The organism is Beijerinckia sp. 28-YEA-48, assembly GCF_900104955.1.
Lineage (GTDB): Bacteria > Pseudomonadota > Alphaproteobacteria > Rhizobiales > Beijerinckiaceae > Terripilifer.
Genome location: NZ_FNSI01000001.1, coordinates 173,015 through 215,000 on the forward strand (window position 1 = coordinate 173,015; position 41,986 = coordinate 215,000).

A 41,986-nucleotide genomic window follows, 5' to 3' on the forward strand; every position below is an offset into this window, starting at 1 on the left:
TTTGCCGCGTTCGATTTCTTGCGACGGCCATTTGCTCGATTGTCGCAGATGGAACTCGTTCTCCGTAAGATATGATCAGGGGCATCGATGACGATCTCCTCTGTTTCGCAAATGATCCGACAGGAACGAGACGCTCGGATTGATGCCAAGATCGGCTGCGCCCTCATTATCATTCTGTGCGGCGTCGCCATCTGGTTACGTTTCCTTTTGCCGATGAACACCGACACCAGCTGGCTCATCACCGTGTCGGATCTGGTTCTCGACGGTAAGAAACTCTATGTCGATGTCAGCGAGACTAACCCGCCAGCTTCGGTCTGGATCTATCTGCCCATCGTGGCGCTGGCCCGTTTGCTGCACGTCGCGCCCGAACCGCTCGTCATCACGTGGATCTTCGCGCTGACGGCGATGAGCTTGGGGCTGGCTGCTGCCATTCTGGCGCGCGCCGGTTGGCTGCAACGCTATGATCGGCTGCTGCTGCTTGCGCTGGCGATCGCGATATTCACCATCTTACCCGGCAACGCATTTTCCGAGCGTGAGCATGTCGCTACGCTGTTCTGCCTGCCGTTCCTGGCGGCGGCGGTGGCGCGTGTCGAAGGTCGAGCGCTCAGCTGGCCATTGCTCATTGCGGCTGGCCTCTGCGGTGGCATCGTGGTGATCATTAAGCCGCATTTCGTTCTTAGCGTTGAGCTGCCGGTTCTGGTCGCTCTTGCTGCGGATCGGCGCTGGCGCACGCTCCTCAGTCCTGAAAATATGATCGCGGGCCTGCTGACGATTGCTTACGTGGTCAGTACTTTCGTGTTCTATTCGGACTATTGGACAGTGACCATGCCGGTCAACGCGGCAATCTATCTGCCGGTTGCGCGCATGGGGGACGCCCTACAGTCGGTTTACTTACCGCTCTTGGGGGGATTGATCCTGAGTGCGTGGTTGTTCTCGGGCAGGCACTTCCTGCGTCATCCGGCAGTGATCGTGTTTGCGGCAGCGATCGGCTTTTGCATCGCTTTTGTCATTCAGGGTAAGCTGTGGTCCTATCAGATCTATCCGGCGATCTCGCTTGGATTGATGGGCGCTGCATTGGTCGTGATCGATCGCGGATTGTCGTGGCCCGGCGGTTGGCTGCGTCTCGTCTTCCATCCGGCCGTGGTGGCCGCCGTGACGGTGGCGATTTGCGCGCCTCTGTTCTTTCTTCATTTTCACTATGACAGGCTTGTTGAGGCGATCGCGAAACTGCATCCGCATCCCACCCTGGCGATCGTTTCCGGTGACATTGCGCTCGGGCATCCGACCACCCGCATGGTGAACGGCCGTTGGGGCATGACCCAATGGGCGTTGTGGACCGAGACCTATGGCCTTCAGCTGCGCTGGAAGTTTGGTAGCGACCCTGCGTTTCGGAAGAGGCTGAGCACGATTGAGGCTATTGAGAAAGCTGATATGGCGACCTTTCTCACCGATCTACGTCGCAATCGGCCGGATATTCTCCTCACCTTCCGGATGGAAACAGACCTGCGGGCGCATATTCGTAACTTTCCTGGCATAGCGGAGGAATTGGATCGCTACGAAATCGTCGACACGGTGTCGTTGGTTGATCAGCCGGAGGGGGTTGTCGATATTTTGCGCCGCCGGCCAGATGCGCCAATTTCCTCCGATCTGCGATCATAGAAGCGGCGAAACTCGTGCTGTGCGGTATGTGAGGTATTGATGTCAGTTTCGTCGGGTTTTTCGTCCATCTGGCAAGAGCAGAGGAAGCGGACCTCCGTTGATCTGTGGGCCGGCTGTATGTTGATCCTGATGCTCATTGGTGCCGCGATATGGCTGCGCGCGCTGATGCCGATGAATTCCGATACGAGTTGGCTGATCTCAGCTTCAGAAATGCTGCTCGACGGCAAGAAGCTCTATGTCGATATCGGAGAAACCAATCCTCCTGCATCGATCTGGCTCTATGCGCCCGTGGTTGCATTTGCCCGTCTGCTCGGTATACGGCCAGAGCCGGTCGTCAATGGCTATATATTTGCGATGCTGACAATTAGCCTCGCTTTAACGGGCGTCATATTGGCCCGAAGTGGCTGGCTGAAGCGGTTCAATGGCTTTCTTCTGACGGCGATTTTCCTTGTTCTTTTCGCCATTCTCCCAGGCGCCAGCTTTTCAGAGCGAGAACATGTCGCGGCAATGCTATGTCTGCCGTTTCTTGCTGCGACACTGATACGGGCCGGTGGGGCGGCACCGAGCTGGCCGTTGTTGATTGCGGCCGGCATATGCGGCGGTATTGTCGTTATTATCAAGCCGCATTTTTTGCTCGCTTTAGAGCTGCCTGTTCTCATGGCGCTGTGGGTACAGCCGCGGCTGCGAACACTTTTTAGCCCGGAGAATGTGATCGCGGGCTTTCTTTGCCTTGCTTACATCGCAAGTACGTTCATTTTCTACCGCGAGTTCTGGACGATGGCGATGCCGGTCAACGCGACGGTCTATCTTCCCAATGCGGATCGTCTGCAGGCCTTTAGGACAATTACCACGCCTATTCTTGTCGCGCTTTGCCTGACGTCCTGGCTTTTCTGCGGTCGTTCTTTCCCCCGACATCCGGCCGGGATTGTCTTGGCTGCGTCGGTGGGTTTTTATGTGGCTTTCGTCGTGCAAGGCAAGCTGTGGCCTTACCATGTTTACCCGGCGGTGGCTCTGGGTGTCTTGGGCGGAGCTCTGGCTGCGTTTGATCGCCGCTTGCTCGAAACCGGTGGTCGTCAGACTGAGGTCAGTCCGTTATTAGCCAGAGTGCCCTTCCTGTGTCGGCTTGCCAACCCGGGCGTCGTTGCTGTCGGTGCGCTGGTCGGCTTTTCTTCGTTGTTCTTCATTCACGGCAATTATCAGGTACTGGCTGCCATCATCACGAGACTTCATCCCAATCCCGTTATCGCCAGTCTGTCCGGAGATATTTCTGTCGGCTATCCCGTGACCCGAATGGTGAACGGACGTTGGGGCGCGACGCAGCCATCATTGTGGGTCATAGCGAATGGCATTGTGTTGAGACGGCGGTATCCCGATTTATCGCCATCGAAGTTGTCGGCCGTAGAAGCCGTGGAGAATGCCGATCTCGCGGTGCTTCTCGCAGATCTGCGCCGCAACCGCCCGGATATCCTTTTAGCTCTGAAGCAGGAAACGTCGCTGCTTGAGCGCTTGCGTGCCTTTCCGGGCATGAAGGAAGAGCTTGATCGTTATGAGTTCGCGGGCAGGGCGGGGTTGGTCGAGGAGGGCGATATCGTCGATATTTTGCGTCGCCGCCCGGATTTACGATCCTCGATGGATCCTTAGCGCTGCTGACCTTAGGCTGTTGTCGTTGGCGGAGCGTGCCCGTGCGGATGCTGGTCACAGCGTTTTCTACAGCCGTGCCATTTGCCGGTATGAGATCGCGGACGCAGTCGAATTAGCAGGCCGGTGTCGACATCTTCCGTTTTGTTGGCGCCATTACCTTCCCCTCACCGTTGAGCGAGTGGACCATGTCGTGGCTTAAACTTACATCGTCGGAGCACTCTCGCTTCGCGGCTGTTCCGGTCTTCCTCATTTTAGTGATGTTGCTGGGCGTTTCCATTCTGATGCGTTTCTTGCTGCCAATGAATTCCGATACCAGTTGGCTGCTTACCGCATCAGAAATGCTGGTCGACGGAAAGAGACTGTATATCGACATCGGCGAAACTAATCCTCCAGCCTCGATCTGGATTCACGTGCCTGTCGTGGCTCTAGCGCGCATACTGGATTTTTCCCCCGACATATTGATGGTCGTTTGCGTATTTGGCTTGCTGATAGTCAGCGTGGTTATCTCTTACCTGGCATTTTTTCGCACTGACAAGCGTTTCAATCGCTTTGTTCTGCTGTCGATCGTTCTGGCGACATTCGTTATTTTGCCGGGCGTATCATTTGCGCAGCGTGATCACATCGCGGCGATTTTATGTCTCCCGTTTTTGAGCGTGACCATGGCGCGGGCGTCGGGGAGAATGCTGCCTTGGCCATTGCTTGTTTCGGCAGGTATCTGTGGCGGCATTGTCATGATCATTAAGCCGCACTTTGCCCTGGCGTTGGAGATGCCCGTTTTAATTGCGCTGCTCAATGTGCGGTCTTGGCGAGTTTTGTTCAGCGCAGAAAACCTAATCGCTGGCACATTGATGGTCGCATATGTTGCGGTTGTCGTTGTTTTTTGTCGCGAGTTCTGGGCCGTTGCGATGCCCATCAATACGCTTCTCTATCTGCCGGCGGCCAATAGGTTGGCTGCCTTGTTGTCGATATATGTTTTGTTTTTCTTCGGTCTGTTCGCCACGTCGTGGATTTTCTGCGGACGTGAGTTGCGGAGCCATCCGTCAGTCTTTGCCTTCGCTGCGGCGGCTGGTTTTGGAATTGCATTTATTCTGCAGGGAAAGCTTTGGTACTATCATGTCTATCCCATGATTGCGTTTGCGCTCGTGGGAGGCATGTTGGCTATGTTTGACAAGAAGCTCCTGGCGATTGGTGGGCGCCCGGAAGATGTGAGCCCGACGCTTGCTCGGCAGCGGTGGTTGCGCATTCTTTTGAATCCCGGTGTTTTTGCCGCCGTTGTATTCTCAATCTGTTTCTCTTGGTTTGTTCGACATCTGGATCATCAACAGGTTGCTGAAGCAATTGTTCGCATCCAGCCTCGTCCAACGTTAGCCGTTCTTTCCGGCGATATTTCGGTGGGGCATCCTGTTGCCCGTATGGTGGATGCGCGTTGGAGCATGACGTCGCCCGCGCTATGGGCACTATCGAATGCTCTTTTGCTCCGCGACTTGTACAGGTCCGATCCCCCGAACGATCAGCCCGATACTCTACTGGCTATCGCGGCAGCGGAGGATGCTGAACTCGCCACTTTTCTTTCAGATCTGCGTCGAAATAGGCCGGATATTCTGCTGGCTCTCTCAAGCGAGAGGGATTTACAATCCCGTGTACGAGCTTTTCCCGGTATGGCTGCGGAGCTCGCCCATTATGAATTAGCCGATACGGCTGCTTTGGTAGGCCGTAGGACGCATCTGATTGATATTTTTCGGCGTCGCCCGAATTTACGATCTTCAACAAATCCTTAACGAGCCGGATTTAGACTGCTGCAGCTCATCAGGGTCATTTTCATGCAGCTCACCGGCGCCGCTGTCTACAGCCTTGTTATTCCGCTCTTCAATGAAGAGGCGGTTTTGCCGGTGCTTGCGTTGCGGCTGGAAACCCTTCTGGCGAGATTGGACGGGCCGGCCGAGGTGATTTTCGTCGACGACGGCAGCACCGATACGACGAGTATATTCCTGCGTGCGAAAGCGCGCCATGATAGCCGCTTCAAATATCTCGGACTGTCGCGCAATTTTGGCCATCAGATCGCGATCTCGGCTGGCATGGAAGCTGCGAGTGGCGAAGCGGTGATCGTCATGGACGGTGATCTGCAGGATCCTCCCGAACTTGTCCTCGACATGATCGCCAAATGGCGTGAGGGCAATTCCATCGTTTATGCCAAGCGCCTGGACCGCGAAGGCGAGAGCCAATTCAAGGTGCGCAGCGCGCGCTTTTTCTATCGCATCCTGAACCGGCTTTCTTCCGTGCCGATTCCAGAAGACGTGGGCGATTTCCGCTTGGTTGGCCGCGATGCGCTCAACGCTTTTCTCCAGATGCCAGAGCGCGATCGTTTCGTGCGCGGCATGTTTGCATGGCTCGGGTTTAAACAGGCGGCCGTTGAGTTTGACCGGCCGGCGCGGGCCGCGGGCGAAACAAAATATCCGTTGTGGAAGATGCTGCGATTGGCCGTGACTGGGCTCGTTGGCTTTTCCGATGTGCCGCTGCGCTTGGCGATCTGGGGCGGTATGGGGGTGTCGGCCTTAGCCTTGTTCTATGGCGTCTATGTCATCAGCCTGAAATTGATCGGAGGCCATGTCATCGATGGATGGGCCTCGACAATGGTCGTCGTCTCGTTCTTGTGTGGCGCCAATATGCTGATGACAGGCATTATCGGGCTCTATATCGGCCGCATCCATGGCGAAGTGAAGCGACGCCCACTCTATGTCGTTGGCGAGCGAGGCGGATTTGGCGAGGGGCAGGCGGTTCAGCGGCCGGAGGTCCGAAGCGCATGAGTCAGACGTTCGATGCTTATCGCAAGACCTACGGAAATACAGTTGAGCAATCGGTCGCATTCACGGGCTTGACGCATGATTTTTTTCTGCGCGCAAAGGCCGATTTGTTGCGGGAGAGGTTGGCTGAACGCGGGTTTGATCCTGCCGATAAGCATTTGTTGGATGTGGGATGCGGCATAGGGCTCATGCACGATCTGCTGAATCCAACGTTCGGGGCCGTTTCGGGTGTTGATGTTTCGGTCGAAAGTGTTGCCGAAGCGCGTTGCCGCCATCCTTTGAATGCTTATCTGACTTATGGCGGAGAGCATCTGCCCTTCGATGATAACGCTGTCGATGCCGCGCTGGCCGTCTGTGTGGTGCATCATGTTCCTGTGGCGCAATGGCCAGCGTTTGTCGCCGAAATGCGCCGTGTCGTGCGACCGGGCGGCATCGTGTGCATCATCGAACACAATCCACTTAATCCATTGACCCAACTGGGTGTATCGCGATGCGCTTTTGATGCCGATGCCGTGTTGCTGGGAGCGAAGCGGGTTGAGGCATTGATGCGGATGGCCGGAATTATCGATATTGAGACACGCTATTTCCTGCTGTCGCCGTTCGAGATGAAGCCGTTGCGCGCGATGGAGCGTGTCTTAGCGCGGTTGCCGCTTGGTGGTCAGTACCTGACGATGGGAACCGTGCGGTGACGCGACTGCGCCGTATCGTGGTATTTGCAGCGGTTGGCGTCGGAGCTGCAACCGTCTATTTTCTTTGTGCGATGGCATTGCTGCGGGTTGGCGTCAGGCCGGCGGCGTTAACCTCGCTGATCGCCTATGCGATATCCGGTGTTTTTTCGTATCTCGGGCATCGGTTGTTCACCTTCCAGTCGAGTGCACCGCATGGACGAACACTGCCACGTTTCGTTCTGGCCAATGCGACGGGGTATCTTATTGCTGTTCTGGTGCCGTTGCTGTTGACGGATGTGATGAATTGGCCACCGCTCATAGCTACGGTTCTCGTTTGTGTCGCTGTCCCGGCGACCAATTTCATTTTGCTGACAATGTTTGTTTTCTGGAAACCGGCGAACGTTCGGTTTTAGCCGGAGCCTCGGAGGCTTGCATCCGGCTGACGCACATGAGCCAATAACGCTCCGGGATCCGAATCATGCGACGCAAGTTCCAAACTCTCGACGTCTTCACCGAGCAGCGTTTCGGGGGCAATCCGTTGGCGGTTGTCGTCGAGAGCGAGGGGCTGTCGGGCGAAGACATGCAGCGTATCGCGCGCGAGTTCAATCTGTCGGAGACGATCTTTCTGCTTGAAGCGCGTGATCCGGTGAATACGGCGCGTGTTCGCATTTTCACGCCGGGGGCTGAACTTCCCTTCGCCGGGCATCCGACGATCGGAGCGGCGGTGGCAATAGGCCTGATCAAAGCGCCGCGCCTTATTCAGGTGCAGGACATCGGTCTTATGATCGAGGAGGAGATCGGTACAGTCTCCTGCACGGTGCGTCAGCGCAAGGGGCGGCCGCCTGAGGCGGAATTCATCCTGCCGCATCTGCCGCAGCGCATCGGCGAAACAGGGGCGCGGGCCGATGTGGCGCGGGCACTGTCGCTTGAGGCCAGCGACATCGGTTTCGATGAACATGAGATGGGCGTGTGGTCCGCCGGCGTGGCGCTGAGCTTCGTACCGGTTGCCTCGCTTGCCGCGATTGCGCATGCGCGGGTCAATCAGGCGTATTGGGACGCAGCCTTCCCCGGGGAAGGTGAGTTTGGTGTTTTTCTCTATACCAAACAGGTTTCGGAAGACGGGCATCATGTACATGCGCGCATGTTCGCGCCGAGGCTCGGTATCGCCGAGGATCCAGCGACCGGTTCGGCGGCGGCGGCTTTCGCGGGCGTCTGCATGGCCTATGAAAGGCCTGAGGATGGCGAACATGTCATCGTCATCGAACAGGGCTATGAGATGGGGCGACCGAGCCAGATCATCTTGAAGCTGAATGTCATGGATGGGATTTTACAGAGCGCAGCTATTGGTGGGGCGGTCGTGCCGGTCATGGAAGGCACGATTGAAACATGAATGTGACAATTGAGGCCGTTGACGCCATCGAGAGCACTTATGTGCCGCGCGAATGGGCTTTTGCACTCGAGCGAAAAGCGGAGATCGATGCCCACTGGGCCAAGCTGACGACGCAGAAGCCGCTGCTCTATGATGGGCGTGTGCTGTTAATGGATCACTGGGAGATCGTCGAGCGCAACGGCATGCGTGTATTGCGGACGCGGCATTTTTCGACGGACTATCGCAGTTTTCTGGCCTGGCGTGATTTCGGCTTTCCGGATCCTGCGGTCAGGAATTGTTTCGCGGCGGCGGCTCTGTTGTCGCGTGATGACGTCTTTTTGTTGGGCGAAATGGCAAGCCATACCGCCAATGCGGGCAAAGTCTATTTCGCGGCGGGCACGCCCGATATGGGAGACGTGCAGGGCGATGAAGCCGGCGCACGCGTCGATCTTGCCGGCAGCGTGTTGCGCGAACTCGCGGAGGAAACCGGGATTACGGCCGAGCAGGTGCAGTGCGAGGCGCGTTGGACCGTGGTGTTCGAAGGGCCACGCGTTGGCTGTATGAAGATCGTGCGCTCGCCGCTCGATGCGGCGGCGCTCATGGCGCAGGTTGATCAGTTTCTTCGTTCTGATCCGCAAGCGGAACTGGTGCGGCTGCATCAGGTGAGCACGAATGGCGATCTACGGCCAGACATCATGCCTGGCTTCATCATCGCCTATCTTGATCGGATGTTGGGGCAAATCGCATTTCGATAGAAACGCGATTTTGCCTGGCGCGTTTGTTTTGACGCGTCTTCATGGCGCTCGGCGATTCCGCCGAGCTGTGAAACGCTATCGCTCGCGCGTCATTCAGCTGGCCGGATAACCATGGCGGGCGCGGCTGGCGCGCACCAAAGCGCGGGCTTCACCATCACGACCGGCCTGGCACGCCGCCGAAGCGCGATCGATATCGCCCTTGATCTGGTTGTAGACCGATTGATTGACGTTGCCGGTCTGGCGGTCGTTGTCCTGGATCGCCTGCCAGCGCGCGACCTCGCCGGCGCAGCCCGAACCTTCCGGCATGCGAAAACTTGCAGGGGTGACGCTCGAATAGGTTTCAGCCGGCCCGGTCGCGGCGGCGTTGACCTGTGGTTGCGTGGTGTTGCAGCCGGTGAGGAGGACGGTTGAGAGGAGAAGAACGGGCAATGATTTACGCAAATTGATGGAACGCGGAGGGAATGGCGTGATCATCGTTGGCCTCGTGTTGGCTGTAGGACCAAACTAGCGCGTGGATAGCGAGGCGACAACCAGCGGCGCGCCGTTAAAACCGTTTGGGATCGGCGCGGGGGCGGTTAAGCTGCCTACGACATAAGGCGAGGGAGGCGCGCCAATGCCGATTAAAATCTTGTATCTATTCGCGGCGATTGTCGTTGCGCTCGGCTGTGGGCCAGTCGCGGCGCAGACCTATCCGGATCGGCCGGTGAAGATCATCGTGCCATCGTCGCCAGGCGGCGGCTTCGATGTTGTTGGCCGGGTGTTGGCGGAGCGGTTGCAGCGCATTTATGGGCAGGGCTTCGTCGTTGAAAACCGAACAGGGGCCGGCACGCTGGTTGGCACCGAAGCGGTGATGCAGGCGCCCGCGGATGGTTACACCTTGTTGATCGGCGGCCTGTCGAACATGGCGCTCAATCCTGGGCTTTACGCCAAGATTGCTTATGATCCGGTGAAGGATTTTACGCCGCTCGGTCTTGTGGTGAGTTGGTCCTACACGCTGATCGCCCGCAAGGACGCGCCTTACACGGATTTGCGCGCCATGATCGACTACGCGCGCGCCAATCCGGAAAAGGTCACGGTCGGCTATGGCAAGGGATCGGGCCAGCATATCGCCATCGCGGCGCTGGAGAACGCCACGGGGGTAAAGTTTCTCTATGTGCCTTATCGGGGTGCGCAGCCGGTCTATCAGGATTTGTTGAGTGGCCGGATCGATCTGTATTTCGACAATTCGCAAACGGCGATGCCGCACGTGGAGGGCAAAGCGGTGATCCCGCTCGCCGTGTCGTCACGGATGCGGCAAGTGTTCCACCCCGATGTGCCGACGGTCGCTGAAACCGGCTTGACGCCCATGGATATGGAAACCTGGTTCGGTCTTTACGCGCCAGCGGCGACGCCGAAGTCTATTGTCGAAACCCTGCGTGCCTCGGTCTCGAAGATCGCCGTTGATCCAGAGGTCATGGCTTTGTTTCGGAAGATCGGCGGGCGGCCGCTCGATATGACGCCGCAGGAGACGGAGACATTCGTCCGCATTGAGCTTGAGCGCTGGACGAAGCTGCTCAAAACCATTGGCGTGACGGCGGATTGAAGGGGAGCGTCCCTATAGCGTTTCACAGCTCGACGGAATCGTCGAGCGCCATGAAGACGCGTCCAAATAAGAGGATCTAAGCAAAATCACCTTTCTACCGAAACGTGATTTGCTCTAGGGCGCAGAGGAGGGGAGTGAGTGATGGGTGTGATCAAGCGTAGTGCATTGGCTTTGACGGTGGTGGTCTCAGCTTTCGCGGCCAGCTTCGTGCAGGCGCAGACTTTTCCGGATCATCCGCTGAAACTGATCGTGCCGCAGCCGCCCGGCGGTGGCTTTGATACAGCGGCGCGTATTATCGCCGACCGCATGGGGCCGCTCCTCGGCCAGCCGATCATTGTCGAAAATCGCACGGGTGCCGGCACCTTGGTTGGCACGGAAGCGGCGGCGAAGGCGCCGGCCGATGGTTACACCCTGTTGCTCGGGGGGCTCGCCAATATCGCGCTTAATCCGGGGCTCTACGACAAGCTGAGCTATGATCCGCTGAAGGATTTCAAGCTCGTCGGTCTTGTCGTCGGTAATCCTTATATGCTGATTGCACGCCCCGGCTTGCCGCAAAAATCGCTGAAGGAGCTGATCGACTACGCACGGGCCAATCCGGAGAAAATAACCTATGCCTCCGGCGGTCGCGGGACCGGCCAGCATATCGGCATGGCGATCGTGGCGGAGCTTGCCGGGGTGAAGATGACCCATGTGCCCTATCGCGGCGCGCAGGCGGCCTATCAGGATATTCTCGGCGACCGCGTCGATCTGTTCTTCGACAATTGGGGCACGGCGCGTCCGCTCGTCGATGACAAGCGCGTCATCGCGCTCGCGGCCTCGACCGCGACCCGCCTGCCTGGTGCGCCTGATATCGCCACGATCAAGGAGTTGGGGATTGGCGATCTCGACATGGAGACATGGTTTGGTCTGTTCGTGCCTGCGGCGACACCAGCGCCGGTCTTGGAAAAGCTGCGCGCGGACGTACGCCAGGCCGGCACGCAGCCTGATGTCGTCGCCTTGTTTGAGAAGACCGGTGGCCGTTCGCTGAGTGGCATGCCGATTGGCGAGATGGAGGCGCTGGTGGCACGCGATGTCGCGACGTTCACCAAACTGATCCGTGCCGCCGGCATCAAAGCCGAGTGACGACGACACAATTGATCACGACATGGGCATGGACAGAGGGAGAAGTTATATGCTCACGCGGCGATATTTCACGATAGGCACGGCGGCGGCTTGCGCCGCCGGCGTCGGGCCGGCCTGGGCGCAGAATTATCCGACACAGGATATCCGCTTTGTCTGTGGCTTTGCTGCGGGCAGCGGCGCCGATGTGATCGTGCGCTTCTTCGCCGAGAAGATGAAGGCTTTGGCCAAGCGCAATATCATCGTCGAGAACAGAGTGGGCGCGGTCGGCAATATCGCCACCGAATATACGATACGGGCCAAGCCCGATGGCCATACGGTCTATGTCACGGGCGGCAGTGCACTGGCGGCAGGACAGAGCATGATGAAGCAGCCGCCTTTCGACATCGGCAAGGCGTTGCAGACCGTCGGCACGATCAATCGACAACCTCTGATGATTGCGGTGCGCACCGACGCGCCGTGGAAGAGCCTGAGGGAGTTCGCTGAGGCGATGCGCGCCAAGGGTAATCGCGCAAGTTATGGCACGGCCAATCCCTCAGCGCGTGTGGTGGGCGCCATGTTCACGAAACTGGCCGGCCTGGAAGCGATTGAAGTGCAGTATCGCACGGGTGCTGATTTTCTCAACGATCTGGCGGCCGGCAATATTGATTTTAGCATTGCAGATAATGTGATGGCGGTCGCGCAGGAGAAGGCCGGACGGCTGCGCAGCCTGGCGGTGTCGACGGCGGAACGCATGCAGGCGGCGCCCGAGTATCCGACGATGCGCGAAGAAGGCTTCGACACGAATCTTTCCGGCTGGTTTGCTGCTTTCGTGCCAGCCGACACGCCTAAGCCGATCGTGGCGCAGCTTAATGGCTGGCTCAATGAGGTTGTCTTGAGCCCGGAAGGCAAGGCCTTTCTCAATACATTCGCCAGCGACCCCTGGGCCAATACGCCGGAGGAGGCCCAGGCGCAGTTCTTGCGGGAGATCAAGAACTGGGAAGATTATGTGAAACTGGCGAACATCGAAAAGCAGGGCTGATATCTCAGCCCGCAATGGTGCGGGCCAAAAGCCGTTGCGCCTTGCGCAAATGCGGACGATCAACCATGGCGCCAGCGATCGAAAGAACGCCGGCGTCGGGATTGGCTTTGAAGGCGTCGACAATCGCCCGCGCCTTTTCGATCTCCTGCGGCTGTGGCGAAAACACGTCGTTGATAATCGCCACCTGATCGGGATGGATCGCCATCTTCGCCACAAAGCCATCGCGGCGTGCGGCGAGGCACTCGCGACGAAAGCCGTCGTGATCACGGAAATTGGCGAAGACCGTGTCGATCGCGTCGACTTCAGCGCTGGCGGCGGCAAACAGCATGAGATTGCGCGCCAAAGCGAAAGGCGGCGTATAGGTCGCGTCCTCGAAACGATTGGTCTCGGCGCCGATGTCGGCGGCGAGATCCTCGGCGCCCCAGGTGATTGCCGACAGGCGTGTGCTTGAGGCGCGATAGCTGCCGAGATGGAACATCGCCGCCGCCGTTTCGGTGACAATGGGCACGATCGCGATCGCGTGAGCGGGCAGGCCATGTTCGGCCTCGCGCACACCAAGTTTGACCGAGAGATGTTGCACGTCGGTGCCGCCCTGCGCCTTTGGCAGCATGATGGCTGCTGGCGCGAGGGGGACGATTGCGTCGAGATCGGTGTCGGTGAGCCCGGTATCGAGCGCATTGACGCGCACGATCAGTTTGGGCGCGGCGGGACCACGATGGGCAGCGAGAAAAGCCGCGGCCCCCTCGCGCCCCTGTTGTTTGGCGCCTGCGGCGACGGAATCCTCCAGATCGAGGATCAATGCGTCGGCGCCGCTCGCCAGGGCTCGTTCGAGCTTGCGCGGACTGTCGGCCGGGACGAAGAGGAGGGAGCGCATGCTCAGGCTTTGGGGCGTTTCAAGATGAAGGCCTGCCGTTTGGTTTCAGCGACAAGCGTACCATCCTGTTTGAACGCCTGGTGGTGAAATTCGACGATACCGGCGTCGGGGCGCGATTTTGACTCGCGCTTGCCAAGGATTTCGGTGGTGCAATAAACGGTGTCGCCCTCGAACAGCGGATTGGGGAAGCGGGTTTCGGTCATGCCGAGATTGGCGATCGTGGTGCCGTTGGTGAGGTCGGTGACGGCGATGCCGATCATCAGGCCGAGGGTGAACAGCGAGTTCATCAGCGGCTGGCCCCAGTCGGTCTCCGTCTCGCAGAAATGCCGGTCCACATGCAGAGGCTGCGGATTCATCGTCATGTTGGAGAACAGCATATTGTCCATCTGGGTGACGGTGCGGGTCAGGCGATGTTTCCAGACCACGCCGACCTCGAAGTCCTCCAGATAGAGGCCACCACGCCAATGGCGCTTGTCGTCGGCGGTGATCGGTGTCTTGCTCATCCCGGGTGTCTCCTAATGATACAGGTGCGGGCCCTTTTAGTGGCCGAGTCTTAAACGGGCATTTACCATAAAATCCCATTCTAAGGGGCGGACTTACTTTGCCCGGCGGGCTGGCGAAGTGTCCAGACAGAGTTGCTGCCCATTATGATTGTCCGTTCGTTCCTTGCCTGGTTTGAGACAGCAACCGTGGCGCAACGTTCGCGTGCCGCTGGTGCCCTGGCGCGCGCCTATCTCGTTTCCGAGCTGAGCGAGGCGGATCGCGCCGATGCGTTGGTGGCGATGGCGGTTCTGCTGGATGACCCATCGTCGTCGGTGCGCCGGGAGCTTGCGGTGGCGCTGGCGACATCGGCTGATGCGCCCCATCACATTATCACGGCTCTTGCGGCCGATCAGCTGGAGGTGGCCTTGCCGATCCTCCAGCGCTCGCCCGTGTTGGCGGAAAGCGATCTGATCGATCTTGTGGCCACGGCCAGCGCCGAGGCGCAGGTGGTGATCGCGCGGCGGTCCAGCGTGATGCCGATGCTGCGGGCCCTGCTGGCGGAAGTCGGCGGGCGCGACGCTGTTTTGGCGATCATCGATGCGCGCCTGAGCGATGCCGTGCTGACGCGGCTGGTCGATCGCTTCGCTACCGATGGCGAAGTCCGGGAAGCCATTCTTCAATTGCCCGATCTGCCCGCGGATCTGCGCGCCCGCCTTGTCGGCGCGACAGCGCAGGCGTTGTCGGATTTCGTCGCCGGCTGTGCGTGGCTGCCGCAGGATCGGTTGGCGCGGCTGGCGCGCGAGGCTTGCGAACGTGGCGCGGTGATCATTGCCAGCGATAGCGATTATAGAGCCGATGACCTGCGCCGGCTGGTTCGACATTTACGTGACAGCCGGCAATTGACGGCGGCCCTGTTGCTTCGGTCGCTTCTCTCTGGCGACCGGCTGCTGCTTGAGGTGTCGCTGGCGGAGCTGTCGGGTTTCTCGGCTGAGCGCGTCGCCGGCCTGGTGCGGCTCTGGAAGGGGGCCGGCTTCCGGGCGCTGTTCGCCCGGTCAGGTTTGCCTGACTGGCTGATCGTTCCGATCAAGGCGGCGCTCGCCGCGCTCGACGAATTTGGTATCGAAGATAGTTATGGTCATACCGGCGCTCTGCGGCTTGGTATGATTGAGCCGGTCCTGGCGGCCTGCGAGGCTCAGCGTGATCCGGCTCTGCGTCCGGTCGTTGCCACATTGCGGCGATTTCAGGGCGAGGCGGTGCGCGAGGAGGCCCGACAGGCGGTTCAGACGATGGCGCGGGTGGCTGGGCCGGAGTTTACGGCCGCCATTCGCCCGGTTTATGCGCGCCAACCCATCGAAATTGACCTGAAAGCGATCGAAGCCGAGCTTTTTTGCGATGCAGCATGATCGTCTTTTGCTGCTAAGCTGCAGGCTAGCCAGATAGTTTATTTATATAAATCAGCTACTTGCTGAAAATCATTCGATTGTGTGGAGAAATTGTGGCAGTAAAGCCACACTCTGGGAAGAACCCGCCTTTTGGAAGGCTTTTAAGGCATTTGGAAGTTCGCCACGTGCCACGTTTCGGTTACATTGTCGCATGCGAACGGAATCACCGCGAGCAAATTTGCGTTAGGTCTGCTGCTCAGAGGGAGCGGGCCTGGGGCAAAGGGCAGGGATGAAGGATCAAATGGTTCGGCCTGTGGGAATTGCGCCCGCTGGTCAGGCCGGATCCGGATCCTCTCCCATCGTCTTATCTCTGGAGGTTAAATAATGACGCTCACCAAGAGCCTTTTGCTCGGTACTTCGGCGGCCCTGCTCGCCGTCGCCGGCGCGCAGGCTGCGGACCTGCCGTCGCGCAAGGCCGCTCCTGTTGAATACGTACGCGTTTGCGACGCTTACGGCGCGGGCTTCTATTGGATTCCCGGCACCGACACCTGCTTGAAGGTCGGCGGCCGCGTCCGTGTCGACATGTGGTACACCCCGGCGAAGAATGCGGTTACGCATCGTTCGACCGGCGCTGCCGCCGCCAACACGTTCATCTCGTCGAACGGCGTTGACCAGAACGGCTGGTATGCTCGCGGTATCGTCAACATGGACGCCCGCACCCAGTCCGCTTGGGGCACCGTGCAGACCGTGTTCGCGCTGCGCCTGATGGCCGCTTCCGGCCTCGGCAACACGCCTCCGGGCTACACCGGCAACGTGTTCGCGGCTGGTAACGGCAACACGGCGTCCATCGAAGCTGCCTACATCCGTTTCGCCGGCTTCACCGTCGGTCAGGCTGCTTCGAACTTCACGTTCCTGCCGCCGTATCAATACCATGCGATGGTGACCGCGGGCTTCCCGAACGGTATCCGTCAGTTGGCTTACACCGCCACCTTCGGCGGCGGCTTCTCGGCGACGATCGCCTTGGAAAACCGGGGTGAGCTGGGCAACTCGACGGCCGTCAACACGCTCGCGGGCAACCCGTTCAGCGCCACGGCAGCGACCGCTGGCCCGATCGCGCAGCGTCTGCCGGCTCTCGTCGGTAACGTCCGCGTCGACCAGTCGTGGGGTTCCGCGATGCTGTCGGCCGCGGTGCTCGAAAACAACGCCACGTTCGGCAACGCCGCTCTTGCGGTTGTCGGCAATGCCGGCCCGCGTGTCAGCCGTACCGGCTGGGCGGTCAGCGGTGGTCTCCGTGTCAACCTGCCGATGCTCGCCGCTGGCGATCACATCCAAGGTTGGGTTGCTTACGGCGTCGGCGCTCTCGACTACGTGACGACCACGGGCATCAACTCGAACCCGCCGGTGTCGGCCAACTGGCTCGGTGGCTTCCTGCGTGCTGACAAGAACGTGACCCTGTTCTGCGTGAACGCGGCATGTACGGTTGGTGGCGCGGAGCAGACCAAGGCTTGGTCGGCTGCTGCCATGTTCACCCACTACTGGACCCCGTCACTGCGTTCGAACTTGATCGGTTCGTATGCGCGCATCATGCCGGGCAACGTCACCCAGAACACGGCTTGGGCCAACGGCGGTCTGTCGAACGCCACCGTCTGGACCGTCATGGGCAGCCTGATCTGGTCGCCGGTGCGTAACTTCGACATCGGTGTCGAGCTCTCGTACTCGCGCCTGAACCAGAACCTGCCGCTTTCGGTTCCGGTCGGTCTCGGTACCCTGGCTTCGGTCAGCCCGAGCAACTGGACGGGTCGTATGCGCGTCGAGCGCACGTTCTAATCCTTTGCTCATCGCCTGATCAAACAGGCTTAGAAACAAGAACCCCGGTGCGAAAGCACCGGGGTTTTTCTTTGTTCGGATAGATGATGATCGAGACGAGGCTGATGCGAAGATTGTAAGAAGACCCTGAGTAAGTTGCGTTTCGATAGAAACGCAACTTTGTCTAGGGCCGTTATCTTTTCGCGTCTTTGCGGCCTTTAACGACGTCAAACTGCGGCGCGCTTTAGTCCTTCAGCAGTTCAGCCGTCTTCTTGATGACCTCCGGCGGCATGGCATAGGCATCAGCCACCAGCTTCTGCACCTCTTCGCCTGACACTGGCGTGATTTCCAGCTTGGCGCGTTCGGTCTCCGCCAGAAACTCCTTGTCCTGCATCGTATCCATGAAGGCCTTGCGCAGAATGGCAGCGCGTTCGGGCGGAATGCCGGGAGGTGCGAGGAACGGGCGTCCCAGAACCTGACGGGCAAAAACCAGTTGGAAAATACCTTTCTGCAACGGCGTCTTGGCCAGATCCAAGACCAGCGGCACGTTCGGCAGATCGGGATGTTTGTTCAAGGACAGCTGCATGAGCACGTTGACTTTCTTGTCCCGTATCCAGTCGGGCGTAGTCGACTTGACGCTTGACCAGGACCAGCCGCAACGCCCCTGGACCTCACCGCGCTCCATCGCGAGGTTGACGTCATTGCCGCCGGGATAGCCCACGACGAGCTTCATCTTGGTGCCGAGAACGCCGTTGATGAGCTTGGGATATTGGTCGGTGTCGGCGCTGCCGCCTGTGCCGCCGACGATCCATTCCTCCGAAAAAATCTGGTCGACGGTCTTGATCTTGCTGGTGTGCCAGGCAACGCAGACGCTCACTTCGTTGGCAGCACTGCCGAGCCAGGTGAATTTGGTGGCGTCGTAATTGGTGCCTGGCAGGCCAAGCAAAGTGTCGAAGGCGACGCCGCGCGCGACGATGCCGAATGTGTTGCCGTCTTTCGGGGCGACGGAATAAAGCCAGTTGGCAAGACGTAAGCTGCCCGCACCAGGCATGTTCTGAATTAGAATCGTCGGCGAACCCGGCAAGTGGCGGCTCATGAAGCGGCCGACCATTCGGCCATAAACGTCGTAACCACCGCCGGCTGTATAGCCGACATAAAGATTGACTGTCGGTGCTGATTGGGCGCTCGCCGATGAGACGAACGCTGCCATGCTCAGTGTGGCCGACGCGAATACAGCCTTAGCGCGCATAAACCCTCTCCGTTTCCTCGGATCGCCGTGCCGGATGGTATCCCGGTGACGATCCCTATGCTGCGAGCGAGGATTATTGTGGTGTCCCGCTTCGTCAGCCCTGTCTTTCTAGCTGATTGCCCGCAGGAGGAAAACCGCCGTCTCTGAGCGATGGCTGCCGGCTCTTGGTCCCATTTGCGCTTAAGCCGGGCCAAGGCTATCGGTCATTTCAGAGGATGAGGGGCGCGCCAGAGAAGGGGAGCGCATTGACCGCGGATATCGACTGTCTGGTGATCGGCGCCGGCGTTGTTGGCCTCGCCATCGCGCGAGCGCTGGCGCGTGCCGGCCGCGAGGTCGTGGTGGTCGAGCGAGAGCGTGGCATCGGGCAAGGCGTGTCGTCGCGTAACAGCGAGGTCATCCACGCGGGCATTTATTACCAGCCGGGTTCATTGAAGGCGCAGCTTTGCATCGCTGGGCGCCGGCAGCTTTATGCCTTCTGCGCCGATCATCATGTGCCACATGCGCGGTGCGGTAAGATCATCGTGGCCGCGAGCGCTGAACAGCGTGAGGCTTTGTTGGCCATCGCGGCGCGAGCTCATGCCAATGGTGCGATCGATGTGCGCGAGATCGGCCGCGACGAGATGAAGGCGATGGAACCGGAGATCGAAGGCGTCATGGGGCTTGCCTCGCCTTCGACCGGCATTGTCGATACCCATGCGCTGATGCTGGCGCTGGAGGGTGATGCGGCGATGCATGGCGCCAGCACGGCTTTCGCGACGCCGTTTCTGGGGGCTGTACGATCTGGCGCGCATCTTTCCGTGCGGCTTGGCGGCGACGATGCCTGTGAGATGGCGGTCAATACCTGCGTTCTGGCCGCGGGCCTGGCTTCGCCGCGCCTAGCCCGATCAATCGATGGCGTCGCGCGCGCCTCTATTCCCGAGCCGCATTTCGCCAAGGGCAATTACTTCACTCTGGGGCGCCGCTCGCCGTTTTCGCGGCTGATCTATCCGGTGCCGGAGCCCGGCGGCCTTGGCACCCATTTGACCATCGATCTGGCGGGACGGGCGCGGTTCGGTCCTGATGTTGAATGGCTCGAGACACAGGATGATCTGGCGATCGACTATGCGGTCGATCCGGCGCGTGCCGAAAAGTTCTACCGCGCTATCCGGCGGTATTGGCCGGGCTTGCAGGACGGTGAATTGCTGCCGGATTACTCTGGCGTACGGCCGAAGATCGTGCCGCAAGGCGCGCCGGAAGCCGATTTCGTCATCCAAGGCGAAGACGCCCATGGTGTGCACGGGCTCATCGCGCTCTATGGTATCGAAAGTCCCGGATTGACCAGCGCGCTTGCCATTGCCGAACGCGTTGCCGACATGGTTGCAGCAGAGGCGAGGGCATGAGCGAACCACGCATTGATTATCTGGCCAAGGACGGCGTTGCGACGCTGACGATCAATCAGCCGGCGAAGATGAACGCCCTGACCTTTGAAATGTGGACGGCGATCCCGGACCTCGTCGCACGGGCCGAAGAAGATCGCTCAGTCCGTCTGATCGTGTTGACCGGGGCTGGCGATAAGGCCTTCTGCGCCGGTGCCGATATTTCGCAATTTGGCACTAAGCGCACGGGCGAAGCGGCGGTGCAGGCCTATGAAGTGGCCGTGCTTGGTGGCATGGAGGCGTTGACCCAGGCGAAGAAGCCGGTGCTGGCGCGCATCCATGGCATTGCTTTTGGCGGTGGCTTGGCGCTCGCCCTGTGCTGCGATTTGCGCATCGCTTCGTCGGACTCGCGCTTCCGCATTCCAGCCGCTCGCCTCGGTCTGGGCTATGCCTTTTCCAATGTGGAGGCGTTGGTGCATCGCATCGGCCTGGGGCCGGCGAGTGACATGCTGCTCAGCGCGCGCATTGTCGATGGTGCGGAAGCTGAACGGCTTGGTCTTGTCAACAAGACGTGGCCTGTGACGGGTTTCGCTGCCGCCGCCGATGAGTATATCGCCGCGATCGCGACCAATGCACCGCTGACGCTGATGGCGCTTAAGAAGTCGCTGTCGGAAACGGCTAAGGCGCATCACGAGCGTGATCGCGCTGGCGCGGATGCGCTCGTCGCGCTTTGCTTCAGCAGCGAGGATTACAAGGAAGGGCAGGCTGCTTTCAAAGAGAAGCGGGTGCCGCAGTTCAAGGGCGTTTGAGGAGCGCTCACGTTTCCGCTGATGGCGCGTCGGCGACGAAGCGCCGGCGGGCGACGGGGTCGTTGCGTAGATGCATGAAGCGCGCATCGCCATCGATGATCGCGTCGCAAAGTTCGCGCAGCTGCGCATAGTCCTTGTGTTCGCTGGCCGTCTCCGGCTCGAGCGGCTCGCCGAGCAGCGGAAATTCCGGAAAGCCGAGCAGGAAGGGAATGGTCGGCACGGTCTCGCGCGGCGCATTCTCCGGCTTGCTGCAGGCAAAGACGATGGCGGTGCGCTGCGATTTGGTCGTCCCGGCTTCCCAGGCGCCCACCGCGATGCCGACGAGGACGACTGGCATGTTCGACATGCCGCCGGCCTCGGCATAGTAGATCGCCAGGGGATCTTCATTGTCATAGACAAAGCCACGCACGCCGCCGTCGCTGCCGCAGCAGGCGCAGCCGAAGCCCAGCATGTCTTCGCCGGGTTCAACCCTGATCTGGCTCATCTTTCCGTTCCAATCGCGGCCATTCTGGCTCCATCTAGGGCATCATATCGGTGCGGACGGCGAACCTGTCAATCTGGACCGCCCGCTTTGTGCTCTGCCCCGGATTCCCTGAGTTTATAGGTTCAGCGTCGCCGGTGCGAATATCTCCTCGACACCGACCTGCCGATCCGTAAGGCCTTGTTCGTGCACATATTGCGCGACGGTTTCGACGACCTTGCGGCTGTTGCGCAGCCCATAGCCTTTGGGATTGGCGGCAAACAGTTTGGCCGGCTCGGCGGCGACCAGGCCGCAGGCGGCATAGTCTTTCAAGGTCGTTTGGGCCGTCTTCTCGACCTCGGCCTTGGCGGCGATGAAGGCGTGGTAGAGGTTCACTGCCACCCAGGGATATTTCTCGTGCACCTCGCGTTTGATCACCATGGCGTGGTTGATCGGATAGAGGCCGGTCTTTTGATAGAAGCGGGTCGATTCCGCGACGGCATTGGGAAACAACGGCTCGCAAATGTCGGAGACATCGGCACTGCTGCGATCAACCAGATTACGTTCGTTGAGATAGAGCAAAGCGCCGTCGAGTTCGCCCTTCACCAGCATTTCGCCGATATTGGTCGACAAGGGAATCTGGTTGATCTTCACGCCCGGCGGTGGCGTGAAGCCCGTCGAGCCGCCATGGCTCATGTCCGGCACACGCTCCATGTGCCAGTCGATGTCGCGGGCGTGAACGCCGAACTCATGCTGCAAGACGCCGCGCGACCAGATTGCCGACGTCTGCTGATATTCGGGAACGCCAATTCTTTTGCCCTTGAGATCCGAAGGCTTTTTGATGCCGCTGTCTTTGCGTACGATGATGCGGGTGTGAAAGAACATGCGCGCGGTATAGATCGGCAGGCCGATGAAACGCGTGTCACCTTTTGAAACGGCGATAAACAGCGACGAAAGCGACATTTCCGAAATGTCGAACTCGGCAAACTTCAGCTGCCGCCAGAACATTTCCGAAGGATGGACCACGGTCGGCAGAAGCCGGACGCCTTGTGGTTGATGACGTCCCTCGATGACGGGGCGTGTCCGCTCGTTGTTGGAAAGCGCGATGCTGAGGGGCAGGGGATTGATAGTCATTCAGTCTCCAAGAATATCACGGGTTTTAAAAGTATCGCGCGGCTCACCAGCGCGGAGTGAGCTCGGCGGCGAAAACATCTTTCCAGTTGTCGCTGGTTTTCATGAAGCCATCATAGGGTCTGATCTGCGAATGGGTCTTCGGATCGGCGCCGCGTGGTTTGCGCCCTTCGGCGACATCGGCGACGGCTTCCAGCATCAGCCGGCGCATGGTGACGATGGCTTTGTCTGACGTGCCGAGATGTTCGAGCGAACGGTCGACGATGGCGCCCATGCCTTCCTGCAAGGCAAAGTCTTGGGTGTTGACGCCCTCAATGCCGGTATAGGTCTGGCTCTTTTGCTTCTGCCGATCGATAAAATAATCGTTCGACTTGTTGGCCTTGAGCTGAAAGGTGCCGGGGATCATTTGATCGGGGCCGCGGCCATAGAAATATTCGCGCTCGATAATGTTGTCTTCGCTGAAATTGGCCGCCGCGTCATAGGCGCAGGCCCAGTTGTAGACAAAAGTCGTGGTGTCGTCGATCGGTACCCAGATGTGGCCGTTGAGCTCGGGATATTCGCGGCGCGATCCATCGAACTTATGAATGCCGCCGCGAAACTGCTGGAACGGCATGACGTAGTGATAGATGCGCATATAATAATTGCCGTCCTTCAGATCGCGGAAAGAGACATAGCAATAGCCGTAGTCGGTCCGCTCGACATCGAGGCGTGGCGAGCGATCGCGCAGGCGCGGTTCGTTGCGATTGCCGAGATTGTTGTTGTGGGCGAAGGACGAGTGCGCGGTATCGAGGCCGCCTTCCATCGCTTGTAGATAGTTGCATTCCTCATAGGTTTTGGAGACGTGCCGATGCGTCGGCGGCGCGCGCATCCATTCATAATCCGGCGGGGCCGGCATGGCGTCCTTCGGCCCCATATAGGTCCAGACGATGCCGCCTTTGTCGACACAGGGGTAAGCTTTGATTTTCACGCGCTCGCATAAGGTCGAGCCTTCAGGTTCCGATGGGACGTCGACGCAGTCGCCGTGGGTGTCGAATTTCCAGCCGTGATAGACACAACGCAGACCGCTCTCCTCGTTGCGGCCAAAGAACAGAGGGGCGCGGCGGTGCGGGCAGTGGGCATCGACGAGGCCGACCTCGCCATCGCTGTTGCGAAAGGCAATCAGATCCTCACCGAGCAAGCGCACGCGCATCGGCGCGCCATCATTCTCCGGGAGCTCGGATGACATCAGCGCCGGTATCCAGTAGCGCCGGAAGAGCTCACCGCCAGCCGTGCCGGCGCCGATCCGCGTCAGTCGCTCGTTGTCCTCTCGCTTCAGCATGATTTCCTCCTGTTGTATGGCGTCTTTTTGTTCCGATTTTCGTTAGAGCCAGGGATCGATCGAAATATGGATCGAGCGCTCGTCCGTCTTACCGCCCACCATATGCAGAGCGTGGTCGAGATCGCTCAGCGGCATGATATGGGTCGACATCAAATGTAGCGGCAGGCGTTTGCTGGCCATGGCGCGCAAAGCCATTTCGACCGCCTCGTAGCTGTGGCCGCGTAAGCCTTTCAAGGTGAGCTGCATACCGATCAGGCGCTCGGCATCGAAATTTTCAGCTGAGCCCTTTCGCGAGATCGTCGCTAGCACGCCGCGTTTGCGCAGCAGTCGCATTGATGGGTTGATGTTGTTGGGCCCAAGGCCGCTGGTGTCGATGACGATATCGGCCATGCGGCCGCCCGTGATGTCGCCAACCGTTTCCAGGAGATCGTTTTGATCGACGGCAATCGTGTGATCGGCGCCGAATAGGCGGGCGAGTTTGAAGCGTTCTTCGTCCTGGGAGAGGCCGGTGACGATGATGAGATCAGCTCCGGCGGTTTTCGCGCCGATGACGCAGCCGAGCCCCTGTTGTCCTGGCCCCTGGATGATGACGATTTTACCTGGCCCGGCGCCGCAATCGAAACAGGTCCATTGAAAGCCGTTGCCGATGGGGAGCGCCATGGCGGCGATCCGGGGTGCGACACCCTCGGGCACACGATGGATGACAGCACGCGGTGGCATATAGACGAACTGGCTATAGCCGCCCCAAAGCGAAGGCTGCACGGTCAGCGGCGTCGAGCCATAGCGAACGGAGCCGGGCAGGCGTTGATCGGTCGCCATGCAGGAGCGGATCTCGCCGGAGCGGCAATATTCGCAGTGTCCGCAGGGCAGGTATTCTTCGAGCGCGACGAGATCGCCGGCTTTCACGCCCCAGCGATAGGCGGCGGCTTCGCCTAAAACCTCGATGCGGCCAACCATTTCATGGCCAAGAATCCGGGGGCCGGGCTTTTCGTTGTTGTACATGTTCCAGTCGCTGGAACAGATGCCCGTCATCTCGACACGCAGCCAGCCCGCATCGGGCGGTATATCACCGACGTCGAAGGCACGAATTTCCGTCGCAAGCGGTTTGGTCATGACCGCGGCGCGCGAGCGGGCGATGCGCAAAATTGTCCTCCCCGGACGATCGTCGGGCCGTAAGACCGGCCGCTTCGACCTTGTCTTATAGCGTTTTGAAGTTTGATGGAATCATCAAACGCTACAAAGAGGCGTCACAATGGGGAGACTGCCGGCAAGTCAGTCTTACAATTCATCCCTGCCGGCAGGATAGTTCATATCGAATTGATCACGCGCCCTGTTTGACGCCAGCGCGGACCTCGGCCTCGATCAGCTTCCAGATGTGATCGACCTGTTCGATGAAGGCGGGATGCCGCTTCAGATCGAGATCGCGCGGACGCGGCAGGTCGATTTTGACTTCCGTTTTGACGCAACCCGGGCGAGCGCTGAAGACGATGACGCGATCCGACAGAAAGACCGCTTCATCGATCTGGTGCGTGATGAGCAGCACCGTCTTACGACTCTTCTGCCAGATCGACAGCAGTTCCGTCTGCATGATCTCGCGCGTCTGCGCATCGAGCGCCGCGAACGGTTCGTCGAGGAGCAGGATCTTCGGATCGACGGCCAGCGCACGGGCCACATTGACGCGTTGGCGCATGCCACCGGACAATTGGTGCGGATAGTGGCTCTCGAATCCGCTTAAGCCCGTCATGTCGATGAAGCGTTGGGCGATCGCTTGCACCTCGGCCTTCGGCCGGCCAGCCAGGGTCAATCCGTAGCCGACATTCTCGGTCACAGTCTTCCACGGCAGCAGGGAATCCTGCTGGAAGACCATCGCCCGGTCGCGACCGGGACGATCGACCTTGATGCCATCGACCAGAACAGCGCCGCTCGAGGGCGCCAGCAGGCCATCGATGATCCGCAGCAAGGTGGACTTGCCGCTGCCGCTCGCGCCGACGATCGAGACGAATTCGCCTTCGTTGATCGACAGATCGATCGCGCGCAACGCCTCTACCGATGACTTGTCCTTGCGAACGAATGTCTGGCTGACGTTGTCGATCTTGAGCAGGGCGGTCATTCAAGCCTCCAGGGGGCGAGGTGGCGTTCGAGGGCAGCGAAGGCGACGCTGCCGATCAATCCCATGGCGCCGAGAACGATCACGTAGCCGAGCACGCGGGCGGTATCGAAGGTCTGGCTCGCCGACATGATGGCAAAGCCGAAGCCGGCGAAGGAGCCGAAGAATTCAGCGACGACGATGCCGACCAAGGCGCGCGCCCAGGCGACGCGAATGCCGCTGACGATGAAGGGAAGCGCATAGGGAAAGGTGACCGTGCTGAAGATCTGCAACCGCGTTGCGTTGAAGGAACGCGCGGCCTCGATCAGCGGCTTGTCGGTTGCCCGTAAGCCGGCCTCCGTGGTGACGACGACGGGGAAGACGGCGACCAGCAGCACCAGGACGAATTTCGAGGCGAAACCCAAGCCGAGCCAGGCGACGAACAGCGGCGCCAGCGCGATGATCGGCACAGAATTCAAGGCGCTGAGCACGGGGCCTCCTGTCAAAGACAGGAAGCGGCTCGATGCCAGCGCCAGGCCAATACCGATGCCGATGACAACCGACACCAGGAAGGACGTGACCACGGCGGTCACCGTCGCCCAGGCGTTGGTCGCCATCGAGCCCTGCTGAAATTCCTTCAGCAGGGCGGAGGCGACCTCAGCCGGCGGCACGAGCAGCAGCCGATTGGTCACCACCATGGCCATCAGCTGCCAGATGAGCAGCACGAAGCCGGTTGAGACCAGAATGCGCGTGATGGCGGCCGCGCGCGTATCCTGTTCGAGAAAGTCATAAACCTTGCGCAAGGGAGCCTCCGCGTTTGATATCAGGAGGGGTAACGCGCCCAGGCCTGCTTGCCCCAGCCCTTCTCGCCGACGACTTCGCCATTGAGATAGACCGTCTTGCCGCGCACGATGGTGCGGACGGGCTTGCCTTTGACTTTGCGGCCGGCATAGGGGCTCCAGCCGGTGAGGCTCAACACGTCCTCATCGTTGATCTCATATTCCTTCTCCAGATCGACGAGGACGAGATCGGCGTGATGACCGGCGACAACATCGCCCTTGTGCTCGATGCCGAAAATACGGGCCGGCGCAGTGGAGGTGGCTTCGACGACGCGCTCCAGCGAAATCTTGCCTTCGAGTGCTGCGGTCAGGAACATGCTGAGATAGAACTGTGTGGAGGGCGTGCCGGTGTGGGCCTTCCAGCCATCGCGCCAGCCGATCTCTTTTTCCTCGCGGGTGTGCGGGGCGTGATCGGTGGCGACGATATCGATCGTGCCATCGTTCAGGCCTTCCCAGAGGCTCGGCACATTCTTTTCCGGCACCCAGTAGGACAGGGCATAGGAGCCGAGACGCTGAATGGCCGACCACTCGCAGCCCAGGAACAACGCCCAGGGATTGATCTCGCAGGTGACGCGCTGTCCGGCGGCTTTGGCCTTGCGGATCAGCTCGACGCTGCCGGCGGTCTGCGTATGCAGGATGTGCAGGTGGCAACCGGCCGCCTTCTGCAGGCGCAGGAGCGTGGCGATCGCCGTCTCCCAGATGACGCCGTCATGGGCGGCGTAAGCCTTGGCATAGGCCAGAGCATCGCGCTCCTGCCGCTCCCAGAATTCCTTTTCGATCACGTCCATCAGCGCCTGGTCGTGCGGATGCACCATCAGCGGCACATTGACCTTGGCGCAATGCTGCATGATTTCGAGAATGCGGCCGTGATCATGGACGCCAATGCCTGGCATGTGCGGATAGCTGCGGCCGGTATCGACCACCATGAAGATCTTGAAGGCGGCAATGCCTTCTTCGGCCATGAGGGGGATTTCGTCCTGAATGGTCGGCGCCGGATTGAAGTTCCAGTCGACCACGGCGTCACGCTCGTAGATGGCGAACTGCTTCTTCAAAAGCGCCAGAGAATTCGGCGGCGGCTGCACATTCGGCATGGCGACAGAAGTGGTGACGCCACCAGCCGCGCATTGCTTCGTTGAGGTATAGATCGTGTCCTTATATTCAAACCCTGGCTCGCTGCCTTCGCGATGATGCGAATGCATGTCGATCACGCCCGGCAGAATGGCGAGGCCCTTGGCATCGATGGTCTCTTTAGCCACGGGCTCTTCACCGGGCGTATAGATGCCGACGATGCGGCCGTTTTCGATGCCGACGGAAGCCTGGATCTGTCCCTTGGGGGTGATCAGCAGGCCGTTGCGGATGAGGGTATCCATTCAAATTCTCCGAGAACACAAAGGCAGGTAAACGAGGCGAGTAAATCAAGCGGCGGCGTTGTGGCTATGGTCCGGGGCTCTTTGCCGGAGCGTGTCGAGCACTTCGCCGACATAGGCGCGCGACAATTTTCGGGTGATGAAGACGATGCGTGAGGTCTGTGGCCCTTGGGGCCAGGCCGCGAGCTCGAAGGGTGGATGCATCAGGCTTTGAACCGCCTGGATGACGATCGGGCGATCACGCCCGACGACATCGACAATGCCTTTGACGCGCAGAAGGTCTTGGCCATGGGCCATGACGAGCGCGTCGATCCAATTGGCGACATGTTCCCAATGGAGCGGGGTGTCGAACTCGAAGACGAAGGAGGAGATATCGGCGCTGTGACGTGTGACATCGTGATGGTGATGATCGCCGTGGTGATCATGCCCGTGCGTGTCATGTCCATGATCGTCATGGCCCGCATGCGCTTCGGCGTTGAGCCAGCGGGCGACATCGGATCCTTTGGTGGCGGGATCGTAGATATCGACCGCTTCCAGATCATTCGGCATCGAGATGCGCTCAAGCGAGGAACGGTGAATCTGTGCGCCGCGATTGAGCTTACGCAGCTCCGCGACGATGCTGTCTTCGTCCGTCGTCCCGACATCGACCTTGGTCAGAATAAGCTCGTCGGCGACGGCGACCTGCTTGATGGATTCTGGATGGTTGGCGAGCGTCCCCGCGCCGTTCACCGCATCGACGGTGGTAACGACCTGGCGCAGCCGGAAGCGCCGGGCCACCGGAAAGGTCATCAGGGCTTGAATCACCGGCGCTGGGTCAGCCAGGCCGGTGGTTTCGATCACGACACGGTTGAAAGCGCGGACCTCGCCTTTCTCACGACGCACGATCAGTTCGCGCAACGTGTTGACGAGATCGCCGCGCACGGTGCAGCAGAGGCAACCGGTGGAGAGTTCGATCGTATTGTCGTTGCTGGAAGCGATCAACGCATGATCGATTCCAACTTCGCCGAACTCGTTGACGATGACCGCGGCATCGGCCAGCTCGGGCGAGCGCAACCACGCATTGAGAAGCGTCGTCTTACCGCTGCCGAGGAAGCCGGTCAGCAATGTGACGGGGATGCGATCATCCGCCATGGTTTGTTCCTTTGCCGTTACGCTTGTGACTTCGTCGCTATCTACTTGGACATCAACTACTTGGCCGCCAGAAAACTGGGGTCGTAGTAGCGGGACAGATCGAACGGCTTTGATGAAGCTGGATTGGCGCCGATCGCCTGATCGATCTTGATGATGTTCTCAAGGCTCGCCGCCGAGACTTCGAGGTTGCGTCCGATGGCCTGCTGCTGATCGACGATGAAGGCGTAGGATTCAGCGCAGATGTCGGCGGGCACATTGGTGAAGCTGGCGAGAATCTCGATCGCCTTTTGCTTATTGGCGGGCTCGTAGATCCACACCGCGGCTTTCTGCAGCGCCTTCGTCAGTCCGATGGCGGCGTCGCGATTCTTGTCCGCCCAGGTGCGATTGACGATCAGCGGCGTCTGCACATAGGGCTCTTTATAGACGTCGAGAATGGGCATCTTTTCGCGTTCCGCCATCGTGTCGAACGGTGCGATCAGCAGAGCGCCCTTCACCTGGCCGTTGCCGAGAGCAACGACGCGATCCCTGGAATTGGTCAGCCCCACCATTTTTACGCTACGCGGATCGACGCCGCCGCGTTGCAGCTGGAAGCGCAGCATATTGGCGGTGCCGCCTTCGACAGCGCCGGCGGTGACCGTGGCGCCACCGAGCTCTTTGATTGTCGAGACGCCCGTGCCGCCGACAAGACGCAGAACGGTCTTCTCCAGAATGGCGCCGGTGATGATCACCGGTGCGCCCTGATCGATGGCGCGAATCACGACGTCGCCCAGCGACATGCCGGCTTCGACGCTGCCCGACGAAACAGCTTGCAGCAGGGTCGGGCTCGATCCGGCGATGAGTTCTTTCACGGCGATCTTACGTTCGGCGTAAAAGCCTTGATCCTTGGCGATGGCGTGCAGCCAGAGCAGCGCGCTCGGCGCCAGCATGGCGACACGGATTTCAGTTGCTGGGGCTTGCGTCTGTGCCTGGGCGCGCAGGGGCGCAGCGCCGAGGGCGGCCACCAACAAGACCAAAGAGAAACGCCGGAAAATCGTGCTCATGCCTGCACTCCCCCTCACCCGATTGCGGGAACCCGTTCGCGTCTTATGGGCAGCCGATTGCTCGTGCTCCGGCCTTTCCCATGGCCGGGACTATGGCAACGAACGAAGAAGGGTGCAACAGAATTCCTATATATCGAGAATTTTTCTTTTTCCTAATATATGCTAATCAATCGAGCAGTGTTGCCCTCTTTTTGTCCTGTGCGCTCTGAAATGACCCCAGCCAATCGTGTCCTTGCCATTTTGCAGCTGTTCGAGAACGGCCAGCCTGTCTGGACGGTGGAAGAACTCAGTCGTGAAATCGACGCCTCCACCAGCACGACCTATCGCCATGTTCGCGAACTGGTGCAGTCGGGCTTTCTCGATCCGGTGTCGGGTGCCGGTTATGCGCTGGGGCCGGCTTTCATCCGCTACGACAGGATTTTGCGCCAGAACGACGAGTTGATCCGGATCGCCGCGCCGATCATGGAAAACCTCCTCGCGCAAACCAGTCAGAAGGCGATGGTGATCCTGTGCCGCCGCTTCAAGGATTGCGTCATGTGCGTGTTCGAAGTGCACGGCAGCGAGCCGCATCCATCGGCGAGCTACGAGCGCGGCGTGGCCATGCCGATGTTTCTTGGTGCGACGTCAAAAGTGATTCTGGCCAATTTGCCGGATCGCGCATTGAAAGCCGTCTATCTCAGCAACGAGCAGACGATTCACCGTCTGCTGCATGTCGACAGCTGGCAGCAGTTCAAGGACGAGATTCGCAGCATCAAACATGCGGGCTATGCGATGACCGATTCGGAAGTCGCGGTGGGGCGGATCGGTCTGGCGGCGCCGATCTCGCGCGATCAGCAGGTCGTTGCCGGCATCAGTCTTGTCGCCGTTCCGAATACGACCGAGCGTGAGCAACTGGCGGATTATGTGGTCCACGTGGTCGAAGCAGCCAGGCTGATTTCGGCTGAACTCTCGCAGGCGAGTATCGTGGCGCGTTAGGCGATTGCGTGCCGGCGTGCGCGTCTTGTGCTACAGATCCGTGACGTAGAACGCCTGCGATGGGATTTCCATGAACGTGTCCAGCCGTCCTCCGGTCGCGCCTTATCTGACGGTTTCTCCGGCGGCGGCGGCCATTGCTTTTTACACGCAGGTCTTCGGCGCGACGCAAAAGGCTTTCATGCCGGCGTTGGACGGGCTGCGCATCATGCATTGCGAGCTGTTGATCAACGGTGGCTCGGTGATGGTGGCCGATGCCTTTCCTGAATTCGGCAAAGCCCGCACGCCCATTCCAGGCGAGCCAGCGACCATGTCGGTCAGCCTTGAGTTTGCGACCGGGCAGGAGGTCGACACGACGGTGGAGCGGGCGGCGAAATTCGGCGCCACCACGGAGGCGGGGCCGATGAATACGTTCTGGGGGACGCGCCTGGCCGTGGTGCGCGATCCCTTCGGCCACCGCTGGGTCTTGAACGGGCCAACCACTTAGAGCAAATCCCGTTTCGGTAGAAACGTGATTTTGCTTAGATCCTCTTGTTTGGACGCCTCTTCATGGCGCTCGGCGATTCCGTCGAGCTGTGAAACGCCACAAACTGGTCTGCTGAAATAAAAAAAACGCGGCCGAAGCCGCGTTTTGAATTCTGAACCAGATTGCTGGCTTACTTGCTGGCGGCGGCCTTTGGGGCTGCCTTGGCAGCCTTCGCGGCCTTAGCCTTCGGCGAATTGTCGATGCGCTCGGCGATACGAGCCGATTTGCCGCGACGATCGCGCAGGTAATAAAGCTTGGCGCGACGCACCTTGCCGCGACGGACGACGGTCAGCGAATCGATGATCGGCGAAAAGATCGGGAAAACGCGCTCGACGCCTTCGCCGTAAGAGATCTTGCGAACGGTGAAGCTCTCATTGATGCCGGCGCCGGCGCGGGCAATGCACACGCCTTCGTAGGCCTGAACGCGGCTGCGCTCACCTTCCTTCACCTTGACGTTCACCACGACGGTGTCGCCCGGCTGGAAGTCGGGAATCTTGCGGATTTCGCTCAGACGCTGCATCTGCTCGGCGTCGAGCTGCTGGATGATATTCATGACTAACTCCGTTTCGCTGAAGCCAAGCTTGGCTTTTGGGCGAGCGTTTCGGGACGCTGTTCTAGTTGGAGGCGCGGCAATACACTGGTCGGGCGGATTTGTCCACCCGTCCGACCAGGCTGAACGGGCCCCTTTGGGGGCGTTTAGGCCAAATACTGGCCGCCGTTGGCCGTCAGGGTCGATCCGGTGATGAAACCGGAGTGGTCGGAGGCCAGGAAAACCACGCAACGGGCGATTTCCTCGGGTTCGCCGAGCCGGCCAACCGGAATGTGCGGCAGGATCGACTTTTCAATGATGGCCGGGTCGATCTTGCGAACCATTTCGGTGCCAATATAGCCGGGGCAAATGGCGTTGACCGTGATGCCGGCCCGGGCGCCTTCCTGGGCCAATGCTTTGACGAAGCCGATCTCGCCGGCCTTCGCCGCCGAATAATTGGCCTGGCCAGCCTGGCCCTTCTGGCCGTTGATCGAGGAAATGCAGATGACGCGGCCGAACTTGCGGTTGCGCATGCCCTCCCAGGTCGGGCGGGTCATGTTGAAGAGCGAATTGAGGTTGGTGTTGATGACCTCGCTCCACTGCTGTGGGGTCATCTTGTGAAAGAAGCCGTCACGGGTGATGCCGGCATTGTTGACGAGGATCTCGATGGGGCCGAGATCCTTCTCGACTTGAGCCAAGCCAGCGGCGCAGGCGTCGTAGCTCGAAACGTCCCATTTATAGACCGGTATGCCGGTGTCGGCCTTGAACTTGGCAGCAGCCTCATCATTACCAGCGTAACTGGCTGCGACCGAATAGCCGGCCGCCTTGAGCGCCTTGGAAATCGCCTCGCCAATACCGCGCGTCCCTCCCGTAACCACTGCGACCCGAGCCATAATGTTCCCTCTCGTTTTTAAAATGAGACCTTCAATATCTCTCCGGCGACAGGGGCCGCCGGAGAGTTTCGCTAAAGCGTCAGCGTTCGACGCACATGGCAACACCCATGCCGCCGCCGATGCAGAGCGTGGCCAGGCCTTTGGAAACGCCCCGGCGCTGCATTTCATAGAGCAGGGTGGTGAAGACGCGCGCGCCGGAGGCGCCGATCGGATGGCCGATGGCGATGGCGCCACCGTTGACGTTCACGATCGAGGGATCCCAGCCCATGTCCTTGTTGACGGCCAGAGCCTGGGCGGCGAAGGCCTCGTTGGCTTCGACCAGTTCGAGATCCTTGACCTTCCAATTGGCCTTGGCGAGGGCTGCGCGCGAGGCCGGGATCGGCCCCGAGCCCATGATGGCCGGATCGACGCCTGCGGTGGCCCAAGAGGCGATGCGCGCCAGTGGGGTGAGGCCGCGCTTCTTGGCTTCATCAGCGCTCATCAACACGACGGCGGCAGCGCCGTCGTTGATGCCAGAGGCATTGCCCGCGGTCACCGTGCCGTCCTTATTGAAGGCGGGCTTCAGCTTTTGCAGCGACTCGAGGGTGGCGCCGTGGCGGATATATTCGTCCTGATCGACCACCACGTCGCCCTTGCGGGTCTTGACGGTGAAGGGAGCGATTTCATCCTTGAAGCGGCCGGCCTTCTGGGCGGCTTCCGCCTTGTTCTGGGACCCCAGCGCGAACTTGTCCTGCTCGTCGCGGCTGATCTGCCACTTGGCGGCGACGTTCTCAGCGGTGATGCCCATGTGGTAGCCGTGGAAGGCGTCGATCAGGCCGTCCTTCAACATGGTGTCGAGCATTTTCATGTCGCCCATCTTGGTGCCGGAACGCAGATGGGCGCTGTGCGGCGCCATCGACATGGATTCCATACCGCCGGCGACGATCACCTTGGCGTCGCCATTGGCGATCTGTTGCATGCCGAGGGCGACGGCGCGCAGGCCCGAACCGCAGAGCTGGTTGAGGCCCCAGGCGGTCTTTTCCTGCGGAATGCCAGCCTTCATGGCGGCCTGGCGGGCCGGGTTCTGACCTTCACCAGCGGCCAGGATCTGGCCCATGATCACTTCGTCAACGTCCGCCGCCGCCACATTGGCGCGGGTGAGGGCTGCGGTGATGGCGGTCGCCCCCAGCTCATGCGCCAATGTATTGGCAAAAGCCCCATTGAAGGAGCCGACCGCGGTGCGGGCCGCTCCTACGACAACGATGTCACTGGCCATATTGAATTTCCTTTCCAGACTGCGGCACCGGCTCAGGGAGATGACCGCTTGAATGATGCTGCTCGACCTTATCATCAGAGGCGCGGGGCCAAGGTCAATAGGCCAAACGCTCGACCGTGCGGTATTCAGATGGCATTCAAAGGGTCGGTTTTCTACCGCTCTGCGCAATTCTGTTTACGCGGCGCAAAAAACGCTTATCCTCACAGGGTCATGCCGGATCGACATGACGATGGGGTAACGATCGGGCTGAGGTGAAATGACCGACGAGAAGCAGCCAATTAAGATCAAGAAATACGCCAATAGACGCCTCTATAATACGGGCACGAGCACCTATGTGACGTTGGAAGACCTCGCCAAAATGGTGAAGGAGGGGGACGACTTCGCGGTCTACGATGCCAAGACCGGGGAAGACATCACCCGGCCGGTTCTGACGCAGATCATTTTCGAGCAGGAGGGAAAGGACGGGCAGAATCTGCTTCCGACGAACTTCCTGCGCCAACTGATCCGCTTCTATGGCGACAGCATGCAATTGCTGGTGCCGCGCTATCTCGAATTCTCCTTCGGCCGTTTTGTCGAAGACCAGCAGAAGATGCGCGAGAGCGTCCGCAACTCAATCGGTGCCGGCCAGGGCACTCAGATTTTTGATGCGATGGAAGAACAGACCCGCAAGAACCTGGCGATGTTTTCGCAGGCGCTTGGCATGTTCAATCCCTTCGGTCTCAACCCGGCGGCCAACGCCGCTGCCAATGCCGCGGCTAAGGCCGCGACGTCGGAACCGGCGCCTGCAGCGCCTGAAAGCGCAAAGAGTCAGTCCGATCTCGATACGCTGAAAAAACAGATCGAGGAAATGCAGAAGCGGCTCGAAGCTATCGATAAGCGATAGTTTGCCTGACCCGCCAAACGGCGGATTTCAGGCCGCCGATATTTTCGCCGCGCCGGCATCATTGCCGGCCGGCTGTTCCTCGGCGCGGCCGAAATAATCACCCTGGAAATAATCGACCTGCCATTCGCTCAGGAGATCGGCCGTGTCCTTGTCCTCGACCCATTCGGCGACGACTGGAATGGACAGGTGACGAGCAAGTTCGATCAGGGTGCGTACAAAGAAGCGATCGTCGGCGGATCGGGTGAGGTTCTGGATGAAAGCGCCGTCGATCTTGAGCATGTCGATGTCGAGACGGCGCAGATTGCGGAATGAAGTGTGGCCGGCGCCGAAATCGTCCATCGCGACTTTCACGCCGAGCGCCTTGATCGCGCCGATCACCCGGGCGGTCATTTCAATATCTTCGATGGCGCAGGTTTCGGTGAATTCGACAACCAGCCGTTCAGCGCACCCTGGGTGCAGGCGCAGGAGAGCGGCAACGTCATCGACCCATCGGATGTCGTGCACAGTCTTGCCCGACATATTGACGGAAACATGCAGGGACGGGTCGGCGCTCATGCGTACCAGCGCCAATTCGAGGACGCGCCGGTCGAGTAGCTGCACCAGTTCGTTCTTTTCCGCGATCGGGAAGATATTGGCGGGCGAGAGAACCTCGCCACCTTCAAGCCGCAGCCGCAGCAGGGCTTCGTAAAGCGCTGGCTCGCCGGTGGCGCGGGAAACGATCGGCTGCATGGCGATCGTAATACGACGATCGTTGAGGGCTTCGACGATCGTATCGGCCATGAATTGAGCGCGCCGCCGCTGGTCGTTTTGCGCCAGGCTCGGCTCATATTTGACGAAGCGCTCGGCGACGCGGGTTTTGGCGACCGAAAGTGCTTCTTCGGCGTTCTGGAAAACCGCCTGGGCATTGCGCGCATCGACCGGCGCGACGACGCCACCCATGCGGATTTTGCAGGGAAGCCGTCCCGCCGATGTCGCGAACGGGCTTTCGGCGATGATCCGCTCGATGCGCTCCGCGGCCGCGATCAGTTTGGCGTGGTCGCAGCATTCGAGCAGCATGGCGAAACGGTTGCCAGCGTAGCGTGACACCGTATCGGTGATGCGCATCTGCCCGCGCAGGCGCTGGCCAAGGTTGGCGAGCAATTCATCGCCAATATCGAAACTGTGGCGCCGGTTGATCTCGGCAAGATCATCGATCGCCAGGAGGAGAAAGCCGAAGGTCGACTGGCGACGCCGGGCATTTTCGAGTTGGCGCGTAATGTGATCGGCGAGGCGGGTGCGGTTGAGGGTGCCGGCCAGCGGATCGAAATGAGCGGTTTGATCGGCCGGCGTGGCCAGGCCCAGGGCCGAGAGGTTGCGGATGACGCCGTGGACCAGGGCGGGACGCCCCAATTCGTTGGTGAACCAACGGCCGGTGTCGTCGAACCAGGTGGTCGCAGCGCGCTCGCCGGAGAGCGGGTTGATGCGCAGGCCATATTGGATGCTGAAGGCGACGCCGCCGCCGGCGTCGTTCTCGGCACTGTGGATCACCGAATCGAACCGCGACGTGCGCGAATCCATCGCCAGCAGATCATGGAAGGCGGCGCCTGAATCGACTTCGGTGGCTGGGATACCAAGTACTTGCTCGGCATTCGGCCCCCAGGTGATCTGGTCGCTGGCGATGTCCCAGGTGTAGACCACGGCGCCGATCGAATTCAGGATGTCGATCGGGTTTGGTGCAAAGGCCTTGATTTCATTGTCGTTCTGACGGGGATGGTTGGCCGGCCGTTCGTTCACAGGGCACCGCGAAATATATGAGTCGCGCGAACGCGCAGGTCCGCATGGTTCATTATGGCTAAGAGATCGTTAACGAGTGGTGTAACTCGCACTAGAATCAAGGAAATAAGTTAGGGCTTCCAGCCTGTTGCGGCCAGTTCAAAACCGGCGAAGTTGAAGCCCGGCGCCACGGTGCAGCCGACCAGGGTCCAAGCACCGAGGCTTTCAGCCGCCTGCCAGGCCTGGGTCGGAACGATTCCCTGTGGACGCTCCCCGCCGACCAGATCGGTGCCCAGAATCAAGGTCTCGACTGGGCCGCCGCTCTCGCGATTTCCAGCTTGAGCGGCGCTCCAGCGTACCAATGCCAGATTTCCACCGCGTCGACCCGGTGCCACGCCGAGCGCTCACCGGCGGCCAGCAGAAAATAGATCAGGGTGGAACGGGCGCGTCCGGCGATGTCGGTCGCCGGATCACGATAGGTCTCGCGGAAATGGCCGCCCTCCGGGTGGGGATGCAGATCGAGGAGGCGGACGATTTCATCCGCGGTCATGTCTGCAAGAGGGCGGGCGGCCATGATGGGGCTGCTCAGAACTTGTTCTTGCGTTCGCGCAATTCGGTGAACACTGCTGCCGGTTCAGCGCCCGCCATGTCGAGCTGCTTGCGGATGGCCGGATCGTTGGCGCGCAGGAACGGATTGGTCGCCAGTTCGACAGAGAGCAGCGAAGGCAAGGTGGGCTGCTGTTTGTCGCGCAGGGCGATGATGTCCTGCATGCGCGCCTGCAGCGCCGTGTTGTCGGGATCGACCGCCAGCGCGAACTTGCCGTTGGACAATGTGTATTCATGGCCGCAATAGAGCTTGGTGTCGCCAGGCAGCGCCGCGAGCTTCATGACCGATTGATACAGCACCGCGCCTGGCGCCTCGAAGGCGCGGCCGCAGCCGAGCGCGAACAGCGTGTCGCCGGCGAAGAGCATTTTGTCTACGGGGAAGAAGTAAGTGATGTGGCCGCGTGTATGGCCGGGCGTTTCGAAAACCTGCGCTTCGAGATTGCCCACTTTCACCTTGTCGCCTTCGCCGACATAAACATCGGCACCTGGAACGCGCTCACGGTCGGGAGCCGGGCCCACGACGCGTACCTTGGGGAATTTCTCGCGCAGGGCGGGAATGCCGCCGATGTGATCGTCATGGTGGTGGGTGACGAGAATATCGGTGAGCGTCCAGCCTTTTTCCGCCAGCGCGGCGAGAATCGGACCCGCTTCCGGTGCATCGATCGAGGCGGTCGCGCCCGTGGCCGGATCGTGGATGAGGACGCCGAAATTGTCCTGAAGACACATAAACTGATGAATTTGCGCAGCCATGCGAATACCCCTTGTTTCGAGCGGGACGCTATAGCGTTTTGCCGGTTGATGGAATCGTCAAACGGCACAAAGACGCGCCAAAACAAAAAATCTGGGCAAAATCAAAGGCGCATCCAGGGCAAACGCGGATCATTCGCCAATCATTCGTTGAACAAGGGGGTGCAGCGGTGGCACACTAAGGCATGTCGCTTGATGCCGTCGATCTCCGCAGTTTTTACGCCTCGCCGCTGGGAAGCGTCGCGACGCGTTTTATCCGCCAGTTCGTGCGGGCGCGCTGGGAAACCTGCACGGGCTATTCGGTGCTCGGCATCGGTTATGCGACGCCTTATCTCGATGTCTTCCTCAACGAGGCCGTCCGCGTCCTGGCTTTCATGCCAGCGGAACAGGGCGTGATTCATTGGCCAGGACATGGAATATCATCGGCGGCACTCGTCGATGTCACCATGTTGCCGCTGCCGGATGCGAGCATCGATCGCGTGCTGGTGGTGCATGCGCTGGAGACCAGCGATCTGCCCTATGACCTTCTCAACGAAGTGTGGCGTGTGCTGACACCAGGCGGCCGGATGATCGCGGTGGTGCCCAATCGCAGCGGCATGTGGGCGCGGGTCGATTCAACACCGTTCGGTTACGGCCAGCCTTATTCGCGCAGTCAATTGCGCGAACTGTTGAAGGAGGCGCAATTCTCGCCGGTCAATTGGTCGGAAGCGCTTTATGTGCCGCCCTTCGCACGGCCCTATCTTCTGCGTTCGGCGCTGGCCTTTGAGAAGGTGGGCGGCAAGCTGGCGCTGCCGGGCGCCGGCGTTCATCTGGTCGAGGCGACGAAGCAGCTTTATAGCCCCGTGATGGTTCGCCGCGGCCTGCGGCGCAAGGCGCCGCAGTTGCGGCCGGCGCTGGCGCCGGCGCGCACGCGTGACGATTAACGTCGCAGGACCGCCGGATAGGGCAGGCCGAAGCAGTTGGCGAGGAACAATGCGCCAAGCAGGATGCCTTGCGGATCGATGTTGTGTTCCAGGCCGACGCTGAGATGCCATTGGCTTGGAATGCCCGCTTCACCGAGCGCGTTGGTGCTCATGAACAAGGACTGGACAGGCACGACGCCATCGGCGCTGCCGTGCAGCATGAAGATCGGCGGGGCCGTCGCGGCTGTGTAGCTCACCGTCTCTTTTAGATGTTCGGGGCCAATCAAGAGGCCTGAAAAGCTGAGGATGCCGGCGGGCCGCTGCTTGCGGCGAAGGCCCGTGTGCAGCGCCATCATCGCGCCCTGGCTGAAGCCTACGAACGCGACATCCTTATCGGTCAGGCCGTATTTAGCCATTTCCGCATCGACAAAAGCGTCGATCACCGGCTGGGCTGAACAGGCGCCGTTCCAGCGCTCGTGCGGATTGCGATCGGTGAGGTTGAACCATTGCCGGCCCATCGGCATCTGCTGGCAGGCCTCGTGCGCATTGGGAGCGACACAGACCGCATCGGGGAAAATCTTCTGCCATTCGGCACCGATGGTGATGAGGTCATTGCCGTCAGCGCCATAGCCATGAAGGATGACGATCAATTGTTTGACCTTGCCCGACGGCGCCTCGCGCCGCGGACCGTCGATCACCGGTTGCGCCATAATTCTGTCTCCTGATGTCGGCGGTGTCTTACGCGCCCGGCGGGGCGCGGCGCAAGGTCAGGATTTGAGAACGCTGGCTGGATCGACGGCGCGCTGCTTGACGCTGGCGTAATAAGCCCAAAGCAGCCGCGCCGCGACGCCGCGCCAGGGCCGCCAACGCTGGCCGACATGGGCCAATTTCTTCTGATCGGGACGTTTCTTCAGGCCGAGGGCGAGTTTAGCCGCTTCCTGCAGGGCCAGGTCGCCGACCGGCAGAATGTCGGGATGGCCGATGCAGAACAGCAGATAGATGTCGGCGGTCCAGGGACCGATCCCTTTCAGGGCGATCAGGCGCGCATGGGCCTCCTCGGCGGGAAGATCGACGAGGCCGGCCAGATCGATGGCGCCGCTGGCCACGGTTTCGCAGACGGCCCGCATCGTTCGAATCTTCGGGCCCGAGAGACCGCAGCCGCGCAGGTCGTCATCGCTGGCCGCGGCGATCTCGGTGGCATCGAAAGCGCCAAAGCGGCTGCGAAAACGGGCGAAAATGGCGCGCGCGCTTGCGGTTGAGACCTGTTGCGAGATGACGATGCCGAGCAGGCCTTCAAGGCCCGGCTCGCGCTTGCGCAACGGCGGATGGCCGGCGGCGGCGAGCATATGACCGACGATCTTTGGATCAATGACCTTGAGCTGTTCCAGCGCGGCGGCGAGGGCCTCTTCGGAGGCGATCCGCGAGGGCTGCGTCGGTGGTTGTAAAGCCTGGGGGCGTTTCGCGCGCGGCGGGCCGGCTTTTCGTGGGGCGGCTTTCGGTTTCTGCAATGGGGGCACTCAGGTTGGGTAAGCCGGTCTTGTATCCAATGCCGGCGCGGCGCATCCTGCCGGCGAGTTGAAATGATCGGCAGAACGACAGGACAATGCAACACGGAGCTCGGCAACACGAGACAGGGCAGGAGCGACAGCATCTGTCAGGAGAGACGGAGCCAGCAGAGACGCGGCCCAGAGAGAAACAGCTTGGCGCCTCCAAAGCTGATACTCGCCCGGTTCTGCGGTTCGCGCCATCGCCCAATGGCTATCTTCATCTTGGTCATGCTTTCTCGGCCCTGCTGAACCAGCGCATGGCCCATGAAATGGGTGGCCGCTTCCTGTTGCGCATCGAGGATATCGACACGCAGCGCGCGCGCCCGGAATATGAAGCCGCGATCTACGAAGATCTCGCCTGGCTCGGCCTCTCCTGGGAGGAGCCGGTCATGCGGCAGTCGGAGCGTTTCGCCGTCTACGAGCTGGCGCTCGAGCGTCTGGCCGCGCGTGGACTGGTCTATCCGTGTTTCTGCACGCGTGGCGAAATCGCCCAGCGTGTGGCGGAACGGCCTGATTGGCCCTGTGATCCCGATGGCCAGCCGCTTTATCCTGGAACATGCCGGCATCTGTCGTCGGAAGAGACGGCGCGATGGCATGCGCTTGGCCGCTATGCGGCGCGCCGGCTGGATATGGCCCAGGCGGGGACCTGTATCGACGGCCAGATCGGCTGGCGTGAAGCCTATGATGGTCAGGAGAGTCGCGAGCTTTATGCCGAGCCGACTCTCTGGGGGGATGCGATTCTCGGCCGTAAGGATGTACCGACCAGCTATCATCTGGCGGTCGTCATTGACGATGCGGCGCAGGGGATCACTGATATTGTCCGTGGGCAGGACTTGTTCAGCGCCACTAGCCTGCACCGCCTGCTGCAGGAGCTGCTCGATCTGCCGGCGCCGCACTATCATCACCATCGGCTATTCACCGATGACGATGGGCGCAAATTGGCAAAGAGCATCAAGTCGATGTCCCTGCGCCAGTTGCGGGCGGACGGCGTGACGCCGGCGGATATCAAACGCCGGCTCGGTTTATCCTGAGGGGAAGAGAGCTCAGCGCGAACTCAGTTGGTGCGCTGGGCGACGCGGGTGGCGTTCGGCGCCTTGGACATCAAATCATCGATCCGCTCGCGTTCGCGGCGGAAATCGGCGATCTGGCGGCCGGTCAATTCGCGCGTGCGTGCCAGGCGGATGCGCAGGGGATCGACGAAGCTGCCGTTGACGATGACTTCGTAGTGCAAGTGCGGGCCAGTCGAAAGGCCGGTCGAACCGAGGAAGCCGACCACCTGGCCCTGCCGCACGCGCACGCCTTCGGTGATGCCGCGGGCGAAGCCGGTCATATGGTTGTAGGTGGTGATGTAGCCGTTGGCGTGTTGGATTTCGACGCGATTGCCATAGCCTGACTCACGCGCCGCCTTGATCACCGTGCCGTTGCCGGC

42 protein-coding genes and 1 pseudogene (2 of these 43 cut by a window edge) are annotated in these 41,986 nt (G+C 60.3%); 21 read left to right on the forward strand and 22 right to left on the reverse strand.

What is annotated here, in order from left to right; genetic code table 11:
* The 9 genes from BLW50_RS00775 to BLW50_RS00815 all read left to right on the forward strand — a co-directional run.
* A protein-coding gene (locus tag BLW50_RS00775) for a class I SAM-dependent methyltransferase (RefSeq protein ID WP_090696202.1) crosses the window boundary here: on the forward strand, positions 1-75 show its end. It extends 852 nt beyond the left edge of the window; 75 of the gene's 927 nt are visible here — the last part of the coding sequence; its start codon lies beyond the left edge, outside the window; its stop codon occupies positions 73-75.
* A gap of 12 nt (positions 76-87) precedes the next feature.
* A complete protein-coding gene (locus tag BLW50_RS00780) occupies positions 88-1,659 on the forward strand; it encodes a hypothetical protein (RefSeq protein WP_139267405.1) in 1,572 nt (523 codons plus the stop codon).
* 39 nt (positions 1,660-1,698) lie between these two features.
* Positions 1,699-3,300, forward strand: a complete 1,602-nt coding sequence (locus BLW50_RS00785) for a hypothetical protein (protein WP_139267406.1) — start codon at positions 1,699-1,701, stop codon at positions 3,298-3,300.
* A 185-nt stretch (positions 3,301-3,485) separates the two neighbouring features.
* Positions 3,486-5,078 carry a hypothetical protein gene (locus BLW50_RS00790; protein WP_139267407.1) on the forward strand — a complete coding sequence of 531 codons (1,593 nt, stop codon included), beginning with the start codon at positions 3,486-3,488 and terminating at the stop codon, positions 5,076-5,078.
* Between the two features lie 42 nt (positions 5,079-5,120).
* Positions 5,121-6,104: a glycosyltransferase family 2 protein gene (locus BLW50_RS00795; protein ID WP_090696211.1), complete on the forward strand. Its 984-nt coding sequence runs from the start codon at positions 5,121-5,123 to the stop codon at positions 6,102-6,104.
* Entirely contained in the window at positions 6,101-6,790 is a 690-nt protein-coding gene (locus tag BLW50_RS00800) for a class I SAM-dependent methyltransferase (RefSeq protein ID WP_090696213.1), read from the forward strand. Before BLW50_RS00795 ends, BLW50_RS00800 begins: the two co-directional genes overlap by 4 nt.
* On the forward strand, positions 6,787-7,182 hold the full coding sequence (locus BLW50_RS00805) for a GtrA family protein (protein ID WP_090696215.1): 396 nt from the start codon (positions 6,787-6,789) through the stop codon (positions 7,180-7,182). The genes BLW50_RS00800 and BLW50_RS00805 overlap by 4 nt, the downstream gene beginning before the upstream one ends.
* Before the next feature lie 65 nt (positions 7,183-7,247).
* Positions 7,248-8,159 carry a PhzF family phenazine biosynthesis protein gene (locus BLW50_RS00810; RefSeq protein ID WP_090696218.1) on the forward strand — a complete coding sequence of 304 codons (912 nt, stop codon included), beginning with the start codon at positions 7,248-7,250 and terminating at the stop codon, positions 8,157-8,159.
* Positions 8,156-8,893: an NUDIX hydrolase gene (locus BLW50_RS00815; protein WP_090696221.1), complete on the forward strand. Its 738-nt coding sequence runs from the start codon at positions 8,156-8,158 to the stop codon at positions 8,891-8,893. The genes BLW50_RS00810 and BLW50_RS00815 overlap by 4 nt, the downstream gene beginning before the upstream one ends.
* Before the next feature lie 93 nt (positions 8,894-8,986).
* Here BLW50_RS00815 and BLW50_RS00820 read toward each other — a convergent pair whose 3' ends face one another.
* Entirely contained in the window at positions 8,987-9,367 is a 381-nt protein-coding gene (locus BLW50_RS00820; RefSeq protein ID WP_090696224.1) for a hypothetical protein, read from the reverse strand.
* Between the two features lie 139 nt (positions 9,368-9,506).
* On the opposite strand from BLW50_RS00820, the gene BLW50_RS00825 reads away from it, so the two are divergent.
* From BLW50_RS00825 to BLW50_RS00835, 3 genes are all read left to right on the forward strand, one after another.
* Positions 9,507-10,475: a Bug family tripartite tricarboxylate transporter substrate binding protein gene (locus tag BLW50_RS00825; protein WP_090696226.1), complete on the forward strand. Its 969-nt coding sequence runs from the start codon at positions 9,507-9,509 to the stop codon at positions 10,473-10,475.
* A 141-nt stretch (positions 10,476-10,616) separates the two neighbouring features.
* Positions 10,617-11,597: a Bug family tripartite tricarboxylate transporter substrate binding protein gene (locus BLW50_RS00830; RefSeq protein WP_090696229.1), complete on the forward strand. Its 981-nt coding sequence runs from the start codon at positions 10,617-10,619 to the stop codon at positions 11,595-11,597.
* Positions 11,598-11,646: 49 nt separating this feature from the next.
* The gene (locus tag BLW50_RS00835; protein WP_170849913.1) at positions 11,647-12,615 is read left to right on the forward strand and encodes a Bug family tripartite tricarboxylate transporter substrate binding protein; all 969 of its coding nucleotides are present in this window, start codon (positions 11,647-11,649) and stop codon (positions 12,613-12,615) included.
* Positions 12,616-12,619: 4 nt separating this feature from the next.
* Here the strand turns inward: BLW50_RS00835 and BLW50_RS00840 are convergent, their stop codons facing one another.
* Together BLW50_RS00840 and BLW50_RS00845 are read right to left on the reverse strand one after the other, a co-directional pair.
* Positions 12,620-13,489 (reverse strand): HpcH/HpaI aldolase/citrate lyase family protein, encoded by an 870-nt coding sequence (locus tag BLW50_RS00840; protein ID WP_090696234.1) that lies wholly within the window; start codon positions 13,487-13,489, stop codon positions 12,620-12,622.
* A gap of 2 nt (positions 13,490-13,491) precedes the next feature.
* Entirely contained in the window at positions 13,492-13,992 is a 501-nt protein-coding gene (locus BLW50_RS00845; protein ID WP_090696237.1) for a MaoC family dehydratase, read from the reverse strand.
* A 186-nt stretch (positions 13,993-14,178) separates the two neighbouring features.
* Between BLW50_RS00845 and BLW50_RS00850 the strand changes: the two genes are divergently transcribed.
* Positions 14,179-15,375: a DUF2336 domain-containing protein gene (locus BLW50_RS00850; RefSeq protein ID WP_170849914.1), complete on the forward strand. Its 1,197-nt coding sequence runs from the start codon at positions 14,179-14,181 to the stop codon at positions 15,373-15,375.
* A gap of 363 nt (positions 15,376-15,738) precedes the next feature.
* Complete coding sequence (locus tag BLW50_RS00855; RefSeq protein ID WP_090696243.1) at positions 15,739-17,181, forward strand: porin; 1,443 nt, start codon at positions 15,739-15,741, stop codon at positions 17,179-17,181.
* Between the two features lie 223 nt (positions 17,182-17,404).
* On the opposite strand, the gene BLW50_RS00860 is transcribed toward BLW50_RS00855, so the two are convergent.
* Positions 17,405-18,409: a Bug family tripartite tricarboxylate transporter substrate binding protein gene (locus BLW50_RS00860; RefSeq protein ID WP_090696246.1), complete on the reverse strand. Its 1,005-nt coding sequence runs from the start codon at positions 18,407-18,409 to the stop codon at positions 17,405-17,407.
* A gap of 245 nt (positions 18,410-18,654) precedes the next feature.
* Between BLW50_RS00860 and BLW50_RS00865 the strand changes: the two genes are divergently transcribed.
* Together BLW50_RS00865 and BLW50_RS00870 are read left to right on the forward strand one after the other, a co-directional pair.
* On the forward strand, positions 18,655-19,788 hold the full coding sequence (locus tag BLW50_RS00865) for an NAD(P)/FAD-dependent oxidoreductase (protein ID WP_244544091.1): 1,134 nt from the start codon (positions 18,655-18,657) through the stop codon (positions 19,786-19,788).
* Positions 19,785-20,573 (forward strand): enoyl-CoA hydratase, encoded by a 789-nt coding sequence (locus BLW50_RS00870; protein WP_090696250.1) that lies wholly within the window; start codon positions 19,785-19,787, stop codon positions 20,571-20,573. The genes BLW50_RS00865 and BLW50_RS00870 overlap by 4 nt, the downstream gene beginning before the upstream one ends.
* Positions 20,574-20,580: 7 nt before the next feature.
* Here BLW50_RS00870 and BLW50_RS00875 read toward each other — a convergent pair whose 3' ends face one another.
* The 9 genes from BLW50_RS00875 to BLW50_RS00915 all read right to left on the reverse strand — a co-directional run bounded on the left by BLW50_RS00875 (position 20,581) and on the right by BLW50_RS00915 (position 29,945).
* Complete coding sequence (locus BLW50_RS00875; protein WP_090696252.1) at positions 20,581-21,057, reverse strand: hypothetical protein; 477 nt, start codon at positions 21,055-21,057, stop codon at positions 20,581-20,583.
* A gap of 114 nt (positions 21,058-21,171) precedes the next feature.
* On the reverse strand, positions 21,172-22,167 hold the full coding sequence (locus BLW50_RS00880) for a PhnD/SsuA/transferrin family substrate-binding protein (protein ID WP_090696254.1): 996 nt from the start codon (positions 22,165-22,167) through the stop codon (positions 21,172-21,174).
* 43 nt (positions 22,168-22,210) lie between these two features.
* On the reverse strand, positions 22,211-23,482 hold the full coding sequence (locus tag BLW50_RS00885; RefSeq protein ID WP_090696256.1) for a Rieske 2Fe-2S domain-containing protein: 1,272 nt from the start codon (positions 23,480-23,482) through the stop codon (positions 22,211-22,213).
* Between the two features lie 42 nt (positions 23,483-23,524).
* Positions 23,525-24,625: a zinc-dependent alcohol dehydrogenase gene (locus tag BLW50_RS00890; protein ID WP_210186011.1), complete on the reverse strand. Its 1,101-nt coding sequence runs from the start codon at positions 24,623-24,625 to the stop codon at positions 23,525-23,527.
* Positions 24,626-24,803: 178 nt separating this feature from the next.
* On the reverse strand, positions 24,804-25,592 hold the full coding sequence (locus BLW50_RS00895; protein ID WP_090696258.1) for an ABC transporter ATP-binding protein: 789 nt from the start codon (positions 25,590-25,592) through the stop codon (positions 24,804-24,806).
* Positions 25,589-26,371 (reverse strand): ABC transporter permease, encoded by a 783-nt coding sequence (locus BLW50_RS00900; protein WP_090696260.1) that lies wholly within the window; start codon positions 26,369-26,371, stop codon positions 25,589-25,591. The genes BLW50_RS00895 and BLW50_RS00900 overlap by 4 nt, the downstream gene beginning before the upstream one ends.
* 20 nt (positions 26,372-26,391) lie before the next feature.
* Complete coding sequence (locus BLW50_RS00905; protein WP_090696262.1) at positions 26,392-27,777, reverse strand: dihydroorotase; 1,386 nt, start codon at positions 27,775-27,777, stop codon at positions 26,392-26,394.
* A gap of 45 nt (positions 27,778-27,822) precedes the next feature.
* Entirely contained in the window at positions 27,823-28,905 is a 1,083-nt protein-coding gene (locus BLW50_RS00910; protein WP_090696264.1) for a CobW family GTP-binding protein, read from the reverse strand.
* A 56-nt stretch (positions 28,906-28,961) separates the two neighbouring features.
* A complete protein-coding gene (locus tag BLW50_RS00915; protein WP_090696266.1) occupies positions 28,962-29,945 on the reverse strand; it encodes an ABC transporter substrate-binding protein in 984 nt (327 codons plus the stop codon).
* Positions 29,946-30,155: 210 nt separating this feature from the next.
* On the opposite strand from BLW50_RS00915, the gene BLW50_RS00920 reads away from it, so the two are divergent.
* A complete protein-coding gene (locus BLW50_RS00920; protein WP_170849915.1) occupies positions 30,156-30,920 on the forward strand; it encodes an IclR family transcriptional regulator in 765 nt (254 codons plus the stop codon).
* A 76-nt stretch (positions 30,921-30,996) separates the two neighbouring features.
* Entirely contained in the window at positions 30,997-31,404 is a 408-nt protein-coding gene (locus tag BLW50_RS00925; protein ID WP_090708520.1) for a VOC family protein, read from the forward strand.
* Between the two features lie 169 nt (positions 31,405-31,573).
* On the opposite strand, the gene rplS is transcribed toward BLW50_RS00925, so the two are convergent.
* From rplS to BLW50_RS00940, 3 genes are all read right to left on the reverse strand, one after another.
* A complete protein-coding gene (gene rplS, locus BLW50_RS00930) occupies positions 31,574-31,996 on the reverse strand; it encodes a 50S ribosomal protein L19 (protein ID WP_090696269.1) in 423 nt (140 codons plus the stop codon).
* Positions 31,997-32,139: 143 nt separating this feature from the next.
* The gene (phbB, locus tag BLW50_RS00935) at positions 32,140-32,865 is read right to left on the reverse strand and encodes an acetoacetyl-CoA reductase (RefSeq protein ID WP_090696271.1); all 726 of its coding nucleotides are present in this window, start codon (positions 32,863-32,865) and stop codon (positions 32,140-32,142) included.
* Positions 32,866-32,944: 79 nt separating this feature from the next.
* Positions 32,945-34,120 (reverse strand): acetyl-CoA C-acetyltransferase, encoded by a 1,176-nt coding sequence (locus BLW50_RS00940; RefSeq protein ID WP_090696273.1) that lies wholly within the window; start codon positions 34,118-34,120, stop codon positions 32,945-32,947.
* Between the two features lie 256 nt (positions 34,121-34,376).
* Between BLW50_RS00940 and phaR the strand changes: the two genes are divergently transcribed.
* Positions 34,377-35,003: a polyhydroxyalkanoate synthesis repressor PhaR gene (phaR, locus tag BLW50_RS00945; protein WP_090696276.1), complete on the forward strand. Its 627-nt coding sequence runs from the start codon at positions 34,377-34,379 to the stop codon at positions 35,001-35,003.
* Between the two features lie 27 nt (positions 35,004-35,030).
* Here phaR and BLW50_RS00950 read toward each other — a convergent pair whose 3' ends face one another.
* The 3 genes and pseudogenes from BLW50_RS00950 to gloB all read right to left on the reverse strand — a co-directional run bounded on the left by BLW50_RS00950 (position 35,031) and on the right by gloB (position 38,111).
* Positions 35,031-36,776: a putative bifunctional diguanylate cyclase/phosphodiesterase gene (locus BLW50_RS00950; RefSeq protein ID WP_090696279.1), complete on the reverse strand. Its 1,746-nt coding sequence runs from the start codon at positions 36,774-36,776 to the stop codon at positions 35,031-35,033.
* Positions 36,777-36,886: 110 nt separating this feature from the next.
* A pseudogene (locus BLW50_RS00955) lies at positions 36,887-37,305 on the reverse strand (cupin domain-containing protein).
* 35 nt (positions 37,306-37,340) lie between these two features.
* On the reverse strand, positions 37,341-38,111 hold the full coding sequence (gene gloB, locus BLW50_RS00960; RefSeq protein WP_090696282.1) for a hydroxyacylglutathione hydrolase: 771 nt from the start codon (positions 38,109-38,111) through the stop codon (positions 37,341-37,343).
* A gap of 182 nt (positions 38,112-38,293) precedes the next feature.
* On the opposite strand from gloB, the gene BLW50_RS00965 reads away from it, so the two are divergent.
* Positions 38,294-39,031 carry a methyltransferase domain-containing protein gene (locus BLW50_RS00965; protein ID WP_090696285.1) on the forward strand — a complete coding sequence of 246 codons (738 nt, stop codon included), beginning with the start codon at positions 38,294-38,296 and terminating at the stop codon, positions 39,029-39,031.
* Here the strand turns inward: BLW50_RS00965 and BLW50_RS00970 are convergent.
* A complete protein-coding gene (locus BLW50_RS00970; protein WP_090696287.1) occupies positions 39,028-39,720 on the reverse strand; it encodes an alpha/beta hydrolase in 693 nt (230 codons plus the stop codon). The genes BLW50_RS00965 and BLW50_RS00970 overlap by 4 nt on opposite strands.
* A 57-nt stretch (positions 39,721-39,777) precedes the next feature.
* A complete protein-coding gene (locus BLW50_RS00975) occupies positions 39,778-40,518 on the reverse strand; it encodes a DNA-3-methyladenine glycosylase family protein (protein ID WP_244544092.1) in 741 nt (246 codons plus the stop codon).
* 95 nt (positions 40,519-40,613) lie between these two features.
* On the opposite strand from BLW50_RS00975, the gene gluQRS reads away from it, so the two are divergent.
* Positions 40,614-41,588 (forward strand): tRNA glutamyl-Q(34) synthetase GluQRS, encoded by a 975-nt coding sequence (gene gluQRS, locus BLW50_RS00980; RefSeq protein ID WP_090696290.1) that lies wholly within the window; start codon positions 40,614-40,616, stop codon positions 41,586-41,588.
* A gap of 23 nt (positions 41,589-41,611) precedes the next feature.
* On the opposite strand, the gene BLW50_RS00985 is transcribed toward gluQRS, so the two are convergent.
* Positions 41,612-41,986: the final stretch of a M23 family metallopeptidase gene (locus tag BLW50_RS00985; RefSeq protein ID WP_090696293.1), read on the reverse strand. The gene runs 1,683 nt beyond the window's last position; only the last 375 of its 2,058 coding nucleotides appear in the window; its start codon lies off the right edge, out of view; the stop codon is at positions 41,612-41,614.

What these genes read in the sequence shown, in the direction of transcription:
- BLW50_RS00780 (WP_139267405.1), top strand. Translation starts at nt 88, where the DNA reads ATGACGATCTCCTCTGTTTCGCAAATGATCCGACAGGAACGAGACGCT.
- BLW50_RS00785 (WP_139267406.1), top strand. Translation starts at nt 1,699, where the DNA reads ATGTCAGTTTCGTCGGGTTTTTCGTCCATCTGGCAAGAGCAGAGGAAG.
- BLW50_RS00790 (WP_139267407.1), top strand. Translation starts at nt 3,486, where the DNA reads ATGTCGTGGCTTAAACTTACATCGTCGGAGCACTCTCGCTTCGCGGCT.
- BLW50_RS00795 (WP_090696211.1), top strand. Translation starts at nt 5,121, where the DNA reads ATGCAGCTCACCGGCGCCGCTGTCTACAGCCTTGTTATTCCGCTCTTC.
- BLW50_RS00800 (WP_090696213.1), top strand. Translation starts at nt 6,101, where the DNA reads ATGAGTCAGACGTTCGATGCTTATCGCAAGACCTACGGAAATACAGTT.
- BLW50_RS00810 (WP_090696218.1), top strand. Translation starts at nt 7,248, where the DNA reads ATGCGACGCAAGTTCCAAACTCTCGACGTCTTCACCGAGCAGCGTTTC.
- BLW50_RS00815 (WP_090696221.1), top strand. Translation starts at nt 8,156, where the DNA reads ATGAATGTGACAATTGAGGCCGTTGACGCCATCGAGAGCACTTATGTG.
- BLW50_RS00820 (WP_090696224.1), bottom strand. Translation starts at nt 9,367, where the DNA reads ATGATCACGCCATTCCCTCCGCGTTCCATCAATTTGCGTAAATCATTG.
- BLW50_RS00825 (WP_090696226.1), top strand. Translation starts at nt 9,507, where the DNA reads ATGCCGATTAAAATCTTGTATCTATTCGCGGCGATTGTCGTTGCGCTC.
- BLW50_RS00830 (WP_090696229.1), top strand. Translation starts at nt 10,617, where the DNA reads ATGGGTGTGATCAAGCGTAGTGCATTGGCTTTGACGGTGGTGGTCTCA.
- BLW50_RS00835 (WP_170849913.1), top strand. Translation starts at nt 11,647, where the DNA reads ATGCTCACGCGGCGATATTTCACGATAGGCACGGCGGCGGCTTGCGCC.
- BLW50_RS00840 (WP_090696234.1), bottom strand. Translation starts at nt 13,489, where the DNA reads ATGCGCTCCCTCCTCTTCGTCCCGGCCGACAGTCCGCGCAAGCTCGAA.
- BLW50_RS00845 (WP_090696237.1), bottom strand. Translation starts at nt 13,992, where the DNA reads ATGAGCAAGACACCGATCACCGCCGACGACAAGCGCCATTGGCGTGGT.
- BLW50_RS00855 (WP_090696243.1), top strand. Translation starts at nt 15,739, where the DNA reads ATGACGCTCACCAAGAGCCTTTTGCTCGGTACTTCGGCGGCCCTGCTC.
- BLW50_RS00860 (WP_090696246.1), bottom strand. Translation starts at nt 18,409, where the DNA reads ATGCGCGCTAAGGCTGTATTCGCGTCGGCCACACTGAGCATGGCAGCG.
- BLW50_RS00870 (WP_090696250.1), top strand. Translation starts at nt 19,785, where the DNA reads ATGAGCGAACCACGCATTGATTATCTGGCCAAGGACGGCGTTGCGACG.
- BLW50_RS00875 (WP_090696252.1), bottom strand. Translation starts at nt 21,057, where the DNA reads ATGAGCCAGATCAGGGTTGAACCCGGCGAAGACATGCTGGGCTTCGGC.
- BLW50_RS00880 (WP_090696254.1), bottom strand. Translation starts at nt 22,167, where the DNA reads ATGACTATCAATCCCCTGCCCCTCAGCATCGCGCTTTCCAACAACGAG.
- BLW50_RS00885 (WP_090696256.1), bottom strand. Translation starts at nt 23,482, where the DNA reads ATGCTGAAGCGAGAGGACAACGAGCGACTGACGCGGATCGGCGCCGGC.
- BLW50_RS00895 (WP_090696258.1), bottom strand. Translation starts at nt 25,592, where the DNA reads ATGACCGCCCTGCTCAAGATCGACAACGTCAGCCAGACATTCGTTCGC.
- BLW50_RS00905 (WP_090696262.1), bottom strand. Translation starts at nt 27,777, where the DNA reads ATGGATACCCTCATCCGCAACGGCCTGCTGATCACCCCCAAGGGACAG.
- BLW50_RS00910 (WP_090696264.1), bottom strand. Translation starts at nt 28,905, where the DNA reads ATGGCGGATGATCGCATCCCCGTCACATTGCTGACCGGCTTCCTCGGC.
- BLW50_RS00915 (WP_090696266.1), bottom strand. Translation starts at nt 29,945, where the DNA reads ATGAGCACGATTTTCCGGCGTTTCTCTTTGGTCTTGTTGGTGGCCGCC.
- BLW50_RS00920 (WP_170849915.1), top strand. Translation starts at nt 30,156, where the DNA reads ATGACCCCAGCCAATCGTGTCCTTGCCATTTTGCAGCTGTTCGAGAAC.
- rplS (WP_090696269.1), bottom strand. Translation starts at nt 31,996, where the DNA reads ATGAATATCATCCAGCAGCTCGACGCCGAGCAGATGCAGCGTCTGAGC.
- phbB (WP_090696271.1), bottom strand. Translation starts at nt 32,865, where the DNA reads ATGGCTCGGGTCGCAGTGGTTACGGGAGGGACGCGCGGTATTGGCGAG.
- BLW50_RS00940 (WP_090696273.1), bottom strand. Translation starts at nt 34,120, where the DNA reads ATGGCCAGTGACATCGTTGTCGTAGGAGCGGCCCGCACCGCGGTCGGC.
- phaR (WP_090696276.1), top strand. Translation starts at nt 34,377, where the DNA reads ATGACCGACGAGAAGCAGCCAATTAAGATCAAGAAATACGCCAATAGA.
- gloB (WP_090696282.1), bottom strand. Translation starts at nt 38,111, where the DNA reads ATGGCTGCGCAAATTCATCAGTTTATGTGTCTTCAGGACAATTTCGGC.
- BLW50_RS00965 (WP_090696285.1), top strand. Translation starts at nt 38,294, where the DNA reads ATGTCGCTTGATGCCGTCGATCTCCGCAGTTTTTACGCCTCGCCGCTG.
- BLW50_RS00970 (WP_090696287.1), bottom strand. Translation starts at nt 39,720, where the DNA reads ATGGCGCAACCGGTGATCGACGGTCCGCGGCGCGAGGCGCCGTCGGGC.
- gluQRS (WP_090696290.1), top strand. Translation starts at nt 40,614, where the DNA reads ATGCAACACGGAGCTCGGCAACACGAGACAGGGCAGGAGCGACAGCAT.